This window comes from Streptomyces umbrinus (assembly GCF_030817415.1).
Classification (GTDB): Bacteria; Actinomycetota; Actinomycetes; order Streptomycetales; family Streptomycetaceae; genus Streptomyces; species Streptomyces umbrinus_A.
Genome location: NZ_JAUSZI010000002.1, coordinates 11595173 through 11652124, shown reverse-complemented (window position 1 = coordinate 11652124; position 56952 = coordinate 11595173). Strand labels below are relative to the sequence as shown.

Here is a 56952-nt window from a genome sequence, read left to right as displayed (position 1 = left end):
TCGTTGCGCAGGCCACTCGCCGTCAACAGAAAGTTCATCGGGCGAGCCAAGCACGGCTGATTGGCACGCGCAACGAACCCAGGATCCGCCGGAAACCGTCATGGCATGGTCGCATCAGGAACAGGTCCTTACGGACTCGTGACGTGGTGCGCGCGGCCCGGGGGTACGGCGGGTGTGCCGCCCTAACGTGGGCGCATGCGAGTACTGGTCACCGGCGGTGCCGGGTTCATCGGGTCCCATGTCGTCGAGGCGCTTGGGACGCGCGGGCACGAGCCCGTCATGTTCGACGTACGTGATGATCCTGGCGCGGACGTCCGGGACCCGGAGGCGGTTGCCCGCGCCCTGTCCGGTGTGGACGCCGTGTGCCACCAGGCGGCGATGGTCGGCCTGGGTACCGGATTCGCCGACGCGGCGGAGTACGTCTCCCGCAACGACCTCGGCACCGCCGTACTGCTCACGGCCATGGCCGAGAAGAGCGTCCGCCGTCTGGTGCTGGCCGGCTCGATGGTCGTCTACGGGGAAGGCAGGTACACCTGCCCGCGGCACGGGGTCGTACGGCCGGGGCCCCGGGCCGTCACCGACCTGGCCGCCGGGCGTTTCGAGCCGCGGTGCCCGGTGTGCGGGCAGGAGTTGTCACCGGGGCTGGTCGGGGAGGACGCGCCGGTGGACCCGCGCAACGTGTACGCCACCACCAAACTCGCCCAGGAACATCTGGCCGCCGCGTGGGCGCGCTCGACGGGTGGGTCGGCGGTGTCGTTGCGCTACCACAACGTGTACGGGCCCCGTATGCCCCAGGACACTCCGTACGCCGGGGTCGCCTCCTTCTTCCGTTCGGCGCTCGCCCGGGGCGAGGCACCGCGGGTCTACGAGGACGGTCGGCAGCGGCGGGACTTCGTGCACGTACGGGACGTGGCGACGGCCAACGCGACGGCGCTGGAGGCGGATTCGGCCGTAGGTGCGCTGACCGCGTACAACACCGGCAGCGGTGAGCCGCACACCGTCGGAGAGATGGCGAAGGCGCTGGCCGCCGCGTACGGCGGGCCCCAGCCGGTCGTGACCGGCGAGTACCGGCTGGGCGACGTGCGGCACATCACGGCGGACTCGTCCCGGCTGCGGGCGGAGCTGGGATGGAAACCGGAGGTCGGCTTCGCGGAGGGCATGCGGGAGTTCGCGCGGGCCGGGATGCGTGGCGCGTAGCGCCCCTTGGACCGGTGGTGCTGCCCGCTTCAGGAAGCGGCCGCGGGCAGCACCACCTCGAAGCGGCAGCCACCGGGGATATTCCGTACGGTGGCCCTGCCCTGGTGGGCCTCCACGATGCCGCGGACGATGGCCAGGCCCAGCCCGGCGCCCGCAGGCGGGGTACGGGCGTGGGTGCCGCGCCAGCCGGTGTCGAAGACGCGGGGCAGGTCCTCCTCGGGGATGCCGCCACAGCCGTCCGTCACGGACAACACCACGCCGTCGGGCAGGAGTTCGGCGGCCACCATGACGGTGCCGTCCGCGGGGGTGCGCCGGATCGCGTTGACCAGGAGGTTGCCGAGTACACGGCTCATCTCCTTGCCGTCCACCTCCACCGGCAGGGGTTCGACGCGGTCGCCGACAAGTCGCACCCCGTGTTCGCGGGCCAGCGGATACACGCCGGCGAGGGCATCGCCGACCAGGTCGTAGACGGACATCCGGGAGGGCGACAGAGCCAGGCTGCCGGCGTGGATGCGGGAGAGTTCGAAGAGGTCGCCGACCATGTCGTTGAGGCGTTCGACCTCGGTGCGGATCTGCTTCAGATAGCGGTCCGGGTCGGCGGCGACACCGTCCTCCAGCGCCTCGGCCATCGCACGCAGGCCCGCGAGCGGGGTGCGCAGGTCGTGCGAGATCCACGCGACGAGTTCACGGCGCGAGGTTTCCAGGGCGCGCTCACGCTGCCGGGATTCGGCGAGCTTCGCGCTGGTGGCCTGCAACTCGCGGCTCAGCGCGGCCAGTTCGGCGGTGGCCGCACCGTGAGGTGCCGTGAAGTCGCCGTCGTCGCCGAAGGACCGGGCGGCGAGGGCGAGTTCACGGCTGCGGGCGACCACCCAGCGGCCCAGCAGCAGGGCGGCGGCCAAGGAGACGACGGCCGCCATCGCGACCACCGTCGTCACCACGGACAGGTCGTGCGCGGACAGGAACATCGCCTGCGCCACGGCCAGGGTGCCCGCGAGCATCGCGGTCACCGCGACGGCGGCCACCACGGTGAGGGAGGTGGTCAGTGAGCGGCGGCGCAGCATCCACAGTGCTCCCGCGCCGAGCAGCCCGGCCGCACCGGCGCCCAGGAAGGCGTACAGAGCGATGAGGAGGGTGGCGTGCATGATCACTCCTCGCCCCGGCCGGAAGAGCCGGAAGGATCGGAAGGGCCGGATGGGTCGGCAAGCCCAGAGGGACCGCCAGGACCGGCAGGGCTGGCGGGACCTGCGGCATCGAATCGGTAGCCGACGCCCCACACCGTCTGGATCAGGCGGGGCCTGGCGGGATCGTCCTCGACCTTGTTGCGCAGCCGTCGGACGTGGACGGTGACGGTCGAGAGGTCGCCGAAGTCCCAGCCCCACACTTCCCGCATCAGGTCCTCGCGGCTGTACGCCCGGCCCGGATGCCGGAGGAAGAACGCGAGCAGGTCGAACTCGCGCAGGGTCAGGGCGAGTTCGCCACCATGTTTGGTGGCGCGGCGTGCAGCCGGGTCGACGGTGAGTCCGGCCGCGCTGTGGGAACGCGTGCCCGTGCGGGGCCGCGAGCGACGCAGGACCGACTCCACTCGAAGCACCAGCTCCCGGGGACTGAACGGCTTGGTCACGTAGTCGTCCGCCCCCACCTCAAGACCGAGGATGCGGTCGTCCTCGTCGCCGCGGGCGGTGAGCATGATGACCGGCACGGGGCCGCGTGCCCGCAGCCGGCGGCACACCTCCAGGCCGTCCATGCCGGGCAGCATCAGGTCGAGTACCACCAGGTCCGGCCAGTGCGCGGCGGCGCCGGCGAGGGCGGTCGGCCCGTCCTCGGCCCGGTCCACCAGGTACCCGGCGCGATCCAGGTAGCCCGAGACGACCTCGGCGACCGTGGGGTCGTCGTCGACGACGAGGACGCGTGCCGTCCCGGTCCGTCCGTCGGCTGAGGCGCCCGCCACCGACTCGTACGGTTGCTGTTCCATACGGCCAGCCTCGCACCGCATGCCTTCGAGCGTCGCTCTCCGAGTGGCCCACCGGCCCTGACGTCCGTGTTTCGTAAGGAGCCGAAGCCCGATATGTACGTTTCGCGTTCGTAGGGTGGGAGCCGTGATGACCTCTTCCACACCCGAGGACGTCGATGTCGTCCTCCCCTGTCTGAACGAAGCCGAGGCACTGCCCTGGGTACTCGCCCGCATTCCACCCGGCTGGCGTGCCCTTGTCGTGGACAACGGCTCCACCGACGGCTCGGCGGACATCGCCCGGGAACTCGGCGCCACCGTCGTCCACGAACCGCGCCGCGGCTTCGGCGCCGCCTGCCATGCGGGACTGACCGCGGCCACGGCCGGCATCGTGTGCTTCTGCGACTGCGACGCCTCGCTGAACCCGGCCCTGCTCGTGCCGTTCGTGGCCGAAGTCCGAAGCGGCGAGGCCGACTTGGTGCTCGGCAGGCGCCGTCCGCAGGGCCGGGGCGCCTGGCCCGTGCACGCCCGGGCGGGCAATCTCGCACTCGCGCTGATGCTGCGGCGCCGCACGGGTCTGCGCCTGCACGACCTCGGTCCGCTGCGCGCCGCCCGCCGCGAGGCACTGCTCGCCCTGGACCTGGCCGACCGGCGCAGCGGCTACCCGCTGGAGATGGTCGTGCGGGCCGCCGACGCGGGCTGGCGCGTCACCGAACACGACGTCCCGTATCTGCCCAGGTCCGGCGCCTCGAAGGTGACCGGGACCTGGCGTGGCACCTGGCAGGCGGTACGCGACATGAGCCGCGTCCTTGCCGAGCGGCCCGCCGTGCCCGCGGCGGCCACAGCACAGGCACAAGGAGGATCCCGCCGGTGACCACCCTGCTCGTCATCGCCAAGGAACCGAGGCCGGGACGGGTGAAGACCCGGCTCACGCCACCGTTCACACCCGAGGAGGCGGCGGCGCTCGCCGAGGCGGCCCTCACCGACACCCTGAGGGCGGTTGCCGCGGCACCCGCCCGACGCCGGATCCTGGTCCTCGACGGGAGACCCGGGCCATGGCTGCCGCCCGGCTTCGACGTCGTACCGCAGTGTGCGGGTGGCCTCGACGAACGGCTGGCCGCGGCCTTCACCGGCTGCGACGGACCGGCCCTGCTGATCGGGATGGACACACCGCAGGTCACCCCCGGCCTGCTCGCTGTGGACTTCGACGGGTACGACGCCTGCTTCGGCCCTGCCGAGGACGGCGGCTTCTGGGCGCTCGGGCTGGCGAAGCCGGACCCGGAGCTGCTGCGCGGGGTCCCGATGTCTACGCCCGCCACCGGCGCCGTACAGCGCGCCCGGCTCGTCGCCGCCGGCCTGCGGGTGCGCGATCTGCCACGCCTGCGGGACGTGGACACGTCCGCCGACGCCGAGGCGGTCGCCGCCCTGGCGCCGCACGGCCGCTTCGCCGCGGAACTGGCCCGGCTGCGGACGGCCGGCCGCCGATGAGCACAGCGCATGAGGTGATGGCGCGGGACCCCGCCGAGCACAGCTGGTCGGCCGACCCCTACGCCGACGCCCTCCGGGCAGGCCGGGGACCGCTCTTCCTGCGCCGTGGCGACGGCTGGCTGCTGCCGCTGGACGTCGAGCGGTGGTGCGCGCGGGCCGACGCCGTGGACCGTCAGGTCCTGGACCGGTGCGAGAGTGCCGTTCTCGACGTCGGGTGCGGGCCCGGAAGACTGGTCACGGAGCTCGCCGCCCAGGGCCGGACCGCGCTCGGTATCGACATCAGCGAGGCCGCCGTCGCCCACACCCTGGGCCTCGGCGGACCCGCTCTGTTGCGTTCGGTCTTCGAACCACTGCCGGGTGAGGGCCGTTGGAACACCGCGCTGCTCCTGGACGACAACCTCGGCATCGGCGGCGACCCACGCACCCTGCTCCGCAGAGTGGCCCAACTACTGGTGCCCGGCGGCCTGTTGATCGCCGAGACGGCTCCGGTGGACGTGGACGAGCGCGCCGACGTCCGCCTCGTGCGCGGCACCGGCGCCAAGGGGGCCACCGGCGCCGCGTTCCCCTGGGCCCGGCTCGGCACCCGGGCCCTTCTGCGGTACGCCCGCCCGCTGGGCTGGCGCACCGTGGATCAGTGGTCGGCCGGTGGCCGCTGCTTCGTCTCCCTGCGCAGCCGCAGCACCAGCAGCAGGGCGGACCCGCCGAAGAGTACGGCGGTGATCAGCAGCCAGCGGGCGAGGAAGCCGTCCGCGGACAGGCCGGTGGCGGACTCGTAGCCGTCCGCCACGCGGCCGCTGATCAACGGGAACCACACCAGCAGCAGAAGCCCGGAAAAGGCCGCCGGCACCCGGACGTACATGGTCCAGGTCCGGCGGCCTGCGGTACCGAGCACTCCGGTGACGGCCCGGTCCACGGCCGCGTACAACGGCAGAAACACCAGGTCGTGCAGCACGGCCGCACCCACGAACCACAGCGTCACACCCAGCCAGTCGTCGGACAGCAGACGCACACCCGCGTATCCGGCGAGGGCGAACAAGCAGGCCAGAAGCAGGAGTTGCAGCGGGCTGCCGAGCGGAGGGAACGCTCTGCGCATCACAGGTCTCCGAACGTCATCCGGGCCACCCACTTGGTGTTGAGCACACCGGGTGCCGCGGGCACGATGATCCGGGCCGGGTAGCCGTGGTCGGGGGTCAGTGGCTCGCCGTTGACGTCCAGGGCGAGCAGGGAACGCGGATCACGCACCTGGTTGGACCGCAGGGCGGCCCTGCGGAAGGCGCCACGCCGCTGGAGGGACTCCACCATGACGTCGGGGGCCGAGTCCGCGTCGTACCCGACGAGGACGGCGAGTTCCCGCAGCCGTACGCCCCGCCACCACTGGTCGCCGGTGGACCAGCCCTCCACACAGGCAATGGGCAACGCCGAGCTGTGCAGCGGCAGTTCCAGCAGTTCCTTGCGGCTCAGCCGGACGGTCCCGGAGGGCCCGGTGACGACCAGCCGCCACACGTCCTCGCGCGTCTCGGCGGCTGCGATCCCCCGGGACGCGGCCGTCTTGTTGATCTGGAAGCCGCCGGGACCGCTGCCCGGATCGGCGCCACCGTGCGGCGCCAGGAGGGCGGTGCGCCGCAGCGGACCGTCGAAGCTCTGTCCGGCCGTGGTCCCGAACAGCAGCAGCGAACCGCCGCCGACGAACCACAGCGCGCCACGCCGGGACACGGTGGGCTCGGCCGGCCGCGGGGAGACCAGCGGGAAGTCCGGCTCCCCGCCCGCCTCCTCCTGCGGGCCCTTCCCCGCCCGCATGCGACGCAGGTTGCGTACGGCGGCGGGGGCCCGGAGCACCACGTGCACCACGAACCCGGCGATGAACACCCAGGCGCCGTAGAAGTGCAGCGGATAGAAGGAGCCGGGAAAGAGGTAGTCCAACTGGACGTTGAGCACCCCCGTCACGAACTCGAACAGCACGCCGCCGACGAGGAGCAGCAGGGAGATCCGTTCCAGGGCGTGCGTGAGCGACCGGGCCGGCGGCAGCGCGAACAGCTTCGGAACGACCGACCACAGCTTGGCCAGCAGGACAGGGATGAGCGTGATGCCCAGCGTGACATGGATGCCCTGGGTGAGCCGGTAGAGCCAGTGCGGCTGTGTCGGCCACGCGAAGAGGTAGAAGCCGAGCAGGCCCTTGTCGGGGGTCTTGTCGTTCACCGGCGACAGGTCCGGGTTGTACGCGGCGTACGACAGCAGCCCCGTCACGAACAGCGCGGTGATCCCGCCGAGCAGGACGATTCCGAGCACCGAGGTGAACCACGGACCTCGTACGGGACTGCGCCAGAAACCGGGGGACGTGGGCGAGGCAGGCGGAGTGTGCAACCTTGACATGCGCCGACCGTAGGCCGCCGCAACTGCGGAAAGGGGTCCTCGACACATGACGAAACGCTGACGTCCGCACGTGCAACGGCCTCGGCGCGGTCCTCGCGGCCTAGCGTTCCCCCGTGACCCGTGATCTTCTCCGAGACCTGTACGCGACCGCGGCCGCCGCGCTGCTCGTCGTGGCGGCCGCGCTGGTCGGCACCGCGATCGAGCGGGAGCACGGCACCCTGCACGTGGGGTGGCCTCCCCTGTACGCCAACTGGGGTCCCCACGTCGGCCCCGGCACCCCTGCGGCGCTCGTCGTCGCGGTCGGCGTCGTGGCATGCGGCCCGCGAGTGGCCGCCCGGCTGCCGTGGCGCGCGCTGTTGGGCGCCGCCTGGGGCATGGCCATGGCGTGGACGTGGTCACTGGCGCTGATCGACGGCTGGCAGCGCGGGATCGCGGTCCGGCTCACAACCAAGTACGAGTACCTGCAGGTCATCGACCGCTTCCAGGACATCCCCGCCACGCTGCGGGACTTCACCGGCCACATCCTGCTCCACTCCCCCGACCACTGGCCCCCGCATGTGGCGGGCCACCCTCCGGCGGCGACACTCACATTCGTCCTGCTCGCCCGGGCCGGGCTCGGCGGCGGAGGCTGGGCCGGAGCCTTTTGCATCACCGTCGGTGCGTCGGCGTGCGTGGCGGTACTGGTCGCCGTGCGAACGCTCGCGGACGAGGCGCTCGCGCGCCGCGCGGCACCGTTCCTGGTGTTGGCGCCGGCCGCGGTGTGGATGGGGACGTCCGCGGACGGCTATTTCGCGGCGGTCGCGGCCTGGACGGTCGCGTTCCTCGCCCTCGCGGTCACCGGACACCGGCCACGGCTCACCGGTTTCGCCTCCGGCCTCCTCTTCGGCCTCACCTGCTATCTCTCCTACGGGCTCACCCTCTTCGTCGTGATCGCGGGCGCCGTCCTGCTGCTCGGCCCGCGACGAGCCCGGCCCCTGCCCTACGCCCTCGCCGGAGTCGCCGTCGTCCCCGTCGTGTTCACCCTCGCGGGCTTCAACTGGTGGGAGGCGTACCACCTGCTCGTCGAGCGCTACTACCAGGGAGCCGGCGGCATCCGGCCCTACGGTTACTGGGTGTGGGCCAACCTCGCCTGCACGGTCCTGATCGTGGGCCCGGCAACGGTGGCGGGCCTGCGACGCACCGGCGCCACTCTCTTCCTGCCCGCGACACGGCTGAGGGCGCGTTCTCCCCTCGACGCTCCTCTGCGCGGGCGGACAGCCGAGCGCCGCGGCGCTTTCGAACGGATCAGCTCGGCCGTGCGCCGACGGGTCCTGCCCTGGGCAGACATGCTCAACGCCTCCGCCGAACTCCGCCTCGCCGTGCTGGTCGCCGCCGCACTCGCCGCTCTGCTCATCGCCGACCTGTCCGGGATGAGCAAAGCGGAGACCGAGCGCATCTGGCTGCCGTTCGCCATGTGGCTCCTGGTCTCGTGCGCGTTCCTGACCCGGCCACGTGCCTGGCTCGCGGCGCAGGCCGCGCTCGCCCTGCTTCTCAACCACTTGCTGCTGACGGGGTGGTGACGGGCCTGTCAGCGTGCTGCCCGCACCGCGCGCAGCACGGCCCGCGCCATGCCTCGCTCGCCGCGCTCGTTGGGGTGCACGGAGGCCGCCGGGGCCGCAGGGATGAGGGGCTCGATCCAGCGCACGTCCTTGTCCGCGCAGGCGTCGCGGCCGGCGGAGGGCGTGTAGGTGTCGACGTACCCGGCGCCGGCAGCTTTCGCGCTGTCCCGCAGCATGGTGTTGAGCTGCCGTTCCTTCTCCCGCAGGAAGGTCACGTCACCCGGCGCCAGGCCGGTCGCACGTCCGCAGCCTCGGCCGTCGTCCGGCAGGATCGCGGGATAGCCGACGACGAACACCCGCGCCTCGGGAGCCCGGCGGCCGATGTCACGTAGCGCGGCGGACAGCCTCCCGCCCGCCGCGTCGATCCTCGCCGCCACCTGGTCGGTGCCACCGGAGACGTACCGCTTCCGGCACGGGGCGTCGTTCGACGCGGCGTCCTCGAAACGGCTCTCCATCCGGTATCGGACGCCGTCCTTGACGCACGCGGTGATCACCGAGCCGAAGCCGATGTCGTTTCCGCCGACGCCGACGGTGACCAGGCCGGTTGCGGCGCTGACGGCCGCCAGTTGGGCCGGGTTGACGCCGTCGTCCGTGGACTGCGAGGCGGACAGGTCGGCAACCGTGGCCCCACTGCAACTGACGTCTCGGAACTCCGCCGCGCCGAGGCCGAGGCCGTCGGCGACCAGCGCCGGGTAGTTCCGGTCGGAGCGGTCGCACCCCGGGGGTTTGCCGTTCTGGTCGGGGATCTTCGGGCCTGCCGTGTAGGAGTCGCCCAGTGCGACGTAGGGTCCGCGCGGGGGCGTCGGGAGCGACGGCACCGCGCCGCCGTCGCCGTCCCTGGTCACGGCTACCGCCGTGAGGAACGCGACGCACGAGGCGACCCCGGCCAGTCCGAGCGTGATACGGGTCTTCATCGGGTGTACTGCCTCCCAGTGCGGGAGTCCGGGAGGGAGACACGTCGTGCGATGCGCGCGAAGCACGGTCGGCCTTCCCCGTCGGACACCAGGCGATGACCGGCACACGTCGCCCTGACCGCGGGCACGGAGCAGTCGGTCTCGGATACCTGCTCAGGCTCCCCGGGCGAGGCCCTCCCCGTCGTCATGCCGTTGCAGACACCGTGACTACTCAGGGCGCAGTACGCCCGCCGCGGCATGTCGTTCGCAGGTAGGCCGGACGTGTCCGATGAAGCCTGGCGTTCCGTCTGCTCGACATGGCACGGGCACGCCATGGCACGGCACGGTGGTCGTGGCCGGCGACATCACGGCGGTCGGGACCGCGACACGCGGCGGTCCTCCAATCCTTGTCCCCCCACCCGAACGAACTGCACGATGAGCCGGCGCTCGCAGTCGCGGATGTTGAACTCCCGTCCAACATCTGGTGCCGCCGTATCGGCATATGATCGCCCCTCAACCACCGGTTAGCGGTAACACCCGGCAGAGAACGGGTCGTTGAGCGGTCTCCGGCCGCAGGAGCCGACTGGCACATCGGCCGTATCGGCCCTGCGGCAGCGGAAAGGAAACCACGGTGTCCGACCAAGGACGGCTGATCGCCGGCCGATACCGCGTCCTCGACCGGATCGGCCGAGGCGGCATGGCCACCGTGTGGCGCGCCCACGACGAGCTTCTCGGCCGCCAGGTCGCCGTCAAGAAGCTGCATCCCCAGCCTCATCTCGACGACGCCGAACTCGCCACCCTTTTCGAGCGCGCCCGGCGCGAGGCCCACAGCGCCGCCCGTATCAGCCACCCCAATGTCGTGGTCGTCCACGACGTCGTGGACGACGAGGGCCTGCCCACCATCGTCATGGAGTACGTGCCTTCCACCACCCTCGCCGAACTCGCGGCGCGCGGTCCGGTCCCGCCCGAAGAGGTCGCCAGGATCGGCCGTGGCCTGATCGCCGCGTTACGGGCCGCGCACCGGGCCGGGGTCCTCCACCGGGACGTGAAGCCTGCCAACGTGCTGCTCTCCGAGGACGGCCGGGTGGTCCTCACCGACTTCGGCATCGCCCAGGCTTCCGAGACATCGAATCTCACCCGCTCCGGCCAACTGGTGGGGTCCGTCGACTTCATGGCTCCCGAGCGCCTCGTCGGCGCCAAGCCAGGTCCGGAGGCCGACCTGTGGGCGCTGGGCGCAACGTCTTCCAAGCGGTCGAGGGCCGTTCGCCCTTCCTCCGGGACACAGTGGCGCAAACGATGTACGCCATTGCCATGGAGCCGGCTCCCGAGGTGCGGGGCGCCGGGCCGCTCACCCCGGTGATCCAGGGGCTGCTCGCCGGCAACCCGGCCGAGCGGCTGTCCGCGGAGGACGCCGAGCGCCTGCTGCGAATACCGTCGGGCGAAGCGAGCCCCTCAGCCGTTCCGTCCGCCGCCAGTGCGCCGGGCGCCAACGCTCCGGATCCCGCGGTGACGGCTGTAGCGGGGCTGGGGCGTAATCCGGACCGCGGAACGGGCCAGGCATCCGCTGCCGGAGGGCCCGCGGAAAGTCCGCAGCCCGCTACGACCGACCTGGAGGCGCGACGGTCCCCGGGTGCGAGGCGTTCGAAGAAGCCGATCGTGCTGGCCGCAGCGGTCGCCACGGCGTTGTTGATCGCCATCGCTGTGCTGATGACCATGCCGACGGAGAAGAACAGCATCAGCGCCACCGCGTCGGACGGCCCGCTCCCGGCCGACGACCCCACGCCTCGGTCCACGGACACGTCCGCATCCGCGACCTCCTCTCCGGACACGTCACACTCCGCGAGCTCCGGCGCTACGTCGTCGAAGGCGCCCACCTCACCCCAGTCGACGTCCAATGCCGTGCGCGAGGACTCCGAGCCGGTGTCCGAAGGCGAGGACACCTCCGAGGAGAGCGGACCCGACACGTCGGTCGCCCCGGCCGGCCGTGCCCTGGTGGTCGCCACCTCGGGGAAGTGCCTGAGCAGCGGCGCCGGGACCGAAGGGCTTCAACTGTTCCAGGCCGCGTGCGACGGCTCCGCGGCACAGCGATGGCAGACCGGATCGGGCGGGACCCTCCGGTCGTCGGGGAAATGCATGACCGTGGCCGGAGGAGCGACCGACGACCGGACCGAGATCCAACTGTCCGGCTGCAACGGCAACGGCAGCCAGCGGTTCCACCTCGCCGGTACACAACTGATGGCTGACCAGTCGCAGAAGTGCCTCGACATCTTCGGCGGCGCGAGCGGAACGGGGGCGGTCCTCTGGGAGTGCAACGGCAGGGACAACCAGATCTGGACACTCCGCTGACCAAGGGCTTCCAACGGCGAGCGCGTCCGCCGCAAGACCAAACACCTGGCTGCCGAACAGCGGCACCGCAGGGAGCAGCGGTGCACCGAGTGACCGCCTTCGCCGGCAGAAATTTACCCACCGACCTCCCACGGTGACAACAGCGTCAGAATCAGCGCTACTTGATGCAACCGCCAGAGCAGAGGACGGCGAACCCTCCAGCTCCGGGAGAATGATGGAAGGCCTCCCAGGGCAGCGGCTTGGCGGGGGCGGTGCGGCCGGGCTCGGCGGCGGAGGCGCCGGGGATGAAGCCCATGGTGAGTGAGGCCGGCGGCCAGGCGAGCAACAGTGCGGATACGGCGCCCCTCAGGGCGACCCGTGAGCTCGACACAACGTCGCCCAGGGATGCAGCGCCGAACCCGCTCTCTAGCCCCTTCACCGCGACCGGTCGCAGGCCCGCCAGCGCGCGAACCCGCCTGCTTCGCACGTTTCAGGCCAAACACTGATCTCGTACTGACCAACTGGGATACGAGGCCACGTCAGAGGCCTGCTGCTCAACGGCCGCCCCGCGCCCCACCGGCGGCGCCAGGACGGACAGGCACCTGGGCCGGCTGGTTAGGGGCACCGGGAGGGACCTCGCCGGTGTCGTCCGGTATCGGCAGCCAGGGCATGTCGACAACCTCGAACATGTACAACATCACGAGCACGAACCACACGAGGAAGCCCACGGCGACCAGCGTGATCAGGGCAGCCAAAGCGTCACCCAGCAGCGACGGCCATTTGCGGTTCATAGGCGCTCTCCCCCGTGCGCTACGAGCCATAAGAGTCCGTACCGATACGGACCACGCCCACCGTTGGGCGGGTTCCCGACCCTTTGCAACGTTTCGGTGACGGCATCCGAAGGGCACCCTTCCGCGCCACGGCGGTCCCTGAAGGCACGTGAGGCCCGCGGCGCGCAGGCCGTCGGCCGACGGCCGCGACAATCGGGGCCGCCCGGAACCGAGGGGTGATGAACGCCCTCAGCGACGCACCCTGAAAGCCAGGTCGGTACCGACCCTCGTCCCGACAGGCTCGCAGAAGCTTTGCAACCACGGGATCAGGCCGGCGCACACGTCCTGGAACTCCCGTCGCTCGAAGAGCCACAGCCCAACTGCCGGTCCCAACACACCACCCCCAGAGATGCGCAGGCCGGTTCCTTCCGCACCCGGTCCTACCGGGTGCGGAAGGCAACGCCCTCATCATTTACGAACACGTCCTGGGCCTGTCGGACGATTCCCGTCCGCCTCGGAGTGCCCCGCCGCTCCTTGCCCCACGTTCAACTCCCTTGTACGTCCACACCGTTGACGCCCCCTCTCCCCCTCACTACCTTCCGAGAGCGCTCTCATGTTCGTTTCCCCAGCCCCAGCCTTCGCCGCATCGGTGTCGTTCGCGAAGGAACGAGACCGAACCGACGGCAAGGCGCAGGGGCGCTGCCCTGACAGAGAGGCCCCATGACTCTCCTTCCAAGTCTCCGAATCCCCCGACGGTCGGCCGCGGCCCTCGCCCTGGCCCTGCTCGCGGGCCTCGCCCCGCAGTCCGCGTCCGCCGCCGACACCACCCCCGCCACGGCAACCTCAGCCGCAGCCACCATCTGCAACAAGTACTGCGACGCCCGCGACCCCGCCCTCTCCCCGGGCGACCGGACTCCGGTCACGGCAGCCGTCCACGGGCGGTCGATCGCCCTCCACTTCGACGACACCGACGCGATGGGCTGGGCGTCCATCGGCAACGGCAACCCGGGCGACGAGGTCTGGCTCGACCGCTCCTTCGACGGCGGCCGCACCTGGAGTTCGGGCAGCAAGCTCGGCGACACGACCGTCCCGGCAGGTCAACGCGGCTGGCGCACGCTCATGTACAACGTGGACGACTGGAACAACCGCGGTGTCGGCGCCCTGCGCGCCTGCGGCAAGGCCGGGGACCGCGCCGAGATCGCGTGCACCCCGTGGGCCCGCACCACATGGAACGCCGGCAACCGGCGCACCGCGGCGGCCACCGGGCTGATGACCTTCTACAACTACGGAACCGGCCTGTTCGACACCACCGGCTGGTGGAACTCGGCCAACGCCCTCAACGCCCTCGTCGACAACATCCGGGTGACGGGCATGGACAGTTACTCGTACGCGATCTCCCGCACGTACGACCTGAACCTCAACGCCAAGGACGGGCAGTTCCGCAACGAGTACATCGACGACACCGGCTGGTGGGGGCTCGCCTGGGTCGCCGCGTACGACCTGACGGGCGACCGCCGCTATCTGGACACCGCCCGCGCCGACGCCGACCACATGGCCGCGTACTGGGACGGCACCTGCGGCGGCGGAGTGTGGTGGAGCACGGCGAAGACATACAAGAACGCCATCGCCAACTCCCTGTACATCCAGCTCAGTGCCGCACTGCACAACCGCATCCCGGGCGACACGACGTACGTGAACCGGGCCAGGGCCGGCTGGTCCTGGTTCCAGGGCACCGGCATGATCAACGGCTCGAACCTGGTCAACGACGGAGTCGATCTGTCCACCTGCCGCAACAACGGCCAGGCCGTCTGGTCGTACAACCAGGGCGTCCTGCTCGGCGCTCTCACCGAGCTCAACAGGGCGACCGGCGACGGCGCGCTGCTCACCCGCGCACGGCAGATCGCCGGCGCCGCGACCACGACCTCCTCGCTCCACACCACCGACGGCATCCTGCGAGACCCGTGCGAGGGCGGCGACTGCGGCGGCGACGGGCCGTCCTTCAAGGGCGCGCACGTGCGCGGTCTGGGCAAGCTCAACTCCGCGCTGCCGGACCATCCGTACACCGCGTACCTCCAACGCCAGGCGGACCGTGTCCATACGAGCGACCGGAACGCCCTCGACCAGTACGGACTGCGCTGGTTCGGCCCGGTCGACAAACTGGACGCGGCACGGCAGCAGAGCGCCCTCGACCTGCTCAACGCGGCCCCATGAGGCGGGAGTTCATCGATCGTCCGACAACGTTGTCTGCGCTTGGTCTGGACAATTGGCCGAGTGAATGCTGTGGTGCTCGTGCAGCAAGTTCTCTCGTGCTGAACCAGTTCCACCGTCCTGCGGGCGGCGTTCCTCCGTGCGCCACCGAGACACTGGAGCGATCACCGTGCTGAGACCCCTATCGACCTGGCGGCGCGTCACAACCGCTGCCACGGTGCTTGCACTCGCCGTCACCGGCCTCCTCGCCTCCGGCACGGCCCCGGCCGACGCCGCCTCGGCGGCCTGGACCCCCAAACCCGCGCCGATGACAACGCCGTGGACCGACCAGGTCCCGGTCGACAACCCGCTGCCGGAGTATCCGCGACCGCAGCTCACCCGGCCCGACTGGGCCAATCTCAACGGCATTTGGGACTTCGCTGTCACCTCTCGCGACGCCGGTCAGCCGTCGTCGTTCGGCGAGCAGATCCGGGTGCCGTTCGCACCGGAGTCCGCGCTCTCGGGCATCCAGCGGAAGATCACCGAGAACGACAAGCTCTGGTACAAGCGCACCTTCACCGTCCCGTCCGGCTGGAGCGGCCGCCGCGTCCAGCTCAACTTCGGCGCCTCCGACTGGGAGACCACGGTCTGGGTCAACGGGCAGCAGGCCGGGGCCGTCCACCGAGGGGGCTACGACTCGTTCTCGTACGACATCACGCCGCTGCTGAACAGCGGTGCCACCAACACGATCGTCGTGTCCGCGTACGACGCCACGCAGACCGGCGGTCAGGCCGTCGGCAAGCAGCGCATCCAGGACATCACCCCGCACGCCGGGCGCAGCATCTTCTACACCGCCACGTCCGGGATCTGGCAGACGGTCTGGCTGGAGCCGACCGCCGCCGCGCGCGTCACCCGGCTCGACATGGTCCCGAACCTCCAGGACAACACCCTGCGGGTGACGGTGCGCGCTGCCGGGGCCGACGGCGCGAGCGCCAAGGTCACCGTCTCCAACGGCGGCACACAGGTCGGCAGCGCCACTGGGACGGTCGGCCAACAGTTCTCCGTGCCGGTGCCCAACGCCCGGCTGTGGACGCCGGAGGACCCGTTCCTGTACGACGTCACGGCCGAGCTCTCCGGCAGCGCGGGCGCCGACCGGGTCGGCTCGTACGCGGGCATGCGGTCGATCGCGGTGCGGAACGTGAACGGCGTCCAACGCCCCGTGCTCAACGGGTCGTTCGTCTTCCAGAGCGGCACCCTCGACCAGGGCTACTGGCCGGACGGCCTGCACACCGCTCCCACCGACGCGGCCCTCAGGTACGACCTGCAGAAGCACAAGGACCTGGGCTTCAACATGGTCCGCAAGCACATCAAGGTCGAGCCGCAGCGGTGGTTCTACTGGGCGGACCGCCTGGGGCTGCTGGTGTGGCAGGACATGCCTGCCATGGACAGCGGAAAGAGCCCGTCCGCCGCGGCCCGCACCCAGTGGGAGAACGAGTACCGCGCCATCATCGACGAGCACCGCAGCTCACCCTCGCTGATCCTGTGGGTCAACCAGAACGAGGGCTGGGGCCAGTACGACCAGGCCCGCATCGCGGACATGGTCAAGTCGTACGACCCCTCGCGTCTCGTCGACAACATGAGCGGCGTCAACTGCTGCGGCGCCCAGGACGGCGGCAACGGCGACGTCGTCGACAACCACAACTACGTCGGCCCCGGCAACACGCCGACGGAGCCCGTACGCGCCTCCGTGCTGGGCGAGTACGGCGGTCTGGGCATCCGGGTCTCCGGCCACGAGTGGTATCCGGGCGGCGGGTTCAGCTATGAGGACCAGCCGAGCCTGTCCGCCCTCAACGACCGGCTCGTGGGGCTGCTCGACGGCATCCGGGAGAACTCGCTGCCCGCGGGCGGCCTTTCGGCGGCCGTCTACACACAGATCACGGACGTCGAGAACGAGGCCAACGGCCTGCTGACCTACGACCGTCAGATCGTCAAGGTGGAAGAGGCCCGCGTCCGGGCGGCCAACCAGGCGCTCATCACGGCGTCCCGCACGGTCGGGCCGACGGTGAAGCTGCCGGTGGAGCAGTACGTGTCGATCCGGGTCACCACGCCGGGCCACACCGACCACTACCTCCGTCACCAGGACGGGCTCGGCTTCACCGAGGTGGTGAACTCGGGCAGCACGGCCCTGTTGAAGGAGGACGCCACCTGGAAGGTGAAGCCGGGGCTCGCCAACCGGCTCTGCTACTCCTTCGAGTCCCGCAACTACCCGGGCGAGTACCTGCGCCACCGCGAGTTCCGCGTCCGGCGCGACGCGAACGAAAGCTCCACGCTCTACAAGGAGGACGCGACCTGGTGCCCGGTGCAGGGCAGCGGCGGCGTCCGGCTGTCGGCGTCGGGCTTCCCCCGCCAGTACCTGCGGCACATCAACGCGGAACTCTGGCTGGCCCAGCAGGGCGGCACGCACACCTGGGACAACCCGGCGAGCTTCGTCCCGGACACCACCTGGGCGATCTCGGCACCCTGGGCTCCCTGAGCACGACCGCTCCCGAACAGCAGGCGCTCTTGAAGGTGGCCGCCCTCCACGGGCGGCCACCCCCTCCCTTCCGCGCACGGCCCTCACGGATTGGCGGTACGTCATGTCAGCGCGGCCCCACCCGGTCCTCGGCGGACTCCTCGCCCCGTTCCTCGCCCTGCTCCTGGCCCTGACCGGCCTCGTCGCCCTCCCCTCCCCCGCCCATGCCGCGACGCCGGTCTGTGCCCTGGCGTGCGACACCCTGGACCCCTCGAAGGCACAGCAGGACACCTTCCCGGTGCCGAACAAGACCATCAACGGCCGGATCGTCCGGCTGCACGTCTCCGACCCGGACAACATGGCCTGGGCGAGCATCGACAACGGCACGACGGGCGAGTCGGTCTGGCTGGACCGGTCCTGGGACCGGGGCGCCACCTGGGAAGGGGTGCTCGGCAAGGCCAGCATCCCCGGCACCTGGACCGGCACCCGCACGCTGATGTACAACATCACCGATCCGGTGGGACACCGGCGCGGCTGGATCCGCGCCTGCGGTGACGCCGGCGGTGTCACCTGCACCGACTGGACGTATCCGAAGGTGTGCGACGGCTCGTTCTGCGACGGCGCCGACCCCGCCACCGCGTCCGGCGACGACACCCCCGTGCCGTCGACCACCCTCTTCGGGCGCACCATCAGCCTGCACGTCGACCAGCGCAACGGCATGGCCTGGGGCGTCGTCGCAAGCGGCGGCGCGGGCGACGAGATCTGGCTCGACCGCTCCTGGGACGCCGGCGCGAGCTGGCCCGAGGGCGCTTCCCTCGGCCGTACGGGCGTGCCGTCCGGGGCGGCCTCCACCCGCACCGCCATGTTCGCCACCCGGGACCCACGGGGTCTGCTCTACAGCGGGGCCGTCCGCGCCTGCGGCCGTGAGGCCTCACACCAGGAGGGCAGTTGCACCGCCTGGGCCAGGCAGGCACCGACCCGGGCGCGTGCGGGGGCGGATGCGCTGATGGCTTCGTACCAGACCAACGAGGGCTGGTGGCGCAGCAGTTGGTGGAACTCGGCCGTCGCCATCACCTCCGTCATCGACTTCGCCGAACGCACCGGGCGGCACGACTACGACTGGGCGATCTCCCGTACCTTCGAGCAGAACCGCGGCGTCTTCCCCGCGGGCGTGCGCAGTTCGGACCCGATCGAGGGGCACTTCATCAGCCGTGCCATCGACGACGCGGGCTGGTGGGCCATCGCCTGGTTGACGGCGTACGACTACACGGGCGAGCGGCGCTATCTGGACGAGGCCGTGACGATCGCCAACTACGTGCACCAGTACTGGGATCCGGGCACGTGCGGCGGCGGTGTGTGGTGGGACCGGGAGCGCACGTACAAGAACGCCGTGACCAACGGGCAGTACCTGTGGCTGACCACCTCGCTGCACCAGCGGATCTCCGGTGACACCGTGTGGGGCTCGCGGGCGACCACGGCGGCGAACTGGTACCTGGGCAGCGGGCTGATCAACTCCTCCGGTCTGGTCAACGACGGGCTGAACGGGAGCTGCGGCAACAACGGCCAGACCGTGTGGAGTTACAACCAGGGCCTCGCCATCGGCGCCTTCACCCAGCTGTGGCGGTCCACCGGGACCAGCAGGTACCTGGACACGGCGAAACGCCTGGCCGACGCCGCGATGTCCTCGTCGGCGCTGACCCGTGGGGGCGTGCTGACCGAGTCCTGCGATGTCGGCACTGGTTCCTGCGACGACAACCAGAAACAGTTCAAGGGCATCTTCATGCGGCACTTCGCCGACCTGGCGGACGCCACCGGGTCCGCCACCTACCAGGCCTACGTGACGAAGCAGGCCGACTCGATCTGGAGCACCGACCGGGACCGCCTCAACCGCCTGGGCCAGCGCTGGGCCGGCACGAGCCCCAACCCGTCGGACTGGCGCACCCAGGCCAGCGCGCTGGGTGCGCTCACGGCTGCGGAAAGTGTGTCGGCCGGGCGATGAACTCCTTTGTCATGGAAGGGATGTGAAGAGGTGTCAGCCGGTCCAGGTCCAGTCGGCGACCTCGGGCAGGTCCGTGCCGTGTTCGCGAATCCAGGCGTGGTGGCGGGTGCGGGCATCCGCCATCCGCTGGCGTACGGCGGCGGCACGGACACCGAGGCCGGGGACGCGGTCGATGACGTCCATGACCAGGCGGTAGCGGTCCAGATCGTTGCGGACGACCATGTCGAACGGGGTCGTGGTGGTGCCCATCTCCTTGTAGCCGCGGACATGGAGGTTGGCGTGGCCGGTGCGGCGGTAGGCGAGGCGGTGGATCAGCCAGGGATAGCCGTGGTAGGCGAAGATCACCGGCTTGTCGGTGGTGAACAGGCCGTCGTACTCGAAGTCGCCCATCCCGTGGGGGTGTTCCTCACGCGGCAGCAGCCGGGCCATGTCGACGACGTTGACGACCCGGACGGCCAGCTCGGGCAGATGACGCCGGAGCAGATCGGAGGCGGCCAGGATCTCCTGGGTGGGGACGTCTCCCGCGCAGGCGAGGACGACGTCGGGCTCGCGGTCTCCGTTCGCGGAGCCCGCCCACTCCCAGATGCCCGCTCCCCGTGCGCAGTGGACGCGGGCCTGGTCCATGGAGAGCCAGTCGAAGCAGGGCTGCTTGCCCGCGACGATCACGTTCACGTAGTCGCGGCTGCGCAGGGCGTGATCGGCCACGGAGAGCAGCGTGTTGGCGTCCGGCGGCAGATAGACCCGTACGACCTCGGGGCTCTTGTTCAGTACGTGGTCGACGAAGCCGGGGTCCTGGTGCGAGAAGCCGTTGTGGTCCTGGCGCCAGACATGCGAGGTCAGAAGGTAGTTGAGCGAGGCGATCGGGGCCCGCCACGGCAACTCCCTCGATGTCTTGAGCCACTTGATGTGCTGGTTGACCATCGAGTCGACGATGTGCACGAACGCCTCGTAGCAGGAGAACAGGCCGTGCCGTCCGGTGAGGAGATAGCCCTCCAGCCAGCCCTGGCAGAGGTGTTCGGAGAGGATCTCCATGACCCGGCCGTGCCGGTCCAGGTGTTCGTCGACCTGGAGCATCTGTGCCTGCCAGGCCTTGCCACTGGCGTTGTAGACGGCGTCCAGCCGGTTGGAGGCGGTCTCGTCGGGGCCCACGAGCCGGAAGTCGCGACGGCTCGACGTGTCGTTCATGATCTGTTCGAGGAGGTCACCGAGAACCCGGGTGGGCTCGTGCGAGGTGACGCCCGGCTTGTCGACGGGGACGGCGAACCGGTCGAGAGACGGGACGGGCAGGTCGCGTACGAGAAGACCCCCGTTGGCGTGCGGGGTCGCGCCCAGCCGACGGGCCCCCGCGGGGATGCAGGCGAGGACGTCCGCGGTGGGCCGGCCGTCGGTGTCGAAGAGCTCCTGGTGCCGGTACGAGCGCAGCCACGTCTCCAACTGCCGCAGGTGGTCGGGGTTTTCGCGTACGCCGGACAGCGGGACCTGGTGCGCACGCCATGTTCCCTCGACCGGCTGCCCGTCGACCTCGCCGGGTCCTGTCCAGCCCTTCGGGGTGCGCAGCACGATCATGGGCCAGCGGACCCGCTCCGTCACGCCGTCCTCACGTGCCGTGCTCTGCATCAGCGCGATGCGGTCGAGGGCGTGGTCGAAGGCGCCTGCCATGGCGCGGTGGATCTCGCGCGGGTCGTCACTGGTGACATGGATGGGGTCGTGTCCGTATCCCCGCAGCAGGTCGTCGAGTTCGTGCTCGGGAATCCGGGACAGCACGGTCGGATTGGCGATCTTGTAGCCGTTGAGGTGCAGGATCGGCAGGACCGCGCCGTCGTGCACCGGGTCGAGGAACTTGTTGGAGTGCCAGGACGCGGCCAGTGGCCCGGTCTCCGCCTCGCCGTCACCGATCACGCAGGCGACCAGCAGATCGGGGTTGTCGAAGGCGGCCCCGTACGCGTGGGCGAGGGAGTAGCCCAGCTCACCGCCCTCGTGGATCGAGCCCGGTGTCTCGGGGGCCACGTGGCTGGGCACGCCGCCGGGGAACGAGAACTGCCGGAAGAGCCGGTCCATGCCCGCCGCGTCGCGCGAGACGTCCGGGTAGGTCTCGCTGTAGCTGCCCTCCAGCCAGGAGTTCGCGAGGACGGCGGGACCGCCGTGGCCAGGACCCCAGACGCACAGGGCGTCGAGACCGCGGGCCTTGATCACCCGGTTGAGGTGCGTGTGCACGAGGTTGAGGCCGGGCGAGGTCCCCCAGTGGCCGAGCAGCCGCGGCTTGATGTGCTCGGGCGTCAGAGGCTCGGTGAGCATCGGATTGGCCAGCAGGTAGATCTGGCCCACGGCAAGGTAGTTGGCGGCCCGCCAGTGGGCGTCCAGGGTGCGCAGTTCCTCGTCGGTCAGTACGGTGCTGTCCTGGTGTTCGACGTTGGTCATGGTGACTCCGTATGTGTCATCGAGGGACGTCATCGAGCGGAGGAGGCGGCATGGCCGGCAAGAAGACGGCGAAGGTGCCGCGCGCGGCGTACGAGCAGGAGCTGCTGCGTCTGCAGACGGAGTTGGTCAAGCTCCAGGAATGGGTGCGGGCCGAGGGCACCCGGCTCGTGGTGGTCTTTGAGGGACGGGACGCGGCGGGCAAGGGCGGCACGATCAAACGGGTCTCGGAGCACCTCAACCCGCGCGTCGCACGGACCGTGGCGCTGCCCAAACCGACCGAGCGCGAGCGCACCCAGTGGTACTTCCAGCGGTACGTCGAGCATCTGCCCGCGGCCGGGGAGATCGTGCTGCTCGACCGCAGCTGGTACAACCGCGCCGGTGTCGAGCACGTCATGGGCTTCTGCACCAAGGAGGAGTACCAACTCTTCCTCCGCCAATGCCCGATCTTCGAGCGGATGCTGGTGGAGGAAGGGATCCTGCTGCACAAGTACTGGTTCTCGGTGAGCGACACGGAGCAGCAGAAGCGGTTCAGGCAGCGGCTGAAGGACCCGACGCGGCGCTGGAAGCTCTCCCCGATGGACCTGGAGTCGATCACCCGCTGGGAGGCGTACTCCCGGGCGAAGGACGAGATGCTGGTGCACACGGACATCTCGGAGGCCCCGTGGTTCGTCGTGGAGAGCGACGACAAGCGCCGGGCCCGTCTGAACATGATCGCCCATCTGCTGAGTTCCGTGCCGTACCACGAGGTGCCGCCGCCGGTGCTGGAGCTGCCGCCCCGGCCGCCCTCGACCGGCTACCAGCGCCCGCCGCGCGATCTGCAGACGTACGTTCCCGATCACGCGGCGAGCCTCTGAGCCGGTCATGCCTGTTGGGGGACGACGGCGACGGGGCAGGCGGAGTGGTGCAGGACCGCGTGGGCGACGCGGCCGAGCTGGAGCCCGAAGTGGCCGTGGCGCCGCCGGGCTCCGACGACGAGCAGGTCGGCGTCGACCGAGGCGTCGAGCAGCACCTTGCGGGCCGGGCCCTCGATGATGCGCCGGTGCAGTTCCACCCCAGCCGGGGCGTCACGCAGTGCCGCTTCCAGGGTTTCCGTGGCCTGCTGCTCGTACAGGCGGGCCGGTTCGCCGGCCAGCAGAGGGTGGTCGGTGGTCTGGTGCGCGGGGCAGCGCCAGGCACGTACCGCCTCCAGCGGTACCCGGCGTTCCCGCACCTCCTCGAACGCGAACCGCACGGCGGCCGAGTTCTCGGGCTCCTCACCGACGCCGAGCACGATGCGCCTGCGCATCCTGGACGTCACCTGGTGGTCGTGGCCGCCGCGCAGCACGATCACCGGGCAGTGGGCGCGGGCGGCCACGGCGAGGCTGACGCTGCCGAGCAGGAGCTCGGCGATTCCGCTGCGGCCACGGGTGCCCAGGACCAGCGCGGAGGCGTTTCGCCCCTCCCGCAGCAGTGCGGGCACCGGCTCCTCGGGCAGCACCTCGGTGGAGATCTTCAGGTCCACCTCGCGGCGGTGCGCACGCTTCGCGGCGGCCTCGACGATGTTGTCGGCCAGTACTTGCTCCGAGGACCTGCCGAGACCCTCGGCGAGCGCGGCGCCCTCGTAGCGCTCCCACAGTGAGGCGTACACCAGGCGCAGCGGTACGCCGCGCAGAGCGGCCTCGTCCGCCGCCCAGTCCACGGCGCGCATGCCGGGTTCGGAGCCGTCGACACCGACGACCAGGGGAAGCTCCACCGTCCTCACCTTCCTTCACCGAGGTCGAAGACGATCCTTGCCTTGATCTGGCCGCGCAGCACCTCGTCGATGGACTCGTTGACGCTCGCGAGGGGTCGGGTCTCCTGGATCACCCTGGTCCGGCCCGCCGCGTGCAGCTGGAAGACCTCGGTCAGGTCCTGCCGGGTACCGACGATGGAGCCGATCACGGAGGTGCCGCCCAGGACGGTGTCGAAGATCGGGACCTGGATCGTGCCGTGCGCCGGCAGTGCGACCATGACGAGCTTTCCACCGCGCCGGAGCCCCGAATAGGCCGTGGAGAAGGCGGCCTTGTTCACCGCGAGCGCGATGGCGGCGTGCGCGCCTCCGTGCCGCTTGAGCACCTCGCCGGGGTCGTGCTCGCGGGCGTCGATCACGATGTCGGCGCCGAGTTCCGCGGCGAGTTCGAGCTTCTCGTCGGTGACGTCGATGGCCGCCACGGTCGCTCCGGCGATCTTCGCGTACTGCACCGCCAGATGGCCCAGTCCTCCGACACCGGAGATGGCGACGAGCTGGGTTGGCCGAACGTCGGCGACCTTGAGTGCCTTGTACGTCGTGACACCGGCGCAGGTGAGCGGGGCGGCGTCGAGCGCGGAGATCCCGTCGGGCACCGGCTGCGCGAAGTCGGCCCAGGCCAGCATCTTCTCGGCGTACGCGCCATCGCATCCGTACCCGGTGTTGATCTGCTGCTCGCACAGCGTCTCCCAGCCGGACAGGCAGTGCTCGCACCGTCCGCAGGTCTTGCCGAGCCAGGGCACGGCGACCCGCTGCCCGAGGGCCAGATGGGTGACGCCGTCACCGATGGTCTCGACGCGACCGACGCCCTCGTGGCCGGGGACGAAGGGCGGGTTCGGCTTGACGGGCCAGTCGCCGTGGGCGGCGTGGATGTCGGTGTGGCAGAGCCCGGAGGCCTCGACCCGGACCCGGACCTGGCCGGGGCCGGGCTCGGGATCGGGGCGCTCCTCGATGACCAGGAGCTCGCCGAATGCGCGTACGACCGCTGCCTTCATGGTTCTCGTTCTCCTCGGGATGCGTCAGCCGTGCGCGACGACGGCGACAGGAGCGGTGGCGTGATGCAGCACGGCGTGTGTCACCGAGCCGATGTGGGCACCGAGCGGGCTGCGGCGGACGCGGCGTCCCACGACGACCAGGGAGGCCTCGTGGGAGGCGTCGACCAGCTGGTTGGCCGGGCTGCCCGAGCGGGACTCCTCGACGACCTCCACATCCGCGTACTTCTGTCGCCACGGGTGCAGGGTCTCGGTGAGCCGGGCGGTCTGCTGCCGGACGATCTCCTCGTGCAGGCCGAGGTCGGCGGAGAGGCCATAGGCGTAGTACGGCGGAAGGTTCCAGCCGTGCACGACCCTCAGGGCGGTGACACGACGGACCGCCTCCTCGAAGGCGAAGGCGAGCAGCGAGTCGTCCGGGCTGTCGGGGTCCATGCCGAGCACAACGGGCCGGAAGGGCGTCGCGGCGGACGGGATGCCGGACGGATCCATCACGTGCTCGTCGGCGGCCTGTTCCCCGGCACGGACCAGCACCACGGGCCGCTCGGCGTGCGCCACGACGGCGAGGCCGACCGAGCCCACCAGGAACCCGCCGAACCCGCTCAGGCCGCGCGAGCCCAGGACGAGCAGCGCGGCGTCCTCGGCCAGGCGCGCCAGGATCTCGCCCGGCCGGCCGTAGACCTGCTCGGCGGTGATCTCGACACCGGGGTGCCGCAGGCGCAGGCCCTCGGCGGCCTCACGGGGTATCTGTTCGCTCCAGTGCTGCTGGGTCCCGGCGCCGAGGAGCGGCTCCTGCGCCACGGGCGTCGGAGCGGGCTCCCAGACATTGACGAGCTTCAGCGCCAGTCCGCGCAGCTTCGCCTCCCGGGACGCCCATTCGGCCGCGGCGTGGCTTTCGGGCGAGCCGTCGAGTCCCACGATGACGGTGCGGGGCATGGTCTCCACCTTCGGGATCGGAGTCGGGATCGGAGTCGGAGTCGAGGTCGGAGTCGGAGGCGGAGTCGGAGGCGAGGCAGGGGTCGCACGATCCGATTCCAGCGTCGTGCCGGATGAGTTCGTGGTGCAGGGGCCGTAGGTCCTCAACAGGGGCCGATCGGCCCAATCGGACAGGCGGACGCGGCGGGCCCGTCGCGAGTCCCGCCGCGTTCTCCGTGGTCAGCGCAGCCAGCCGTTGGCGCGGACGAACGGCAGCCTGGACCAGAACTTGCCGATGCCCCAGGTGTCACCGGCGGAGGCCAGGGCAAGCGCGATCAGGACGACGGCGTAGATGAGGTGGTAGTCGACGAACGGGTTGCTGGACATGCTCGGCGACCCGTCGGAGAGGAGCTTGGCGGGCGGCCACTCGGCGACCCACATCAGCGCCATCATCGCGGTGCCCGCGACGGCCGCGAGCCGTAGCGCGAACCCGCCTACCAGGGCCAGTCCGATGCCGAGCAGGCCGGCCATGAAGAGCCAGTTCGCCCAGGTGGCACCGGCCCAGGAGTGGAAGGTGGACTCCATCGGCCCGGCGGCGACGCCGCTGAGGAAGCCCATGGTCGGCGAGCCGCCGTCGATCCAGCCCTTGCCGGACGGGGTGGCGTAGCCGAAGCCGAAGGTCTTGTCGAGGAACGCCCACAGGAAGGCGAACCCCGTGAGCAGTCGCAGGGACGCGAAGGCGTAGGCCCGCGCCGTGTGCGTGTCGGTACGAGCCGACACGGCGGACTCGGAGGTGGCGGCGGTCCGGTTGCCACGGAACGTCGGCAGGTGGAACCCCGGGCTCCGGCGAGGATGCTCGTGCACGGCCATGGTGATGGTCCCTTCAGGGATTCGAGGGTTCGGGAGGGCGGGGGGTTCGGGGATGGTCCGGTCGTTGTCCGACACCCATCACTCTGGCCGCGCCGGGCGGGGGTCGCCGGATGCCGAAGGTCCGCGGCGACGGGGCTGAACGGCCCTTTCCACAGGGCCGGTTGGGCTGCCGGGAACGGGGCCGAGTGCCTGTAGGTTCCTGTCGGCCGGGTCGACGTCTCGCGGCCGTCCGCCCGTCGGTGGATCCTGACGTCACGCGGCAGAAGGAGACTCATGGCAAGGAGCGCGGGCGGGCACGTTCCGGGAGGCCGTCCGACACAGGGGCTCGGCACTCTCCTCGGGCACCTCGCGCCCGGAGTCGGCACGCTCCTCGGCTACCGGCGCTCATGGCTGAAGGGCGACCTGCTGGCCGGGGTGACCGTGGCCGCGTACCTCATCCCCCAGGTGATGGCGTACGCGGGCGTGGCGGGTCTGCCGCCGGTCGCCGGACTGTGGGCGATCCTGCCCGCACTCGCGCTGTACGCCGTGTTCGGCTCCTCACGCCTGCTGTCGGTCGGCCCCGAGTCGACGACCGCGCTGATGACGGCGACCGTGGTCGCCCCGCTGGCCGCCGGAGACCCGGACCGCTACGCCGCACTGGCAGCCGCCCTCGCACTCACGGTGGGCCTGCTGTGCCTGGTGGCGTGGGCGGTGCGGCTGGGGTTCCTCGCGGACCTGCTCTCCCGACCCGTCCTGATCGGCTACCTCGCGGGCGTGGCACTGATCATGATCGTGGACCAGCTGCCCAAGCTCACCGGCGTGGACACAACGGGTTCAGCCTTCTTCGCCCAACTCTGGTCATTCGTACGCAACCTGACGCAGGTCCATGGGGCGACGCTGCTGTTCGGCGCCGTCACGCTCGCGTTCCTCTTCACCGTGGCGCGATTCCTCCGGGCGGTCCCCGGCCCCCTGCTGGCCGTGGTGCTCGGCACGGCGGCCGTGGCCGTGTTCGACCTCGACGACCGGTACGGCATCAAGGTGATCGGCGAGGTCCCGTCGGGGCTGCCCGGCCTCGCCGTGCCCGACCTGACCGAACTCGCGCACCTGGTCCTCCCGGCCCTCGGAGTCCTCCTCGTCGGCTACACGGACTTCATCCTCACCGCGCGCGCCTTCACCGTCGACTCCTCCGACGACAAGGGCCCCGGCCTCGACCCCAACCAGGAGTTCCTGGCCCTCGGTGCGGCCAACCTGGGTGCGAGTGCGCTGCACGGTTTCCCGGTGAGCAGCAGCGCCAGCCGGACCGCGCTCGCCGCCTCGGCGGGCGCCCGCAGCCAGGCGTACGCGCTGGTCGCCGGTGTGGCGGTCCTCGCGGTCCTGCTCTTCCTCAGCCCGCTGCTGACCCGCATGCCCTCGGCCGTACTGGGCGCGCTCGTCGTGTACGCCGCTGTCCGCATGATCGACCTGGCGGGCTTCCGCCGGCTGAGGTCCTTCCGCCGCCGGGAACTGCTGCTGGCCCTCGGCTGCCTGGCCGGGGTGCTGGCCCTGGACATCCTCTACGGCGTGATCGTCGCCGTCGGCCTGTCTGTCGCGGAGCTGCTGGTCCGCGTGGCCCGTCCGCACGATGCCGTCGAGGGAGTGGTCCCCGGTGTGGCCGGAATGCACGACATCGACGACTATCCGCAGGCCCGCACCATCCCCGGCCTGCTGGTCTACCGCTACGACTCGCCCCTGTTCTTCGCCAACGCCGAGAACTTCCGCCGCCGGGCCCTGGCCGCCGTCGACGAACAGGAGGTCCCGGTCCGCTGGTTCGTCCTCAACGCAGAGGCCAACGTCGAGGTCGACATCACCGCCCTGGACGCCGTCGACGCGCTGCGCCTCGAACTGACCCGGCGCGGCATCGTGTTCGCCCTCGCCCGCGTCAAGCAGGACCTGATGGACGAACTGGTCGCGTACGGCCTGACGAAGTCGGTCGGCGCCGATCTGGTCTTCCCGACGCTGCCCACCGCTGTCGCTGCGTACCGGGAGTGGGGTCTCGCCCGGGGCGACACCCAGTAGGCCGACAGGACCGACAGAGCCGACAGCCCGTGGTCCCGCCGCACGGCGCGACGGAGTTCTTCACGAGGTCGAGGGCGCGGCGCTCTCCTGCCCGGCGGGAACGAGCAGCACCGGGCAGTGGGCTCGCTGCAGCAACATCCGTGCCAGGGAACCGAGATGGCGGCCGTGCCCGCTCCGCTCGGGTCGGCAGGCGGTCACGACGAGGTCCGCCGTGCGTGTGGCCTCCAGCAGCGTCTGCGTCGAGGCGGCGGCAGCGTCGCGACTCCCCACCCGGACCAGAGGATGCCGATCGCGGAGCGCCGACGACGGGTCACCGGCCGGGAGGTACGACGCGGTCCACTCGCTCCGTCGGTGCGACACCGGCACCGGCACCGGGACCGGGTGCCGGTCCGCCGAGAGCCGGAAGATGCGCAGCGAAGCACCACGGAGTTCCGCTTCCTGGAAGGCGGACGCCGCCGTGTCCGCGTCGTCCTCCTCGTCGAGGACGAGCAGTACCTCGTTGTGCAGGTGCGGCGGAGAGTCGCCGCGTACGACCAGCAGCGGGCCGGGTGCGTGCGCGGCAAGGCGCCGGCTCACCGAGCCGAACACCGTGCCCGCGAACCCGCCGAGGCTCCGGCAGCCGACGACGGTCAGCGCGGCCCATCGTCCGCGCTCCGCCAGGACGGCCACCGAGTGTCCCTCGGCAGGAACGGTCACGACCGGCAGGCCCGGGTGGCGGTAACCCACCCGCGAGGCGGCGGACGCCAGCACCGGGCCCGCCTCGTCGAGGTCGGGCACGGCGTACACGATCTCCAGAGCGGTGGCGCGCAGGGCTGCCTCGTCGGCGGCCAGGTCCAGTGCTCGTACGGCGACGACGGAGCCGTCCACCCCGACGATGACGTGACGTGTGGTCATGACTGTTCCCTCCCTGGGCCGTTGGTGCCCTGGGCCGTTGGTGCCCTGAGCACCGTCACGGCGCCGCTTCAGTCGTGCGGGACGACGGCCACGGGGCAGCCGACGTGGTGCAGCACCGCGTGCGTGACGGCGCCGATGTGCGTGCCGAGGAGGCTGTCCCGGGTCCGGCGCCCCACGACGACGAGGGAGGCTCCGGACGACGCCCGCACCAGCGCGGTGGCGGGCCGTTCCTCGGAGACGGTCTCGACCACGGAGACCTCCGGGAACTTCTCGCACCACGGGCGCAGGGCCACGACCATGGCGTGTTCCTGTGCCGCGATCAGCTCAGGCCCGGTCACCGGGGCCCACGGTCCGTCGGCCGGCTGGACCCGCGGCGTACCGAAGGCGTGGATCACGTGCAGCGTGGCGCCGCACCGCCGTGCGGACTCGAAGGCGAACTCGATCAGCTCGTCACTGGGGCGCCGGGTGTCCAGGCCGAGGACGACATCGCGATACGGGGTCTCGGGTATCTCGTCGGGCGAGACGCCGTCCAGGGTGGTGAAGTGTTCGTCGGCGGCACTCTCGCCCGCACGTACGAGCACCAGGGGGCGGGAGGACCTGGCGACGAGCCGCTGGGACACCGAGCCGACCATGAATCCCGCGACGCCACTCAGGCCACGGGATCCGAGCACCAGCAGTTCCTCGTCCTCGGCCGCCGCGAGGAGGGCGGTCACCGCGGAGTCGGCCACCAGTCGCTCGACGACCCGCAGCCCGGGGTGCGCGGCACGGATGCTGCCCGCCGCCCGGTCCAGGGTCTGTTCGGCCCAGTCGCGCTCGGTCCTGTCCGCGGGGACGGAGGGGGCGGGGCGTGGGTGCCACGTCCAGGCGTGCACGAGGTTCAGCGGCACGCCGCGCCGCAGAGCCTCCCTCGCCGCCCAGTGCGCGGCGGCGAGGCTCTCGGCAGATCCGTCGATTCCTGTGGTGATGTGCCGAACCATGGTGGGCACCTCCTGTGTCCGGTCCTGCCCGATCTCATGCGGAGCCTCGTACAGGAACGCCCGCGTGCGCAGGGGCCGCACAGTCCCTCCCTGGGGCCGGGTGGCCCATGGTTCGAGCCGAAGCACGGGCACACGCTGGAAGTCCTAGGTTCGAACGTCCGTCCTGGAGGCCGGTCATGAACGCTCCGCCCACGTCCAGCATGCCGCGGGCACTGCCCGCCGAGCACCGGCAGCGACTGATGCACATCGCCCGGGAGGTGTCGTTCCCGCAGGGAGTCCGCCTCTTCGAGGAGGGCGGTCGCGCCGACCGGTTCTGGATCATCCGCACCGGCACGATCCAGCTCGACATGCACGTACCCGGCCGCCGGGCAGCGGTCATCGAGACCCTCGGCCACAACGAACTCGTCGGCTGGTCCTGGCTGTTCGCACCGCACTCCTGGCACCTGGGCTCCGAGACGACAAGCCCCGTCCGCGCCTACGAGTTCGACGCCACGGCCGTCCGGGCGATGTGCCAGGACGACCCTGCCCTGGGCCACACGGTCGCCCAGTGGGTGGGCGACATCCTCGCCCACCGCCTGCGCTCGGCCCGCACCCGGCTGCTGGATCTCTACGCCCCGTACGGCAGCGGCAGCCGCCTGTGACCGCACACCGACCAGTCACGTCCGGGACTCCGGGACGGGCTTGGTCCGCGACGGATGCGCCGGTCAGGGCGCATTGTGGGGTGGAGTGGGGCCGGTCGGCCCTAGTGCATCCGGTCCCGGCGAGTGACGATCGTCGTCACGGACAGTCCGCAGTCCGTCAGCCGCCGGGGAACGAGGGGTCGTCATGACCAAGGCACGCACCTTCACGGAGCAGGACCCGATCCGTGTCTTCCTGCTGGACGACCACGAGGTCGTACGCCGCGGCCTGTCCGACCTCCTGGACTCCGAACCGGACATCTCGGTGGTCGGCGACGCCGAGAACGTCGAGCACGCACTCACCCGCGGCCCGGCCCTCCGCCCGGACGTCGCCGTCCTCGACGTACGCCTGCCCGACGGCGACGGGATCACCGTCTGCCGTGAGCTGCGCAGCCAGATGCCGGAGCTGGCCGTTCTCATGCTGACCTCGTTCGACGACGAGGAGGCCCTGCTCGACGCGATCATGGCCGGGGCTTCGGGCTACGTACTCAAGCAGATCAAGGGCTCCGACCTCGTCTCGGCGGTACGCACCGTCGCGTCGGGCCAGTCCATGCTCGACCCCGCGACCACCGCCCGGCTGATGGCCTCGCTGCGGGCGGACCCCGCCGGCACCCCGGCCGTCGCCCCCGAACTGGCGAGCCTGTCCCCCCGCGAACGCGACATCCTCGCCCTCATCGGAGACGGACTCACCAACCGCGAGATCGGCAAGAACCTCTTCCTCTCGGAGAAGACCGTCAAGAACCACATCTCCCGACTGCTGGCCAAGCTGGGCGTCCAGCGCCGAGTGCAGGCCGCGGTCCTCGCCTCCCACCTCGAACAGCCCGGCTCCGAAGAGCGTCCCGCGAGGTGAAGCGCATCCGGGCCGTACGGCCCCTGCTGCCGCGACAGCCGGTGACCGCACGCTGAGAGCGGTCACCGATGAGCCCGGCCTGCCAACCGGCCCAGGGCGGGGAGGAGTTCGCGATGAGGTCCATGACACTCGACGCCCCGACCCTGGAGAAGCTGATATCCGCGGCCGTGGCCGCCCCCTCGATCCACAACACCCAGCCATGGCGCTTCCGCCTCGACCCGGACACCGTCACCCTGGAGATCCGCGCCGCCGCGGACCATGGCCTGCACCACATCGACCCGACCGGGCGTGCCCTGCACCTCTCCGTCGGGTGCGCGCTCCTCAACCTGCGGGTGGCGGTGGCGCACTTCGGCTGGGAACCGGTGTCCCGCCTGCTGCCCCGGCCAGGCGAGCCGGACCTGCTCGCCACCGTACGCTTCGGCGGCACCGCCAGAACCGCCTCTTCGCCGCGCCTGTACGACGCGGTGTGGCGTCGGCACAGCAGCCGCTTCCCCTTCTCCGAGCGGCCGTTGCCCGCTGCCGTCCTCACCGAACTCGCCGAGGCCGCACACAGTGAAGGCGCACTGCTGAGCAGTCCCGCGCCGCGCGAGACCGACCGCCTGCTGCAGCTGACCACGGAAGCGGAGCGCCGCAACACGGCCGACGCCGACCGGGCCGGGGAGAGCCGCCTGTGGGTCCGCGATCCGAACCACTCGGACCTGGGAGTACCACCGGAGGCACTGGGGCCGCAGGATTCCCGGGAGCAGGTCCCGATGCGGGACTTCGGCGCCCACCGGCACCCGGCCGTGCCGGCCTCCCGCCCCTTCGAGAAGCGGCCGTCGATCGCCGTCCTGTCCACCCAGCACGACTCCCGGGCCGACTGGCTGCGCGCCGGGCAGGCCCTCGAACGCGTGCTCCTGACGGCCACCGCTCATGGCCTCCGGGCATCGCTGCTGCACCAAGCGCTGGAGTGGCCCGACCTGCGCGAACAACTCGTTCCATGGCCGAGCGACCGGCGTGATCACGCGCAGATGGTGATCCGCCTGGGGTACGGCCCGCAGGGGCCTTCTTCGCCGCGTCGCGGAGCGTCCCGGACACTGACCGAGGGAGCGTCGTCAGTCCCGCGCTGAGCCTGTCGGAACGCGCCACACCAGACGTGTACCGCCACCCTGCGGCCGTTCACCGAGCGTGAGTGTTCCGCCGAGCGAGCGGGCCCGGTCCTCCAGGTTCTTGAGTCCGCTGCGCGCCACACCGGCGGGCACTCCGCACCCGTCGTCCGTCACCGTCAGCGCCAACTCGCCCCTGGCGCACTGCAGATGGATGTCCACGGAGTGTGCCCCCGAGTGCCGGACCGCGTTGCTGAGCGCCTCGCCGAGGACCGCAAGAGCGTGGTCGGCCACCTCACCGGGGACGTCCGTGTCGACGAGACCCTCCACCCGCAGTGCGGGAGCGAAGCCGAGGGAGGTGGCGCAGGCCTTCACGGCCTCGGACGCCCGGCCGCGAAGACCGCTGTCCTCCTTCGTCCCACCGCCGTGGGCGCGCAGACCGAAGATCGTCGACCGAATTATCTTGATGGTGTCGTCGAGATCGTCGACGGTCCGCGATAGTCGCTCCACGGCCTCGGGATGGTCCACGAAGCGCTGCGTGCTCTGCAGGGTCATGCCTGCCGCGAAGAGCCGCTGGATCGCCAGGTCGTGCAGATCGCGCGCGATCCGGTCCCGGTCCTGCAGCAGCGCGATCTTCTCCGCGTCCCGACGGCGTTCGTCGAGCTCCAGTGCCAGCGCCGCCTGCCCCGCGAAGCCGAGCAGAGGCCCGATGTCGGACTCGGAGAAGGGCGTACGGCCCGCCAGCCGCCCCAGCAGCAGCACCCCACGAGCCTTCCCGCCGGCGCCGAGCGGCACCGCGACCACGGGGCCGAGCCCGGCCCACTGCGACTCCCCCTCGCCGGTGCGCGCATCACGCTCGATATCGGCGCTGGCCACCGGCTCCGCCGTGGTGAGCGCGGCCGCGACGAATCCGTCCTGCGCGGAGAGGACCAGCCCACTGCGCCGCTCCGCGTTCGGCCCCACCGCGAGTACCGGCCTCAGTTCCTCCGCCCCGGTCACGTACTCCGCGATCATCCCCACGTCCGCCGAGGCGATCTCCCTGGCCTTTCCGACGATCAGCTCCAGCACCTCGACGCCGGACGTCCCCGACAGCAGGGTGCTCGTGACCTCCGCACTCGCCCGCAGCCAGCGCTCGCTCAGCCGCGTCTCCTCGTACAACCGCGCGTTCTCGATCGCCACCCCGGCCGCCACTGCGAGGGTGGAGAGCACCGACTCGTCCTCGGCGTCGAACTCCGCCGCACCCCGCTTCTCCGTGAGGTAGATGTTCCCGAACACCCTGTCGCGCACCCGGATGGGCACACCCAGGAACGAGTGCATCGGCGGATGGTGGGCCGGGAAACCGTACGAGGCCGGGTGATCCGACAGCTCCGGCAGCCGCAGCGGCTCCGGGTGCCGGATCAGCTCGCCAAGGATGCCGTGGCCGCTGGGCAGTTCGCCGATCTCCGCGCGCCGTTCCTCGCCGATGCCCACGGTCAGGAACTCCGACAGCCGGCTGTCGTCGCCGATCACGCCCAGCGCCCCGTACTCGGCATTCACCAGCACCACGGCGGCCTCGACGATGCGCCGCAGCACCTGCGGCAGATCGAGCTCCCGCCCGACCGACAGCACCGCCTCCAACAGGCTGTGCACCCGGTCCTGCGTCCCCCGGGCCGCGTCGATGCGCGCCTGGAGCTCGTCGAGCAGCTCGTCCAGCCGCAGCTTGGGCAGCTGCTGCCCGGAACCTCCCTGCTCTTCCCCGCTCATCGCTTCCTCCGACACACGCAGCCAGGGTGCCGTTCATCCGGTAGGCCTCATGGTCACCGTACTGGCTGAAGGACCAGGTCGAGGCTCTTACCTGCGTCGGATGTGGCGCAGTACCGAACCAGCATGCTCCGGCCCGTCGACCAGGCAGCACCACGGCCATCATCTGAACAGCACTAGGGCCGTCATCTAGGCGGCACCACGGACCACAGTTCGCGAGGCCGGCGGGGTGATGCCCGAGAGGTCGCGGGTGGCGACGCTGTTGCGGTCGCAGACCGAGCGGCCGAGGGCGTACTGGGGCCACAGGCCGGCCGCCACCCGTCGGCTGCGCTCGCTCCACTCCCGGGCCGGTCCGCTGCTGGTCTTGTAGTAGTTGAGGGCGTAGCCGCCCGTGTGGATCCGGAGCAGGCAGAAGCCGCCCGGGTACTCCTTCACGACACTGATCTCCTGCAGTGTGACGTGCCGGGCCTGCGGGAGGACGGTGCGCTTGTTGCGGTGGGTGTGACCGGCCTGATGGAGGAAAACACCGGGGCGACGGAGTGGGCGCCGAGGATCGCGCGGGCCTGGCGGCGGTTGAGGCGCTGCCCGCTCATCACGGGGAACGGTGAGTTGCGTGCGGTCAGCGGGTGGTGTCCGAAGACCATGGTCGGCTGGTCCCTGTTCTCCCTCAACCGGGCTCGGCACCAGGCCGGTTGGTCGGGCGAGAGTCCGCCCGAGTCCGCGCCGTGGCCGCGACATCAGACCCTACGACACGGGACCCGGGCAGCCCGGCGTGCGGCTGCGCTCCCTGGACATGCGCCAGGAGCTCAGTACACAGCCCACGGCGAGGTGCTGCAGTGGTGGCGATGGTCGGGGGCGGTGGTGAGCGGATCGAGGATCAGGTGCGTCAGCACCACGATCTCGGGGAACGCCTCGAGGTGACTGCGGTCGTCGGCCGAGACCTTCCGCGTACGGCCTCACCCGGCCTGGGACGGTATCCCAGGCACCTCGTGTATCTGCAGGTCAGACGGGCTGGGATGATTCCACCGTATCCGATCGGCCGTGGGTTGTTGCGCTCGGCCGCTGTGACCGCTGATGCTCTTGGTGTCACGCCGACCAGGTCCGGGCCGACCAGCCGGCCTCGCCGGGGCATCCACGTCCACGCACTCATTCACGGGGGAACATCCATGTCCATGCGCATCCGAACGAGCGCTCTGACCGCTCTCACCGTCGCCGCCCTCGCGGCGGGCACGGTCCTCACGGCACCGACCGCAGGCGCCGCGCCGAAGGCCGCGGTGCCGAAGTTCCTGTCGGCGTCCCAACTGCCGCCGCACCCGACGTCGTCCTGGACCGCCGGGCCGGTCACCGAGGGGTTCCCGGAGGCACTGGGCCTCTGCGTGAGCACGGAGGGCGTGCTCGACTACGACTACCGGCACCGGGAGTTCCGGACCGACCTGGACACCGGCGCCGTGCAGTTGACCGTCGTGACGGGCACGGCCGCCCAGGCCAAGGCGCTGGCGAAGCACTACGACGACCTGATCCGCACCTGCGCCGGCCGCATCGAGAAGTCCTCGCCCGACGTCGAGGCCGAGGGCCGGGACTACGGCAAGCTGCCGGTCGAGGAGGGCGCCCGCGTCCGCGGCCTGCACACCGAGACATCCTCGGGCGCCACCGACATCGCCCTGCTGTCGGTCGGACGGGACGGCAGGACCGTCACCGTCGTCAAGTGGGGACAGATGGGCGACTTCAAGAACGCGCCCGTGACCGCCTTCAAGAAGACCACGACCGCGGCCGTCAACAAGCTGCACTGACCAGGCGGCCACCGGAAGGAACCGGGGCCGTCCTCCCGCCACGGGGGTCGGAAGGACGGCCCCATCCGGTCATGCCCGGGGGCGGGGACCGTCGTGCTTCGGCACTACCAGAACCCAAAACATTGCCCGAAGTAGTGAAAGGGACCTGCCAGACAATCGGTCAACCGTGGAAGCTCATGTCCTGCGCACCGCGAAAGGGCCGGGACGTGACCGCTCCCAAGCAGGGGCTGCCACGCTCCCCTGCCCGGACCCGGTCCCTGACATCTGTCAGGGACCGCTGCGCGATTCGCCTTCCTAGGCTTGCGGTGCGCAATGCCCTGTCAGCCCAGCCGTGAGGAGCATGATGTCCCTGTACACGCGTATGGCCGCCACGCTGAGCGTGGCCGCTTCGTTCATCGGCCTCGTCGGACTCGCACCGCAGGCATCAGCCTCGGCGTCGTCGGACGGCACGCACTGCTCCGTGGTGGTGGAGCGGGTGAAGCCGGGTGAGAGGTTCTCCCGGGTGAAGAGCCGGACCTGTTCCGACACCGGGACGGCGGCGGTCAACCGCAGCGGCCGGACCCTGCTCATGACCTGGTACGAACACGCCGAGTACGGCGGCGACAACACCGACGTATACGGGGACTACGGCCCCTGCGACGCGGACGGCTACGTCCTGAGCACCGGCACGTGGTGGCGCTCGATCTCCTCGTTCATCACCTACAACAGCTGCGACGGCCAGCAGGCCGTCCTCAACGACGGCCACAGCGCCGTCTATTACTACGGGTTCGGCACGCCGAACGTGGGTGCCCGAGCGAACGACAACATCGGCTGGTTCAAGGTGTGGGACGCCCTCTAGGGGCAATGCCGTGACTCTGTTGGTGATCTTGGGCGGTCAGTTGCTGGCGTATCCGGCTGTGTTGCAGAGAGTTTGAAAGCGAGGCGCCCGGCGGGCCGATGAGGTGGTGTCGTACCAGTCGGCGAGACGGCTGAGGTTGCAGGCCATGGCGGTCAGGACGTGCTGCACGTGGGTGCGGGTCAGGCCTCGATAGCGGCTTCTGCGCAGGCCGTGAGCTCGTACGTTCTGCGAAAGGGTGGCCTCGATGCCGGCGCGGATCGCGTATCGGCGCTGCCACTGTTCGGTCTGCTGGTCGAGCCGGTTGCGCATCTGGATCTCGTGCAGTGCCCGCGGCAGGACTGCGACGGAGCGGGGGCGAGTGGCCGAGGAGGTGCACCGGGCACGGTCTGGGCAGGGCCGTCAGTCACTCTCGGCGAAGCGGGCCTGAAGGTAGGTGTGGCCGGAGATATTCAGCTTGGTCCAGGACGCACTCGTCGCGCCGCGCGGGCAGATGGCCTGCTTGTTGTCCCAGTCGATGGTGAAGGCGGCCTTGGCGAAGCCCGAGCCCGCTTTGGCCTGGCGGCTGTTGTCGGCGAGGATCGGGCCGAGCAGCGTGATGCCGTGGACGCGCTGGGCCCGTTCGACGTGGGCGGGAGTGAGGTAGGCGGTGTCCACGATGTGCTCGGCCGGAGCCAGGCGGCGGGTGGCGAGGTCGTCGTGGATCTTCTCGGTCAGCTGCCCGTCCTGGACGGGAGCAATGGTGGTGGCCACGTGCGTCACCAGGTGCGGCAGGTCCTGATCACATGACTCGGTGAAATGAACCCGGTATCCGCTCCAGGCGACATCGCGTTTGACGCAGTAGTGCGCGTCCGTGTCATAGGGGGAGTCGAACCGCAGCGAGGCCGGCGGCAGGGCAGTGCCCTCCCGCCAGCGCAGTTGCCCCTCGCGATCCCAGGAGTACTGGTGGATCCAGACGCGCCGCAGGATCTCCACCTGTCGCAGCATCCGCAGACGGGGTGGGGCGTCGGACGCCCAGGCGGCGGTGAGAAGTTTCTGCCCGTCCCGGCCGAACTCCTCGGCACGTTCACGCACCGCTGCCTTGCCGCCCGCTTGCAGCAGCTGATCCGCCCGGTCGCCCTCGGTCAGCCGGGCTCGGAACTCGCTGAGCAGAGAATAGTCGAACCCAGGATCGTCCAGTTCCAGGCCGAGTCCATACTTCCGGTCGATCCTCGTGCGCACTGCATCCGCTGCCGCACGGTCGGAGAGGTTTTCCGCGAACTGCAGCACCGACACCAGCGCCAACTGCCCCGGCGAGAAGCCCGGTCGGCCATCGGCGGGATACAGGTGAGTGAAGTCGTCGTCGGCGAACACCACATCCAGCCGGTCCCGCATCAGCATCACCGGCGTCCCCCTCGGACACGCCGCCCACGCCGTCCGGACCGTCATCCGGGGAATCCGCTGGAAACTTGCCGGACGCATCGACACCGTCCACCGCCCCAAAACCGAGGCCGCCCCGCCACAGACCAGCCAACCACCACCAGCGACCGCCGTCACCACCCCGACAAGATCACCAACAGAGTCACGGCATTGCTTCTAAAGGGTGTTGCACAAGGCTGTGAACTGGGCATCTCCGGTGTATGGCTGGGGTGTTGAGGTCCGAGCGGGTGTGGGTGGAGACGTTCACCGGGCTGAGGGTGACGCAGTTCGCGCGCCTGTTGAAGGTGGTGCGGGAGCGGGGCGGTGACGGCACTCTGCAGGGCCGGCCGTGGTCACTGCCGTTGGCCGAGCGGGTACTGGTGGTCGCGGTGTACTACCGCACGAATCTGACAATGCGGCAGCTGGGTCCGCTGTTCGGCGTCTCTTCCTCCACGGTGTGCCGGGTGATCCAGCGGCCGGGACCGCTGCTCGCGATGGAGCCCGTCTCCCGCCCAGTCGATGCCCCAGAACGCATGTGGATCGTGGACGGCACGCTGATCCCGGTCCGCGACCGGACGGTGGCCGCGTCCAGCCGCAACTACCGGTTCTCGGCGAACGTGCAGGTCATCGTGGATGCCGACACGCGTCTGGTGATCGCGGCGGCCCGGCCGGTGCCGGGCACCACCGCGGACGCGCATGCCTGGCGGGCCTCCGGCCTGGCCGAGCACTGCCAGGGCGTGACCGTGCTGGGCGATGGCACCTACCTCAACTGCGGGATGGTCACCCCGCACCGCAAACGCCCCCATCGGGCCCTGCTGGCGGGCGAGGAAGAAGACAACGCCGCCCACCGCAAGGTCCGCGCGCGGGTGGAGCATGTGATCGGCCGGCTCAAGAACTACAAGATCCTCCGCGACTGCCGGCAACGCGGCGACGGCCTCCACCACGCAGTCCAGGCCGTCGCCCACATGCACAACCTCGCCCTCGCATCATGACCAGAGGACTGTCTCCACAGGCCCTGACCTGCCCGAACACAGCCTTGTGCAACACCCTTTAGCGAGTCACCGTAGGCGCGGGTTGAGTGCCTCAAGTCGACAGCGGAAGTCCGGGTTTGGCTGGTGACCGCGGAGGCGGTCTGAGGATTGATGTATCCCCCGACCTCCTTCTGACCGGCGCCGCAGGTCATTAGCGTCAGGGTCTGGCACTGGGCAGCGTTCCTGAGGTCTCGGTAGTACTCGCCACAATAAACAACGGAGTAGGGCCTGCCCTGGCCGTTGCCGCGGGGTCAGTTGGCTCGTTGGTCTGTAGGAGTGAATCCGGTGGCAGGAGCGGGAGGGCTGGCTGGTGGCAACGCGCGTGTTCTCTGAAAAGAAGTTGGAGGCCGTGCGGTCCTTCCCGTCGATCGGCAAGGAGGAGCTGATCCGCTACCTCGCCCTCACCTCGGCGGATGAGGCGTTCCTGCGAAAGTTCCTGTTTCCTCAGACGGCGTTGGGGCCGCGGTGCAGCTGTGCACACTCCCCTGGCTGGGGTTCGTCCCCGACGAGGTACCCCGCCCGCGGCGGTGGAGGTGCTGCGCGGCTACGGGGTGTCCCGGGAGGCTTGGAACCGCAGCAAGTTGAGATCGCCGACCGGGCACTTCTGAACTTCACAGTCGACGGGGAGTAGCCATGGCGACGATTGGGTTGGCCGCAGCCGTCGAGGAACTGCGGCAAGAGCTCTACCAGGCCCAGGCCCAGGGAGCACAGCAGCAGTTCGCCTTCCAGATCGAGGAAGCCGAGCTGGAGTTGTTGCTGGAGCTGCGCGATGACGGCAAGGGCGAGGGGAAGCTGCAGTTCGGGGTGGCGACCGTGGGCGGGGGCGGATCGCACTCCTCGGTCCGCGGGCACAAGCTGAAGCTGAAGCTGCAGGTCAAGGACCGGGCGTTGGGCGGATCCAGCCCCGAAATCGGTCGCCAGTACTCCGGCTCCTGGAATGACGAGGGCTGAGTTGGACCGGCGAAGACTGGCTCTGATCCGCGGTGGCAACGCTGATGAGTTTCGTCGTGTCGGTACCGGCTATCTGATCGGGCCTCGCCTCGTACTGACGGCCCGGCACGTCATCGAGGAGAGCAAGGGCATGCCATGGGCCCAGATCGTTGTGTCTGTGGGGCATCCCCAGGACGCCGACATACATCGTTGCCTGGCATCGGTGCCCTGGACTGACCGGGAAGGACGCGACGTTGCTTTGCTGCTGTTGGTCGACAAGGTCGACGTGCCCGGAATGGTGCGCTGGGGCCGTCCTGTCGGCAACACCCCGCTGCCCTATGAGGGTATGGGGTTCCCTTCGGCGACGTTCAGGGATGGGCAGAACAACGTGGAGTACCTGAGGGGGCAGTTGCCGCCTCAGGCTGGCGGTGTCGGCGCCCGGGACCTGTATGTCCTGGACCAGACCTCTTGGCCGGACATGCGTCCGGATGGTGAACAGGCGTGGTCTGGAGCTTCCGGCAGCGCGGTCTTCTGCCAAAACCATCTCGTTGGCGTCGTCATCCACGATGATGAGGTGTTCGCGAACCGCCGCCTGCATGCCTGTCCGGCCCGTACCTTCACTGGCGACCCCGAATTCGCCGCGCTCCTGCGCCGTCACGGTGATGGCCCGCCTACGCTCGTCGACATCTCAGCCGCACATGGGGTGGAGCCCGAAGGACCCGGCCCCGAAGCCGGTTCGCAGCCAGCGGAGCGCGTCGGCGCTCGCCTTCCCGAGATCTCACGACGCGTGCTGGCCGCGGCAGACGCCCTGGCGGACGAGGTGGAAGACCAGTGGAAGGTAGAAGCGAGCCGGCAGCGGCTGCTCGAGCCCACCCCGATTCCGGTGCGGTGGAACCGTTCCCGCCTCCACGTCGCCGGCGCCGTCGAACTGGCCGTCGACCCGTCGCGGCAGCCGATCTATATCGCGCCTACCGTGCCGACGGCGAAGCCCGCCGCGCTCGGGAGCGTTGAGAACGGGGAGTTGGAGAGTCTCTGCCCCATCTACGAAGGGCTGGCCTCCGGCCGAGTGGTCATCCTGGGAAGATCAGGCGGCGGAAAGTCCAGCGCCGCGATCATCACCCTGCTCAACGCCCTCAGGAACCGGAAGAACACGACCGACGCCGAAGAGCGGGCACAGACTCCGGTCCCCGTGCTGCTGACCTGCCGCGACTGGGAGCCGAACCGGGTTGGGCTGATCGAATGGCTCACCCGCAGGCTGGCCGCCGACTACCATGGACTGCGAGCCCGCGAGCGCAACTACCCCGCACTGCGAGCCCGCAAGCGGAAGAAGGAAACCTTAGCCTCGCAGCTGGTGCGCTCCGGCAGGGTGACGCTCTTTCTCGACGGCCTCGACGAACTCGACCCGGAGTTCCAGGCCATCGCGTTGGAGGAGATAGACCGACAGACCACGCTCCGCTTCGTGCTGCTCTCCCGCACCGAGGCGTTCGCGGAAGCCGTGGAGAGGTCGCATCACCTGAGCCGGGCCCTGGTGCTGGAGTTGTCCCCGGTGTTCTCCGAGGAAGCGGCGGACTATCTGCGACGGTGCCACGTGGTGCCCGAGCGCCCCGACTGGCGGCGGCTCACCGAGCACCTTCAGAGCTCTCCCGACAGCGTCATCTCCGAGGCGCTGAGTTCACCGCTGGCTCTGATGCTGCTGCGGGCTGTCTCCAACGACGAGGCGATCGTGCGGCGGCTCCTGACCCCCGAGACGTTCGACTCGCGCGACGACGTCGAGGACTACCTGCTCGATCAGTACCCGCGCGTCGCCTGTCGGCCGCTCCCCGGTGAACCTTCCCGGCCCACGGCCGAGGAAGTCGAGCTCTGCCTCGGATACATGGCCCACCGGATGAGCCAGGAGGCCAGCACGACACTGCTCTGGCAGCACCTGCATCGGTGGCAGCCGTGGCTGCCACGCGTCCTGGGCACGGGGCTGATCGGCATGGCGGCCACCTCTGTGTTGGGGTCCGTGGTGTTCGGCCCTCTCGGCCAGTACACGGTCAGAGGGTCCACCGGCACCGCCTTCGGGCTGGGGTATGGAAGCATGATCGGGCTGGTCTTCGGCCTGCTGGCCGCCGTCTGCTCGGAGCTACGCACCACCCGTGCGGGCCGGAAGCGAAGTGACGAGGCGCCCCGCATGCGGTTCTTCAACCCTGCGGCGACCCCCGTGCTGACCGTCGTCCTCACCGTGGCCGTCGGCAACCAGACCTCCTACCTCATCGGCATACCGACTGGCATCGCCGTCGGAGGGCTGGCTGGGGCCGCGGCCACACGGCCGTGGCCGATCCCCCGGCGACGCCAGCCCAGATCCCGCCTGCTCCGTCCCCGGATCGACCCGGTCACCGCCTTCGCCACCGGGCTCGCCGTCGGCCTGGCCTACGGCACGACGAACGGCGTCGCCAACGGAGTCGCCGCCAGCATCGCCGGGGCCACGGTCTTCGGCCTGATGGCCGGCGTGCTGCGCCCCGCCGCCCAGGGCGACTTCAGCAGCCCGCGACGACAGTGGCACCGGGACCGGGAGCGCAGCCTCACCGTGGGACTCGCCGCCGGCGTGATCCTCGGGTTCGCCCTGGGGTTCAAGAACGCCACCGCGCACGGCGTGCTGGCCGGCGTCGTCGCGGGCATCGCCATCGGGGCCCTGATCACAGCGGCCTGCGCTATCGGCATGTCCGACCTCTGGCGCACCCGCCTGGTGTTCCTGCAGCTTCGGCTACGTGGCGCCGTGCCGACGGGCGGGACGCGCATCCTGTGGCACGCCTACGATCAAGGGGTGCTGCGCAGCCAGGGTCCCGCGCTCGCCTTCCGCCACCTCCGCCTTCAGAAGCGGCTGGCGGCCACTTACCGGAACGGACGAGAGCGAGAGGCCGAACGCCAAATGGCCTCGTGACCCGGCCACTGATCCGCCTGCCTCCGGGGGCGGTCTCGGTGACGTAGTCGTCGCGCCACACAGTGGTGCTGCCGCCCGTCGCCGACAGATCGTTTTCGCGGTTGCGGAGTTCGACGCGGAACTTGCCGGAGATCGTCTTCGGGAGCTCGAAGAATCACCCGCCAGACCCGTTGGTAGAGCGCGAGGGTCGATGTCGCTGATGTCCTGTCGCAGTGCAGCTGGCCGTCGACACAGGTGGCGGTCCGGCGACCTGCCGGGTTGCCATGTGGTTTGCCGACGCCGGGGTCGGAAGTCGAGTTCACAATGAGATCGTTTCATCTTGAACTCGCAGGTCGGGTCTCTGGCGTGGGTGGAGATTGACTCGCTCGTGCTGGTCTAGGACGTGATCATTAGCAGGTGATCGTCTGTCACGGGCCGGTTCGCGGGTTCTGGGGTGGTCCGCTTGAGGCGTCTCGTAGGTTCCGCAACGGAAGGGAGGCGCATGGTGGACGTGCTGACGTGGACGATCGAGCGGCGGATGCGACTGACTGAGCGGGCCGAGCTGCTGCGCAAGGAGCTGGCGGAGGTTGACGCCGAGCTGGGCCGGCTGGAGGCGGCCGAGGTGGTGTTCGGGCAGTGGGCCGAGGCGACGGACGGGGGACGGCGGCCGTCGGGCATCGTGGAGCCGGAGCGCGTCGCGGCTGGGCCGGGTGCGGGCGGGATGCGGTTGGTGCCGGACCGTGTCGAGGGGATGGGGCTGGCGAGCATCTGCGGGCCCTGCTCCAGCACCATGGCCTGCTCCCCCAGCGCGACCCGTACCTCCCCCGCTTCGAGTAGTGGATCGACGCGAAGCTCGACGGGTTTCCTGATGAGGTGCGGCAACCAGTGCAGCACTTCGCCACTTGGCACCATCTACGTCGTATTCGGGCCAAAGCGGCAGCCGGCGCCGCGACGCGTGGCCCGGTCCACTCCGCGAAGCAGGAGATCACCGAAACGGTGAAGTTCCTCGTGTGGCTGCACGAGACCTACCAGCGCACGGCTGCGACGTGTACCCAGCAGGATGTCGATGAGTGGCTGGCCACTGGCCCGACGACGCGCAGCGCGATCCGGTGTCGGCGTACACGTGAACGTGGCTCTGACACGAAAAGAGCCTGCGGTTGAGTTCGGTGGTCAGGCTGTGGCGACGGGTTCGAAGCGGATGGTCAGGCCGAGAGTGTTGGCTTCCTTCAGCATGCGGCGCATGGCGCGTGCTGGATCGCGGCGGGTGAAATAGTCCGCGCCCAGCTCGAGGTAGGGGACGTGGTCGTGGAGCACGTGCCAGACAGCAATGGCGATCTTGTGCATGACCGCGACCAGTGCCCGTTTGCCACCTCGCCGTGCCGAGATCCGGCGGAAGAACACGGCGAGATAGGTGTCCCGGCTTCTGATGGCGGCCAGCGCGGCGACTCCGAGCACGCGTTTGAGATGGGTGTTGCCGTGCCGGGTCCGGCCGGACTTGTTCACCCCTGCCGACTCGTTCTGCCCCGGGCAGACCCCGATCCAGGAGGCGAGGTGATGGGCCGTGGCGAACTGGCCCATGTCTCCGCCGGTTTCGGCAAAGAGGATCTCTGCCGCCATGCGCCCGATGCCGGGAACAGTGTCCAGGAGGTCCAGGTCGTGCTCGTGCTCGCTCAGCAGGGTGGCGATACGGGTGTCGAAGACAGCGACCGTCTCCTTGAACCGGTCCGCCTCGTCCAGGTAGTGCTGGACCATGAAGGCGTGGTGGTCGGTGAAGTCGCCGTCCAGTGCCTCGATCAGGGCGGGGATCTTGGCACGGGCCTTGCCGACGGCAAGATCCGCAAGGCGTTCACGGTCGCGTTCACCGGCGACCAGGGCTGCCAGGATCGTCCGTCCGGTCTTCCCGGCCACATCGGTCAGCACGGAGGTGAGCTTCATCCCGGTGTCCTCCAGCTCCTTCTCCAGCCGCTGGACCTCCCGGCCTGCAGAACGCAGGAGTTCGGTGCGGCGCCGGGTCAGGTCACGCAGTTCCCGCACCATGCGGCCGGGGACGAAGGACGCCATCACCATTCCCGACGCGCCGGCCCGGGCCAGGAACGCGGCGTCGCTCGGATCGCTCTTGCGGCCCCTGATCCCCTTCAGGTGAGAGGGGTTGACCAGCATCAGGTTCAGCTGCGGCTGCAGCAGGTAGTAGACCCCGCGCCAGTAGTCGGCCGTTGCTTCCATGACCACCACGTCGACCTGGCGTTCCACCAGCCAGGCCAGGAGCCGACGTAGTTCGGACCGGGTGGTGCCGAACCGTTCGGTCTCCAGGCTCCATGTTCCCGCCCGAGTCGTACTGGGCGTGCGCACGCAGGCGAGCAGGAACCGCTTGCCCAGGTCCACTCCCGCGGACCGCAGATGGATGACCTCGTCCTTCACGTCCTGCCGACTCATCGCCCGCTCCTGAACACCCGTAGCGAAAACCTGGCGGGAACCCCGGAGGGATCAGGGAAAGAAGCGGAATCTGACACGCGTGCTCCCGGCAGCGGATCACTGCCTTGGCAACAAACCGTGGTCCCCAGCGCGACCCCCATTGCCATCCTGGACAAACGAGCTCACCGGCATCGCAGAGCCATCGGCGTGACCGGGGCACCCACCCCATTTTCTCTCACCCGAGGTGATCAGCGCAGCCATCCCCGTTCCTGGCAAGATTTTCGTAGGCGGAGATCATCTGGGTGCGGTGGTCGGCCGGTCCGCGTAATGGGCATCCTTTGGGTGTGCTCTATTGAACTGCCGTATCTGTTACCGCACTTGGCGTGCGTGTCGGTTCTTTCGGTCGAGGGCTCTGGACCTGTGGTGGTTGTCCGTGCGCGTACACGGTCGCTTGCTCCCGCGCCGTGTACGGGCTGCGGAAGGCCGAGCGGGTGGTGTCACAGCCGCTATGTCAGACGACTCGCGGATGCCGCGCTGGGTGGTCGTCCGGTGCTGATCGAGTTGAGTGTGCGGCGTCTGTACTGCGAGAACGCCACCTGCGGGAAGGTGACGTTCGTCGAACAGGTGCCGGGTCTGACCGTGCGCTATCAACGCCGTACACCGCTGCTGCAGCACATGGTCGAGGCGGTGGGAGTGCTGCTGGCGGGCCGGGGCGGCGCCCGGATGTTGCGGGTCCTAGACGTTGCTCTCTCGCGGTGCACCGTCCTGTCACAACTGATGCGGATCCCGCTGCCGCTTCTGCAGGCGCCAAGGGTCCTGGGCGTGGACGACTTCGCCCTCTACAGAGACACGTACGGCACTCTCCTGGTCGACGCCACTACCCGGCTCCCGCTCACGCTCTGGGAAGGACGGGACGCCGAGCAGTTGAGCCATTGGCTCCGGGGGCATCCCGGAGCCGAGGTTGTCTGCCGCGACGGCTCGCTCACTTACCGGCAGGGCATCGCTGATGGAGCCCCCGAGGCCGTGCAGGTCAGCGACCGCTTTCACCTCTGGCAGGACCTGTCCCACCGCGTCCAGGAGATCGCCGCCGCTCACCGCGGCTGCTTGCCGGCAGCGCGGTCCCCAGCTGAGGAGACCGCCCCGTCATCGACTGAGCTGAGCGTTGAGGATGCTGCGGCACACACGCGGGCCGGTCGGCATGCCCGAAGGCTGTTCGAGGCGGTGCACACCCTCACCGATACAGGCCGGTCCTACAGTGCTGCCGCCCGGGAGCTCGCCCTGGACCGCAAGACCGTGCGCAAATACGCCCATGCCCGCAGCTGGCAGGAGGTGATGCGTCGTCCGCCCCGCCGTCCCTCCACCCTGGACCCCTATCTCGACTACCTGCAACAACGCTGGGACGAGGGCGAACACAGTGCCAAGCATCTTCACCAGGAACTCCTTGGCAAGGGATACCTCGGCCACTACCAGCGCGTGAAGATGGCCGTCGCACCCCTGCGACGCGGACTGCCCCTGGACCAGCCCCGTGAGCGCCCGCCATCCCCGCGCGAGGCCGCACGCTGGATCACCACCCACCCAGACCGCCGCAGCCTTCACGTCTCCCACCGCTTGCACCGGCTCGTTGAGCACTGTCCGGAACTCAAGCGCACCCACGACCTGGCCCGCCGGTTCGCCAACATGCTCGACAACCGCGACGCCTCATCCCTGCCGTCCTGGCTGGACGAGCTCTCCCACAGCGGACTGGCGCCCCTCGCCGGCATCGCCGGAGCCCTGCGCGAAGACCAACACGCCGTCGCGCAGGGGATTGCCACCACCTATAACTCCGGTGTCAACGAAGGCCGCATCACCGACGTCAAACTCCAGAAACGCCTGATGGCAGGGTGAGCTGGCGTCCCACTCCTGCGCCACCGAGTCGTCCTGATCGCCCACCTCCGCCGCCGTTATGCGGACCGGTCGACCACCGCACCCAGATGATCTCCGCCTACGAAAATCTTGCCAGAGCCACTTTAGGGAGTACGCCGACATCCGGACGTTCTTCGTGCTCGCGAAGAAGTCCCGCCTCAACACCCAGGTCACTATTCAGCATCGAGCGGCGAAGACGAGTCGTTCTTTGAGTCAGGATCAGCGGCTCGCCTGGATCCACGAACTCCTCACTGGCACCAGTGAGTCGCTCCCCTACCGCGTGGCCGGCATGCTTTTGCTGCTCTACGCCCAGCCGCTCGTCAAGGTCGTCACCTTCCCGACCAGCATCGTCGACGACAGCGAGCCAGGCATGAGCATCAGGTTTGGCACGCACCCGACTGACGTTCCCGAGCCGTTCGCGTCGCTCATCAGGGAGCATCTCGCCACGCGTCCCAATCTTCGCACCGGCGCCGGAACCGACAGCCCCTGGATGTTCCCTAGCACCCTCGCCGGCCGCCACCTACACCCCAACACCGTCATGGACCGACTCCGTGATCTCGGCGTCAACCTCCTTGGCGCGCGTAACCGAGCCATTGGCGAACTCGTCCTCGAATGCCCTCCGTCGCTGGTTGCCGATGCCCTCGGGTACAGCCACCAAGTCACGTTCCTGCATGCCGAGAAGGCTGCAGAACCCTGGGCGCGCTACGCGGGCCACCGTGTCCGCTCGCCGTAATGCACGCAGCATGACTCCTCGTCCGAGGCGTAGCGTTGACCGCCTGAACCCGCACCGATGAGAGGGCGCAAGCGTCCTGCGAGCAACCGCGCGGTCCTGCCAGGGACTGAGAGCCCGGTGTCTATACCTTGCTCGCGACCACCATGTAGTTCTCGGCCTCAAGATCGAACGTGCTCACTTCCGTCCGGAGTCCGACCCGGTGCAGCTCGACTTCGAGTTCCTCGTACCGGTAGGGCCAGCAGGACAGCAGTTCCGAGCGGACAAGAACCAGCCCAGTCGCATCAACCTGGGCGATCGCAATCTCGATGTGGTGCTCATCCTCCCAATGCGGCGCAATCTCCCAGCGGTAGACCACGACGGCATCGCGACCGTTTCGTCGGATGAGTCGGTCCCTGATGTCCAGCCGGGAACCTCTGGCCCTCACGAGTTCCCAAGTGCGGGATGTGAGCACCAAGCGCCCGCCAGGGCGCAGAAGCCGTGACATCGACTCCAGAGCAGCACCCCTGCCTGTCGCGCCCGCAGCATGGTGAAGCGAGTTGCCAACGCAGAACACCATGTCGAACGTGTCGTCCTCGAAATGATCGGGCAACTCTTCCCAGTTCGCCCGCACGGCCCGGACGGAGGCCCCGAACTCCTCAGACAGCTCTGCAGTCCGGCGAACCATCGCTTCGCTGGCGTCAGTTGCGACAACCTGCATGCCACGACCGGCGAGGCCCAACCGCCAACTGTCCGGTTCCGCACGAACAGTCGAGGACGTGAGCGTTCGACGGCAGGACACTGAGGACGTCATCGAACGACGCAGCGAACTCGGCGGGAGGCAACTTTGCATCCGAGATGAGCCATTCGTACACCTCGGCAAGCACGTCATATTCCGTCACAACCACTGCCTCCGTCACACAGCAGACTCACGGCGGGACGTCAGTCCATCAGCGGAGCAAGCCGGGCACCAATGGTTTTCGCAAGGACAACCCGTCCGCCCATGCCGCGGATAGCGCGAGCTGATCCGCTCGGTCATTCCCGTGTTCGGCGCTTCGGAACTATCAATACGTCCGAACTTGATACGCAGCGTGTCCAGTACGCGGATGAGGATGTCCGTCTTGCCGGTGTTGTTGAAGACCTCGTCGGCAGCTTGGCCCTCGAAGTGGCTGTTCAGTCCGATGAGAAGAAGATTCCGGATCTCCTCCTCTCCCATCTTGGCGCTCGTGCCCGGAGCCAGCTCCAGCGCGTTTCGCTGGTTTCGCAGCACTTCGAGGGCCGCCTCGTAGTGTGCTTCGGCCAGAGCAGGTTCCAGGCGAAACGGCTTGGCCGGGACCGTCGTCTTCGTGGGAACGATCTTCTTGCGCTTGATCGGAACGCTGTAGGTGGCAGCGTCGGAACGCTCTCGCATTGGGAATCCGAGGCCCTCCTGCATGTTCCTGTTACCGGTAGTTCGTTAAATCCGGCGTGTAGAGGTCAATGCCGTGTCCGGTGGTGACTACGTCGATCAGGGCCCGGAGTTCGGAGGGTGGGTCCTTGTCCGTCCAGGCTCGCCACCATCGGTTGAGAGTGACGGCGGGGGTGAGCCAGGAACGGATCGCCCGTAAGGCCCTGGGCCAGCAGGGCTGTTGGTGCTGGTGGGACGGGGCTGAGCCCCCTCTCTGGCCCCTCGTTGGGGCACGGGTCCGGCGCGGTGGCATCCACGGGGCCGGGTGGGGCGAACCATTGGTCCCAGCAGAAGGAGAAGGCGCAGTTCACCAGTGTCTGGTGTCGGCGGATGGCGCGGTCGGAACGTACTTGGAAGTCGGCCCAGCCGAGTTCGTCCTTGACCTGTTTGTAGCTCTGCTCGATCCACGGTCGCAGGCCGTAGAGGCGGACGATCTCGGCGAGGTCGCCGGCGGGTGTGGGCTGGTGGCGGTGCAGGCTGCGTTGGGGTGGGGCAGGTTGGTGGCCAGGTGCCAGGTGGCCTTCTCCGGCAGGGTGGCTGGATCGGTGGTGGCCACGACCAGCCGGCAGGGTGAGTCAGGGCCGTAACCGCCCAGTCGGGCATCGGCGGCCCACCAGGTCTCGGTGTGCCCGTCGCGGAAGTGACGCTCCACGGGTGCCCAGTCACCGGGGTGGTCTGCGTTCTTCCAGGTCAGGGCGTGTGCGGCGTCGATGGGGGTGTGCGGCTGGCCGGCCGGGGCCCAGGTGCCGCGGTGAGGCTTGAGCGCGACCACGTAGGCCAGGCCGGCCTCGCGCAGTGCGAGGTACCAGGTGTCACTGACTTAAGTAGGCGCAGTCGGCGACCACTGCCCGGCAGCCGAAGCCCGCCTCCTTCCCGCGGACCGCCAGAGCAGCGGCCAGCTGCGGTTTCGTACGGAAAGCCGGGTCGGACCGGGCGCGGGCGAAGTGGTGGGCGGGTGTGTAAGGAGTCGCGTGCAGCGGGTAGTACACACGGCCGTCGGTCCACACCGTGGTCACCGTGACGATGCCGTTGTCCGTCTTGCCCAACCGGCCCAGCCACTGCCGGCCCACGTTGGCGGTGGCCGTGCCAGCCTTGCGGTCCCCGGAGTCGTCGATCACGATGACCCCGCCGTCATGCGGAGCCGTCGCCGACTGCCCGCGCAGCAGCTCAAGCCGCCGGCCGTTGATCTGCTCGGCCTCCCATGGGGACTCGGACAGGAAGAACTGCAGCCGCTGCACCCCCGGCATCCCCGCGCCGGCCACCGGCTCAGCTCCTGCCAGGCAGGTGATCGTCTTGTTCCGCTCCCGCGGCGCCAGCAGCCCCGTCAGGTACTGGACGTCTTCCGGGGGGATGAACAGTGGCGATACATGCGGCCACAGCACTGAGCCGGGCCACGGGAATCCCGATCCCGCTCTCCTCCACCGACAGCAGCCCCCTCCAGAGCACCACTCTGACCCCACCTGCCGCGCCGGACTGGGGACTTGCCCTGGGAATCAGTGCGGCAGGATTCGCCGCCCGCGCCTTCACCTGCAATGCCGCCAGTCTCAAAAGCGTCCGCCACTTCGTCCGCGAGACCATCAGCGACTGGGGCCTGGGCCCGTTCGCCGACGACATGACGACGGTGGTCGGCGAACTCGCCGCCAACGCCATCCGCCACGCGCTGGCCGGAGCAGGCGACGCGGACACCAAGGCATGGCTGGGCATGGTCCGCACGGGCGGCGCCGTCGTATGCGCCGTCGTCGATCCCAGCCCCGCCCCCCAGCACGCCGCTGCCCCGACCACCTGGCCGAGACCGGACGGGGACTACTCATCGTGGACGCCCTGACCAGCCAGTGGGGCTACTGCGCACCCGGCCCCCACGGAAAAACAGTCTGGGCCCGCATCGCCATACCCAGTTGGGTGCGGATCCTCTGAAGTGACGGTCGGGATCAAGCAGTGAGGTTGTACTTCTGCTGGTCGGGGGCGGGGTAGAGGCGTTGGTGTTCACGGGCCGCGTGGAAGGTCCAGTAGTCCTCGAAGTCGCCGTTCGTGATCAGTGCGCGGAGTCGGAGGATGGCTTCGGCGCCGTCGAGTCCCCAGCGGGCGCCGGTGATGTCGAGGCGGTCGGCGATCAGGTGGCGGCATGCGCCTTCGACGGCGCCGGTGGCGATGGGCCAGCCGGCTGCGAGGGCGGTGTCGTAGTGGAGCTGGTCGATGTGGCCGGTGAGGTAGCGGTGGCAGGTGGTGATTGCCTCGCGGCGGGCGGCGGGAAGCTGTTCGGCTTTGGCCTGGGCGGTCATCTCGGTGGCGGCGCGCTCCGCGTGTCCGGCGAGGATCGCGGTGAGTTTGTCTGCGGCCCAGGTCTCGGCCTTGCGGCTGCCGGGCGGGTGGAAGGCGTGTGCGGCCGTCCAGCAGTACTCGGCGACGTGGACGAAGTCGAGCAGGACGTTGAGGCGGATGTTGCGGCGGGTGGCTTCGGCTTGGATCAGGTCGAGTTGGTGGCGGGCGCCGTCGACGAGCACGATCCAGTCCCGCAGCTGCTGCGGGTCGCGGGCCTCGGCCTGGTCGAAGGCGTCGGCGACGACGCGTTCTGGGGGATGGATCACTGAGGCGGTGCACCATTTGTGCTGTGCTGTCGGGCCCGGCCTTGCGGGCCGGTTCTCGCTGCGGCCGCCGGGCGGATGCACGATGTCGTGCGGTCGACGCGGGGCGGGCGCGGTGTCGAAGACGCAGGCCACCGTCGCCATGCGCTTGCGGTTGGGTTTCTCTCCGGGAGCCAGGCGTCCGCGCCGTCCGGCCGCCGCACTCTTGGCCGCGGCCCGGCGGGTGGCTTCGCGCAGGGCTTCGGGGCGCATCACCACGCCCTTGCCGTCGACCTGGAGGACCAGCGGCATCTCGCGGGTGCAGGGGGTGGGGATCTTCACCGTGTAGTAGGCGGCGATGTCGACGGCCGCGGCGACCACCAGCTCTTCGAGACGGCGCTTGCCCAGCACTCTTCCGCAGCGTCGCTCGATCGCTTGCTGGGCCTGGTCGAACGAGCCGCGGACCGCTTCCAGGACCGCGAGCCGGGCCAGGCCGCGGGAGTGTCGGCCAGCAGGCAGCGACAACGCTTCGTCCGCCGGGTGCACGTTGGACACGCCCCGGCCGCGATAGGCGATCCTGTTCACCCGGACGGGCCCGAACACGCAGGTCAGCCAGCGGGGGTGGTTGCTCTCCCGCCAGGTCCGCGTCTGTCCTTCCGGCCCGCGCACCGCCGGTTGCCCTGCGTTGATGCGGGCCGCCGCTTCTTCCGTCCTCGCCCGCGCATCGAGGTGATCCTGCATCAACTGCCGCAGCAGCTCCCGTCCTTGCTGTTCGAGCAGTTCCTCCAGCTCGTCGTGGGCCATGCTTTGCGCCGGGTCGTCGGCCAGCGTCGAGACGAGGCGTTCGAAGGCGCCACGGGAGGCGGCATACTCATCAGGCCGGGATAAGGCGTCATAGGGTTCCATCTGGGGCTCTTCTTCGGCTCTTTTTGCGGTTCGTTCGGTTGGCACCTTCGAATCTACGGAGAAGAGCCCCTTGGTCACCGGGAGTTGACGTGGTCGGCGTCCCCGTCATGTCGGGCGAGGGTGAACCGTCCCGGTGCGTCCTCGTCCAGCCAGCCCCGCTCCACCAGACGCTTCAGCTTTCCCCGTGTCCCCTCGATCTTCGCCGTGGTGGCCTCCAGCCCGATCCGCGGCACGATCTGCTTGGCCTGCAACGGACCCTGAGCATCAGCGACGATCTCTACGATGTCCCGGTACACGTCCGGCAGCACTTGAACGACCAGGCCCTCCCGCCACGGCGGCACGGCCATCACCCCGATGCCGTGAGGCGCCGGCGCCTTGGGTTCCGGCGCATCGCGCGCCTCTACCTCCGGCGCTTGCTCCGCGGCCGACAACTCCGCCAGTACCTGCGCGACGGTCTCCCGCGTGATCTCCAACCGCGACAGATCAGCCCGTGCCTTCTCCAGCCGGACAGCCAACTCCGCAGCCTCGGCCTGCAGCTCTTCGACCCGCTGTCGAGCCGCGGCCTCCCGCGCCTGGAGCTCTTCCGGCAACGACACCATGGCGCCCCACCTCCACCTCGCCACGGTAGAAGTACGACGGCACCGCCTACACGTCAATCAGCGTCTTCCCAGCTCAGCTATCCCTCGAAAGGAACCGCACCCTACCCAGTTCCTGAGCCCGGTGCTCAACCCCGGCGGGATCGCTCCCTGCCACAGTTCGCCGCTTCCAGGCGCGCCGAGGATCCTCCGCAGGGCGGGACGGACGCCATGACCATCCAGGTCCACGGATCCGCTGTGCGTGGGCCGTGGACCTTCGCCGCCCCGTAACGCATCGGCGAGACGCGGCACCGCAAGGACCACCGGCGCTGGGTCCTCTGGAACTCGAACCAGCCGACCGCCTGCCCTTCATGGCTGACCGCCAACGGCAGTGACGTTTCGCTGCGTTCGATCCACTCAACACGCCGACGACGGCAGGCACTACGCTGATCCGCGACCGCGAGCACAGGCCGCCAGCCCTCACTCACGTGAAGGCTGGCGGCAGCCTCCCGGCGGGGGAGGGCGAGCTGGTCGTCCAGGGCGAGGACCTCGGGGTGTGGATCGCCGCGCAGCGGGCCGGGTGGGACAAGTTGATGCCCGCGCAGCGGTACCTGCTGGAGACCCTCGGTATCGAACCGCCCGCAGAGGGCCAGACGCTCGGGCCGGTACGGCGGTCGCAGGATGAGCGGTGGAACACCGACTTCGCATCCGCCCGCCAGTTCCACGCACGCGAAGGGCACCTGCGGCCGCTCGTAAGCACGTCGAACTGATCGACGTGAACGGTGGCGGGGAGGGTGAGCAGGAGGCCGTGAAGCTTGGGGCATGGCTCGACAACACCCGCAAGCGGGCCGCGAAGCTGAGCCCGGAACGCCGGGCAACACTCGATGATCTCGGCATGCGCTGGTAGAGCGCGGTGTGCATCCGCAGGCCTCCTGGTGGATTTCGCCTCCCGCGGGCTACGGATTTGCGGACAGCCAAGTGGAGGGAAGGACAACCTCTTGGGGAGTGGGTGCCGAAGGCATCGAAAAGCCCTTCAGGGGCTGGCCCCGTCGCGTGGGCGAAGGACACGATGCCGACGGAGAACGTCGCGCCGCCGAAGGACACCCTGCCGCCGGAGAACGTCGCGCGGGTCTGTGTAGCGAACGGTGGGACTCGGTCGGATTTCTTTAGCGGCGGCCGGCTGTAAGTCGGCCGTCGAAGGCGATGTCGAAGGCCCGCAGGGCAGCTTGGCGCCTACCTCTGGCCTTCGCCATGCTGCCCGCGTGCGCGGCCACGTCGGCCGCAGTGCACACGCCCGACGCCGGGATAATTGGCCAATCCGCTTCGCACATAGTTGTGTTGGCTCTGCGGCTGGCCAGGGCCGTCACCGAGTTATTCCTCTCGGAGCGGTTCAATCACATCGTATGATCGCCCCGAGGGGGATCGTAAGACGCGCATGTCGACGCCCCCCAGTCGTCGCGTCCTTGACCAGGGCGCTCGTCATTACGGGAGATCATTTACAGTGCGTACCTTCAAGCGGTTCCTGGGTGCTTCAGTGGCCGTCCTGAGCCTGACCGGCGCTGCCATAATCACGGGTGCGGAGAGCGCTGCTGCAGCCGACCCCAACTTCACGTTCGATGTCGACAGGGACGGCAAGAGCTTCAGCATCGGGGTCTACAACAACCACACACGTGCGGGTTTCGCAGACTGGAACGCCGACCCCGACAACACTGTCAGCCCGGCCATTCCAGGAGATGCCCTGCAGGTTCGGGACATTCTCGGCGACGGCTGGGGAATCGAGGCAGAAGCGATGGCACAGAGCGGCGGAGCCGGTTACCGCATGGCCACGTCACGAGGGCACTCGGCGTACTACGCCTCGGGTTGGAAGACTGGCAACATCGCGGAAGGAACCCCGATAGTCGTCCAGGTCTGCGCGGTGAAGGGCGATAAGTCGCAGTGCGGCACCGTGTACGGCACGGCCTGAGACACGGGCCTGGCAGGTACGACATGTAGGTTTTTCTCTGCTTTCGGTCTGTCTGCCCGCCGACACCAGCCGCCGGCTGCGCGCGATTGCCGTCCGCACCGGCCTTGAGCCGGAGCAGGTCCTTGCCCAGCTCGCCGCCCGGGTTCGCATGAACGACAACGGCACCCTGAGGGTCGACGCCTTCACCCCACACTGAGAACGACCTTGCGACGGTCATCTCGCTCCCTGAACCAAACGGCACAGGGCCCGCACCCTCTCAGGTGTGGGCCCTTTGCCAAGGTCCTTTCGGCCGCCGCCCCCTCTCGGAGGTTTGGTGTACGGCGAGCCGAAAGAACCCGCTCGCTTAGGCGAGCGGTGGAAGCCCCGGAGGCTCCCCTTCCGTCCAGGACAACGAGCAGATGGTCAAGGCGTTACACGGCTCAGCTGACCGGCGACCTGCGGTTCCTCGCTGAATCGGAGGCAACCCGAGTTGATGCCTCGGATTGAGCGGGACTGCCTCGCCTGCAGCGAGAGGGGACATAGGGTCCTGGTGTGCGGTGCCGGTTCGAGGGTATCCGGGGTCGTTACCGGGTTGCTCAGGACGAGGTGGCGGTGTGGCTGGGGCATGCACGAAGACGAATATGAGTCGCTGGTCAGCCGCCCGATCCTGTCTGCCGTGGCCTTTGACGGCAGCGAGCCGATCGCTGTGGCCCGGCATTTTGCCCGTGGTCTCATGACCGAGGTGCAAGCCGTCCACGGGATCCCGGTGTCGGAGCGTGCGATGGGCATGGTGCAGCTGGTCGTCAGCGAGCTGGTGACCAACACCTACAAATACGCGCCGGGACCGTGTCTGCTGGACCTGGAGGTCAGCGACGGCGCGGTGGAGATCAGCGTGTGGGACACCGAGGCGACGCCGCCGGCGGCCTGCCCTGCTGATCCGGGCCGGGTCGGGCAGCATGGCCTGGAGATCACGATGGCGGTGTGCCGCAGTTTCGAGGTGCGGCGCGAGCCGGTGGGCAAGCGGGTGAAAGCCGCGGTCGTGCTGGCAGACGATCCCGGCGGGAATCCGGTGGGCCGTCTGATGTGACCGGGCTGGTCAGGCCGGATGGTG

The 56952-nt window shown here is 69.7% G+C and carries 48 protein-coding genes and 4 pseudogenes (1 of these 52 running past the window's edge); 29 read left to right on the top strand and 23 right to left on the bottom strand.

What is annotated here, in order from left to right; all coding sequences use genetic code 11:
* Positions 1–38, bottom strand: the 5' portion of a protein-coding gene (locus tag QF035_RS51850; protein ID WP_307529842.1) for a peptidase E. Its footprint begins 631 nt before the window's first position; only the first 38 of its 669 coding nucleotides appear in the window; it begins with the start codon at positions 36–38; the stop codon falls past the left edge of the window.
* Between the two features lie 157 nt (positions 39–195).
* On the opposite strand from QF035_RS51850, the gene QF035_RS51845 reads away from it, so the two are divergent.
* Positions 196–1197 (top strand): NAD-dependent epimerase/dehydratase family protein, encoded by a 1002-nt coding sequence (locus QF035_RS51845; RefSeq protein WP_307529840.1) that lies wholly within the window; start codon positions 196–198, stop codon positions 1195–1197.
* A gap of 29 nt (positions 1198–1226) precedes the next feature.
* Here the strand turns inward: QF035_RS51845 and QF035_RS51840 are convergent, their stop codons facing one another.
* Together QF035_RS51840 and QF035_RS51835 are read right to left on the bottom strand one after the other, a co-directional pair.
* Positions 1227–2339 carry a sensor histidine kinase gene (locus QF035_RS51840; protein WP_307529838.1) on the bottom strand — a complete coding sequence of 371 codons (1113 nt, stop codon included), beginning with the start codon at positions 2337–2339 and terminating at the stop codon, positions 1227–1229.
* A gap of 2 nt (positions 2340–2341) precedes the next feature.
* Positions 2342–3169: a response regulator transcription factor gene (locus QF035_RS51835; RefSeq protein WP_307529836.1), complete on the bottom strand. Its 828-nt coding sequence runs from the start codon at positions 3167–3169 to the stop codon at positions 2342–2344.
* A gap of 127 nt (positions 3170–3296) precedes the next feature.
* On the opposite strand from QF035_RS51835, the gene QF035_RS51830 reads away from it, so the two are divergent.
* From QF035_RS51830 to QF035_RS51820, 3 genes are read left to right on the top strand one after another with little or no spacing between them, the layout of a single operon-like run.
* Positions 3297–4019, top strand: a complete 723-nt coding sequence (locus QF035_RS51830) for a glycosyltransferase family 2 protein (protein ID WP_307529835.1) — start codon at positions 3297–3299, stop codon at positions 4017–4019.
* The gene (locus QF035_RS51825) at positions 4016–4633 is read left to right on the top strand and encodes a TIGR04282 family arsenosugar biosynthesis glycosyltransferase (RefSeq protein WP_307529833.1); all 618 of its coding nucleotides are present in this window, start codon (positions 4016–4018) and stop codon (positions 4631–4633) included. The genes QF035_RS51830 and QF035_RS51825 overlap by 4 nt, the downstream gene beginning before the upstream one ends.
* A complete protein-coding gene (locus tag QF035_RS51820; protein ID WP_307529831.1) occupies positions 4630–5409 on the top strand; it encodes a class I SAM-dependent methyltransferase in 780 nt (259 codons plus the stop codon). The genes QF035_RS51825 and QF035_RS51820 overlap by 4 nt, the downstream gene beginning before the upstream one ends.
* A gap of 316 nt (positions 5410–5725) precedes the next feature.
* Here the strand turns inward: QF035_RS51820 and QF035_RS51815 are convergent, their stop codons facing one another.
* Positions 5726–7003: a molybdopterin-dependent oxidoreductase gene (locus QF035_RS51815; protein WP_307529830.1), complete on the bottom strand. Its 1278-nt coding sequence runs from the start codon at positions 7001–7003 to the stop codon at positions 5726–5728.
* A gap of 113 nt (positions 7004–7116) precedes the next feature.
* On the opposite strand from QF035_RS51815, the gene QF035_RS51810 reads away from it, so the two are divergent.
* Positions 7117–8562, top strand: coding sequence for a hypothetical protein (locus QF035_RS51810; RefSeq protein ID WP_307529827.1), 1446 nt, complete (start codon positions 7117–7119; stop codon positions 8560–8562).
* Positions 8563–8570: 8 nt separating this feature from the next.
* Here the strand turns inward: QF035_RS51810 and QF035_RS51805 are convergent, their stop codons facing one another.
* Positions 8571–9515 carry an SGNH/GDSL hydrolase family protein gene (locus QF035_RS51805; RefSeq protein WP_307529825.1) on the bottom strand — a complete coding sequence of 315 codons (945 nt, stop codon included), beginning with the start codon at positions 9513–9515 and terminating at the stop codon, positions 8571–8573.
* Positions 9516–10125: 610 nt separating this feature from the next.
* Here QF035_RS51805 and QF035_RS56045 point away from each other — a divergent pair.
* Together QF035_RS56045 and QF035_RS56040 are read left to right on the top strand one after the other, a co-directional pair.
* Positions 10126–10854: a serine/threonine-protein kinase gene (locus QF035_RS56045; RefSeq protein WP_373466885.1), complete on the top strand. Its 729-nt coding sequence runs from the start codon at positions 10126–10128 to the stop codon at positions 10852–10854.
* Positions 10806–11840, top strand: a complete 1035-nt coding sequence (locus QF035_RS56040; protein WP_373466884.1) for a ricin-type beta-trefoil lectin domain protein — start codon at positions 10806–10808, stop codon at positions 11838–11840. Before QF035_RS56045 ends, QF035_RS56040 begins: the two co-directional genes overlap by 49 nt.
* Positions 11841–12373: 533 nt before the next feature.
* Here QF035_RS56040 and QF035_RS51795 read toward each other — a convergent pair.
* Complete coding sequence (locus QF035_RS51795; protein ID WP_307529824.1) at positions 12374–12610, bottom strand: hypothetical protein; 237 nt, start codon at positions 12608–12610, stop codon at positions 12374–12376.
* 699 nt (positions 12611–13309) lie between these two features.
* Between QF035_RS51795 and QF035_RS51790 the strand changes: the two genes are divergently transcribed.
* From QF035_RS51790 to QF035_RS51780, 3 genes are all read left to right on the top strand, one after another.
* Complete coding sequence (locus QF035_RS51790) at positions 13310–14800, top strand: glycoside hydrolase family 76 protein (RefSeq protein ID WP_307529822.1); 1491 nt, start codon at positions 13310–13312, stop codon at positions 14798–14800.
* A gap of 214 nt (positions 14801–15014) precedes the next feature.
* Positions 15015–17309 carry an AbfB domain-containing protein gene (locus QF035_RS51785; RefSeq protein WP_373467036.1) on the top strand — a complete coding sequence of 765 codons (2295 nt, stop codon included), beginning with the start codon at positions 15015–15017 and terminating at the stop codon, positions 17307–17309.
* A 103-nt stretch (positions 17310–17412) separates the two neighbouring features.
* Positions 17413–19287 (top strand): glycoside hydrolase family 76 protein, encoded by a 1875-nt coding sequence (locus tag QF035_RS51780; protein WP_307529820.1) that lies wholly within the window; start codon positions 17413–17415, stop codon positions 19285–19287.
* A 33-nt stretch (positions 19288–19320) separates the two neighbouring features.
* Here the strand turns inward: QF035_RS51780 and QF035_RS51775 are convergent, their stop codons facing one another.
* On the bottom strand, positions 19321–21705 hold the full coding sequence (locus QF035_RS51775) for a phosphoketolase family protein (protein WP_307529818.1): 2385 nt from the start codon (positions 21703–21705) through the stop codon (positions 19321–19323).
* A gap of 50 nt (positions 21706–21755) precedes the next feature.
* Between QF035_RS51775 and ppk2 the strand changes: the two genes are divergently transcribed.
* Positions 21756–22559 carry a polyphosphate kinase 2 gene (ppk2, locus tag QF035_RS51770; protein ID WP_307529817.1) on the top strand — a complete coding sequence of 268 codons (804 nt, stop codon included), beginning with the start codon at positions 21756–21758 and terminating at the stop codon, positions 22557–22559.
* A gap of 5 nt (positions 22560–22564) precedes the next feature.
* Here the strand turns inward: ppk2 and QF035_RS51765 are convergent, their stop codons facing one another.
* The 4 genes from QF035_RS51765 to QF035_RS51750 all read right to left on the bottom strand — a co-directional run bounded on the left by QF035_RS51765 (position 22565) and on the right by QF035_RS51750 (position 26244).
* Positions 22565–23437, bottom strand: a complete 873-nt coding sequence (locus QF035_RS51765) for a universal stress protein (RefSeq protein WP_307529816.1) — start codon at positions 23435–23437, stop codon at positions 22565–22567.
* Between the two features lie 5 nt (positions 23438–23442).
* Positions 23443–24465 (bottom strand): alcohol dehydrogenase AdhP, encoded by a 1023-nt coding sequence (gene adhP, locus QF035_RS51760; protein ID WP_307529814.1) that lies wholly within the window; start codon positions 24463–24465, stop codon positions 23443–23445.
* A 24-nt stretch (positions 24466–24489) separates the two neighbouring features.
* Positions 24490–25395, bottom strand: a complete 906-nt coding sequence (locus QF035_RS51755) for a universal stress protein (protein ID WP_307529812.1) — start codon at positions 25393–25395, stop codon at positions 24490–24492.
* A 219-nt stretch (positions 25396–25614) separates the two neighbouring features.
* Positions 25615–26244 (bottom strand): hypothetical protein, encoded by a 630-nt coding sequence (locus QF035_RS51750; protein ID WP_307529811.1) that lies wholly within the window; start codon positions 26242–26244, stop codon positions 25615–25617.
* A gap of 273 nt (positions 26245–26517) precedes the next feature.
* Between QF035_RS51750 and QF035_RS51745 the strand changes: the two genes are divergently transcribed.
* Positions 26518–28278 (top strand): SulP family inorganic anion transporter, encoded by a 1761-nt coding sequence (locus QF035_RS51745; protein WP_307529809.1) that lies wholly within the window; start codon positions 26518–26520, stop codon positions 28276–28278.
* Positions 28279–28338: 60 nt separating this feature from the next.
* Here the strand turns inward: QF035_RS51745 and QF035_RS51740 are convergent, their stop codons facing one another.
* Together QF035_RS51740 and QF035_RS51735 are read right to left on the bottom strand one after the other, a co-directional pair.
* A complete protein-coding gene (locus tag QF035_RS51740; protein ID WP_307529807.1) occupies positions 28339–29172 on the bottom strand; it encodes a universal stress protein in 834 nt (277 codons plus the stop codon).
* A gap of 68 nt (positions 29173–29240) precedes the next feature.
* Positions 29241–30149 (bottom strand): universal stress protein, encoded by a 909-nt coding sequence (locus QF035_RS51735; RefSeq protein ID WP_307531982.1) that lies wholly within the window; start codon positions 30147–30149, stop codon positions 29241–29243.
* Positions 30150–30325: 176 nt separating this feature from the next.
* Here QF035_RS51735 and QF035_RS51730 point away from each other — a divergent pair, with 176 nt between their 5' ends.
* The 3 genes from QF035_RS51730 to QF035_RS51720 all read left to right on the top strand — a co-directional run bounded on the left by QF035_RS51730 (position 30326) and on the right by QF035_RS51720 (position 32785).
* Positions 30326–30790, top strand: coding sequence for a Crp/Fnr family transcriptional regulator (locus QF035_RS51730; protein WP_307529805.1), 465 nt, complete (start codon positions 30326–30328; stop codon positions 30788–30790).
* Positions 30791–30974: 184 nt separating this feature from the next.
* Positions 30975–31676: a response regulator gene (locus tag QF035_RS51725; RefSeq protein WP_307529803.1), complete on the top strand. Its 702-nt coding sequence runs from the start codon at positions 30975–30977 to the stop codon at positions 31674–31676.
* Positions 31677–31789: 113 nt separating this feature from the next.
* Complete coding sequence (locus tag QF035_RS51720; RefSeq protein ID WP_307529801.1) at positions 31790–32785, top strand: Acg family FMN-binding oxidoreductase; 996 nt, start codon at positions 31790–31792, stop codon at positions 32783–32785.
* Here QF035_RS51720 and QF035_RS51715 read toward each other — a convergent pair.
* Both QF035_RS51715 and QF035_RS51710 read right to left on the bottom strand, forming a co-directional pair.
* Positions 32771–34504, bottom strand: a complete 1734-nt coding sequence (locus QF035_RS51715) for a sensor histidine kinase (protein ID WP_307529799.1) — start codon at positions 34502–34504, stop codon at positions 32771–32773. The two genes, QF035_RS51720 and QF035_RS51715, sit on opposite strands and share 15 nt — an antisense overlap.
* A gap of 186 nt (positions 34505–34690) precedes the next feature.
* Positions 34691–34936 carry a hypothetical protein gene (locus tag QF035_RS51710; protein ID WP_307529797.1) on the bottom strand — a complete coding sequence of 82 codons (246 nt, stop codon included), beginning with the start codon at positions 34934–34936 and terminating at the stop codon, positions 34691–34693.
* A 731-nt stretch (positions 34937–35667) separates the two neighbouring features.
* Between QF035_RS51710 and QF035_RS51705 the strand changes: the two genes are divergently transcribed.
* Both QF035_RS51705 and QF035_RS51700 read left to right on the top strand, forming a co-directional pair.
* Complete coding sequence (locus tag QF035_RS51705; RefSeq protein ID WP_307529795.1) at positions 35668–36291, top strand: hypothetical protein; 624 nt, start codon at positions 35668–35670, stop codon at positions 36289–36291.
* Between the two features lie 340 nt (positions 36292–36631).
* Positions 36632–37129, top strand: coding sequence for a hypothetical protein (locus QF035_RS51700; RefSeq protein WP_307529794.1), 498 nt, complete (start codon positions 36632–36634; stop codon positions 37127–37129).
* Between the two features lie 36 nt (positions 37130–37165).
* On the opposite strand, the pseudogene QF035_RS51695 reads toward QF035_RS51700, so the two are convergent.
* Positions 37166–37513 (bottom strand): annotated as a pseudogene (locus QF035_RS51695) (transposase); the annotation flags it as partial.
* Positions 37514–37528: 15 nt separating this feature from the next.
* Complete coding sequence (locus tag QF035_RS51690; protein WP_307531981.1) at positions 37529–38506, bottom strand: transposase; 978 nt, start codon at positions 38504–38506, stop codon at positions 37529–37531.
* A gap of 239 nt (positions 38507–38745) precedes the next feature.
* On the opposite strand from QF035_RS51690, the gene QF035_RS51685 reads away from it, so the two are divergent.
* From QF035_RS51685 to QF035_RS51670, 5 genes and pseudogenes are all read left to right on the top strand, one after another.
* Entirely contained in the window at positions 38746–39516 is a 771-nt protein-coding gene (locus QF035_RS51685; protein WP_307529792.1) for a transposase family protein, read from the top strand.
* Between the two features lie 672 nt (positions 39517–40188).
* A complete protein-coding gene (locus tag QF035_RS51680; RefSeq protein ID WP_307529790.1) occupies positions 40189–40506 on the top strand; it encodes a trypco2 family protein in 318 nt (105 codons plus the stop codon).
* A pseudogene (locus tag QF035_RS56035) lies at positions 40493–41038 on the top strand (trypsin-like serine protease); the annotation flags it as partial. The gene QF035_RS51680 and the pseudogene QF035_RS56035, both read left to right, overlap by 14 nt.
* A 21-nt stretch (positions 41039–41059) precedes the next feature.
* The gene (locus QF035_RS51675; RefSeq protein ID WP_307529787.1) at positions 41060–43408 is read left to right on the top strand and encodes a hypothetical protein; all 2349 of its coding nucleotides are present in this window, start codon (positions 41060–41062) and stop codon (positions 43406–43408) included.
* Positions 43409–43889: 481 nt separating this feature from the next.
* Positions 43890–44387, top strand: coding sequence for a hypothetical protein (locus QF035_RS51670; protein ID WP_307529786.1), 498 nt, complete (start codon positions 43890–43892; stop codon positions 44385–44387).
* Positions 44388–44557: 170 nt separating this feature from the next.
* Here QF035_RS51670 and QF035_RS51665 read toward each other — a convergent pair whose 3' ends face one another.
* Entirely contained in the window at positions 44558–45820 is a 1263-nt protein-coding gene (locus tag QF035_RS51665; protein WP_307529784.1) for an IS110 family transposase, read from the bottom strand.
* Here QF035_RS51665 and QF035_RS51660 point away from each other — a divergent pair.
* Positions 45785–47683 (top strand): ISL3 family transposase, encoded by a 1899-nt coding sequence (locus tag QF035_RS51660; protein ID WP_307529782.1) that lies wholly within the window; start codon positions 45785–45787, stop codon positions 47681–47683. The genes QF035_RS51665 and QF035_RS51660 overlap by 36 nt on opposite strands.
* A 154-nt stretch (positions 47684–47837) precedes the next feature.
* Positions 47838–48434, top strand: coding sequence for a hypothetical protein (locus tag QF035_RS51655; protein ID WP_307529780.1), 597 nt, complete (start codon positions 47838–47840; stop codon positions 48432–48434).
* Between the two features lie 121 nt (positions 48435–48555).
* Here the strand turns inward: QF035_RS51655 and QF035_RS51650 are convergent.
* From QF035_RS51650 to QF035_RS56320, 3 genes and pseudogenes are all read right to left on the bottom strand, one after another.
* A pseudogene (locus tag QF035_RS51650) lies at positions 48556–49312 on the bottom strand (class I SAM-dependent methyltransferase).
* A 14-nt stretch (positions 49313–49326) separates the two neighbouring features.
* Complete coding sequence (locus QF035_RS51645; protein ID WP_307529778.1) at positions 49327–49821, bottom strand: hypothetical protein; 495 nt, start codon at positions 49819–49821, stop codon at positions 49327–49329.
* Positions 49822–49886: 65 nt separating this feature from the next.
* A pseudogene (locus tag QF035_RS56320) lies at positions 49887–51191 on the bottom strand (IS701 family transposase); the annotation flags it as partial.
* Positions 51192–51214: 23 nt separating this feature from the next.
* Here QF035_RS56320 and QF035_RS51635 point away from each other — a divergent pair.
* Complete coding sequence (locus QF035_RS51635; protein ID WP_307529773.1) at positions 51215–51682, top strand: ATP-binding protein; 468 nt, start codon at positions 51215–51217, stop codon at positions 51680–51682.
* 103 nt (positions 51683–51785) lie between these two features.
* Here the strand turns inward: QF035_RS51635 and QF035_RS51630 are convergent, their stop codons facing one another.
* Both QF035_RS51630 and QF035_RS51625 read right to left on the bottom strand, forming a co-directional pair.
* The gene (locus tag QF035_RS51630) at positions 51786–53324 is read right to left on the bottom strand and encodes an ISKra4 family transposase (RefSeq protein ID WP_307529771.1); all 1539 of its coding nucleotides are present in this window, start codon (positions 53322–53324) and stop codon (positions 51786–51788) included.
* Positions 53325–53398: 74 nt separating this feature from the next.
* On the bottom strand, positions 53399–53923 hold the full coding sequence (locus QF035_RS51625) for a hypothetical protein (RefSeq protein ID WP_307529769.1): 525 nt from the start codon (positions 53921–53923) through the stop codon (positions 53399–53401).
* Between the two features lie 464 nt (positions 53924–54387).
* On the opposite strand from QF035_RS51625, the gene QF035_RS51620 reads away from it, so the two are divergent.
* The 4 genes from QF035_RS51620 to QF035_RS51605 all read left to right on the top strand — a co-directional run bounded on the left by QF035_RS51620 (position 54388) and on the right by QF035_RS51605 (position 56928).
* The gene (locus QF035_RS51620; RefSeq protein WP_307529766.1) at positions 54388–54669 is read left to right on the top strand and encodes a hypothetical protein; all 282 of its coding nucleotides are present in this window, start codon (positions 54388–54390) and stop codon (positions 54667–54669) included.
* A 38-nt stretch (positions 54670–54707) separates the two neighbouring features.
* On the top strand, positions 54708–54806 hold the full coding sequence (locus QF035_RS51615; protein ID WP_307529764.1) for a helicase associated domain-containing protein: 99 nt from the start codon (positions 54708–54710) through the stop codon (positions 54804–54806).
* 594 nt (positions 54807–55400) lie between these two features.
* Entirely contained in the window at positions 55401–55862 is a 462-nt protein-coding gene (locus tag QF035_RS51610) for a hypothetical protein (RefSeq protein WP_307529762.1), read from the top strand.
* Between the two features lie 604 nt (positions 55863–56466).
* Positions 56467–56928 (top strand): ATP-binding protein, encoded by a 462-nt coding sequence (locus tag QF035_RS51605; protein ID WP_307529760.1) that lies wholly within the window; start codon positions 56467–56469, stop codon positions 56926–56928.
* Positions 56929–56952: the final 24 nt, after the last annotated feature.

Bases quoted from the DNA above. Each gene is read 5' to 3' on its own strand.
- QF035_RS51780 (WP_307529820.1), top strand. From the start codon at position 17,413: ATGTCAGCGCGGCCCCACCCGGTCCTCGGCGGACTCCTCGCCCCGTTC.
- QF035_RS51830 (WP_307529835.1), top strand. From the start codon at position 3,297: ATGACCTCTTCCACACCCGAGGACGTCGATGTCGTCCTCCCCTGTCTG.
- QF035_RS51745 (WP_307529809.1), top strand. From the start codon at position 26,518: ATGGCAAGGAGCGCGGGCGGGCACGTTCCGGGAGGCCGTCCGACACAG.
- QF035_RS51815 (WP_307529830.1), bottom strand. From the start codon at position 7,003: ATGTCAAGGTTGCACACTCCGCCTGCCTCGCCCACGTCCCCCGGTTTC.
- QF035_RS51740 (WP_307529807.1), bottom strand. From the start codon at position 29,172: ATGACCACACGTCACGTCATCGTCGGGGTGGACGGCTCCGTCGTCGCC.
- QF035_RS51835 (WP_307529836.1), bottom strand. From the start codon at position 3,169: ATGGAACAGCAACCGTACGAGTCGGTGGCGGGCGCCTCAGCCGACGGA.
- QF035_RS51705 (WP_307529795.1), top strand. From the start codon at position 35,668: ATGTCCATGCGCATCCGAACGAGCGCTCTGACCGCTCTCACCGTCGCC.
- QF035_RS51670 (WP_307529786.1), top strand. From the start codon at position 43,890: ATGGTGGACGTGCTGACGTGGACGATCGAGCGGCGGATGCGACTGACT.
- QF035_RS51735 (WP_307531982.1), bottom strand. From the start codon at position 30,149: ATGGTTCGGCACATCACCACAGGAATCGACGGATCTGCCGAGAGCCTC.
- QF035_RS51730 (WP_307529805.1), top strand. From the start codon at position 30,326: ATGAACGCTCCGCCCACGTCCAGCATGCCGCGGGCACTGCCCGCCGAG.
- QF035_RS51625 (WP_307529769.1), bottom strand. From the start codon at position 53,923: ATGGTGTCGTTGCCGGAAGAGCTCCAGGCGCGGGAGGCCGCGGCTCGA.
- QF035_RS51790 (WP_307529822.1), top strand. From the start codon at position 13,310: ATGACTCTCCTTCCAAGTCTCCGAATCCCCCGACGGTCGGCCGCGGCC.
- ppk2 (WP_307529817.1), top strand. From the start codon at position 21,756: ATGGCCGGCAAGAAGACGGCGAAGGTGCCGCGCGCGGCGTACGAGCAG.
- QF035_RS56040 (WP_373466884.1), top strand. From the start codon at position 10,806: ATGGAGCCGGCTCCCGAGGTGCGGGGCGCCGGGCCGCTCACCCCGGTG.
- QF035_RS51840 (WP_307529838.1), bottom strand. From the start codon at position 2,339: ATGCACGCCACCCTCCTCATCGCTCTGTACGCCTTCCTGGGCGCCGGT.
- QF035_RS51805 (WP_307529825.1), bottom strand. From the start codon at position 9,515: ATGAAGACCCGTATCACGCTCGGACTGGCCGGGGTCGCCTCGTGCGTC.
- QF035_RS51795 (WP_307529824.1), bottom strand. From the start codon at position 12,610: ATGAACCGCAAATGGCCGTCGCTGCTGGGTGACGCTTTGGCTGCCCTG.
- QF035_RS51755 (WP_307529812.1), bottom strand. From the start codon at position 25,395: ATGCCCCGCACCGTCATCGTGGGACTCGACGGCTCGCCCGAAAGCCAC.
- adhP (WP_307529814.1), bottom strand. From the start codon at position 24,465: ATGAAGGCAGCGGTCGTACGCGCATTCGGCGAGCTCCTGGTCATCGAG.
- QF035_RS51775 (WP_307529818.1), bottom strand. From the start codon at position 21,705: ATGACCAACGTCGAACACCAGGACAGCACCGTACTGACCGACGAGGAA.
- QF035_RS51630 (WP_307529771.1), bottom strand. From the start codon at position 53,324: ATGGAACCCTATGACGCCTTATCCCGGCCTGATGAGTATGCCGCCTCC.
- QF035_RS51715 (WP_307529799.1), bottom strand. From the start codon at position 34,504: ATGAGCGGGGAAGAGCAGGGAGGTTCCGGGCAGCAGCTGCCCAAGCTG.
- QF035_RS51685 (WP_307529792.1), top strand. From the start codon at position 38,746: ATGGCTGGGGTGTTGAGGTCCGAGCGGGTGTGGGTGGAGACGTTCACC.
- QF035_RS51700 (WP_307529794.1), top strand. From the start codon at position 36,632: ATGATGTCCCTGTACACGCGTATGGCCGCCACGCTGAGCGTGGCCGCT.
- QF035_RS51645 (WP_307529778.1), bottom strand. From the start codon at position 49,821: ATGCGAGAGCGTTCCGACGCTGCCACCTACAGCGTTCCGATCAAGCGC.
- QF035_RS51725 (WP_307529803.1), top strand. From the start codon at position 30,975: ATGACCAAGGCACGCACCTTCACGGAGCAGGACCCGATCCGTGTCTTC.
- QF035_RS51820 (WP_307529831.1), top strand. From the start codon at position 4,630: ATGAGCACAGCGCATGAGGTGATGGCGCGGGACCCCGCCGAGCACAGC.
- QF035_RS51680 (WP_307529790.1), top strand. From the start codon at position 40,189: ATGGCGACGATTGGGTTGGCCGCAGCCGTCGAGGAACTGCGGCAAGAG.
- QF035_RS51720 (WP_307529801.1), top strand. From the start codon at position 31,790: ATGAGGTCCATGACACTCGACGCCCCGACCCTGGAGAAGCTGATATCC.
- QF035_RS51605 (WP_307529760.1), top strand. From the start codon at position 56,467: ATGCACGAAGACGAATATGAGTCGCTGGTCAGCCGCCCGATCCTGTCT.
- QF035_RS51690 (WP_307531981.1), bottom strand. From the start codon at position 38,506: ATGCTGATGCGGGACCGGCTGGATGTGGTGTTCGCCGACGACGACTTC.
- QF035_RS51665 (WP_307529784.1), bottom strand. From the start codon at position 45,820: ATGAGTCGGCAGGACGTGAAGGACGAGGTCATCCATCTGCGGTCCGCG.
- QF035_RS51660 (WP_307529782.1), top strand. From the start codon at position 45,785: ATGGATGACCTCGTCCTTCACGTCCTGCCGACTCATCGCCCGCTCCTG.
- QF035_RS51845 (WP_307529840.1), top strand. From the start codon at position 196: ATGCGAGTACTGGTCACCGGCGGTGCCGGGTTCATCGGGTCCCATGTC.
- QF035_RS51750 (WP_307529811.1), bottom strand. From the start codon at position 26,244: ATGGCCGTGCACGAGCATCCTCGCCGGAGCCCGGGGTTCCACCTGCCG.